General features: G+C 69.8%; 54 protein-coding genes, 2 tRNA genes and 1 riboswitch (1 of these 57 cut by a window edge). Of the genes, 19 read left to right on the forward strand and 37 right to left on the reverse strand.

Annotation, left to right across the window (positions count from 1 at the left end):
* The 3 genes in view from BLT23_RS18770 to BLT23_RS18780 are tightly spaced (at most 2 nt apart) and all read right to left on the reverse strand, a layout consistent with a single transcriptional unit that may run on beyond the window.
* Window positions 1–869: the 5' portion of a cystathionine gamma-lyase gene (locus BLT23_RS18770; RefSeq protein WP_090051064.1), read on the reverse strand. Its footprint begins 199 nt before the window's first position; 869 of the gene's 1,068 nt are visible here — the first part of the coding sequence; the start codon lies at window positions 867–869; the stop codon falls past the left edge of the window.
* Entirely contained in the window at window positions 866–1,876 is a 1,011-nt protein-coding gene (locus BLT23_RS18775; protein ID WP_090051065.1) for an NAD(P)H-dependent glycerol-3-phosphate dehydrogenase, read from the reverse strand. The genes BLT23_RS18770 and BLT23_RS18775 overlap by 4 nt, the downstream gene beginning before the upstream one ends.
* Window positions 1,877–1,878: 2 nt before the next feature.
* Entirely contained in the window at window positions 1,879–2,586 is a 708-nt protein-coding gene (locus BLT23_RS18780; RefSeq protein ID WP_090051066.1) for a lysophospholipid acyltransferase family protein, read from the reverse strand.
* A 53-nt stretch (window positions 2,587–2,639) separates the two neighbouring features.
* On the opposite strand from BLT23_RS18780, the gene cofC reads away from it, so the two are divergent.
* The 6 genes from cofC to BLT23_RS18810 all read left to right on the forward strand — a co-directional run bounded on the left by cofC (window position 2,640) and on the right by BLT23_RS18810 (window position 9,103).
* Window positions 2,640–3,278 (forward strand): 2-phospho-L-lactate guanylyltransferase, encoded by a 639-nt coding sequence (gene cofC / locus BLT23_RS18785; RefSeq protein ID WP_245744026.1) that lies wholly within the window; start codon window positions 2,640–2,642, stop codon window positions 3,276–3,278.
* 53 nt (window positions 3,279–3,331) lie between these two features.
* Window positions 3,332–4,306 carry a hypothetical protein gene (locus tag BLT23_RS18790; protein ID WP_090051068.1) on the forward strand — a complete coding sequence of 325 codons (975 nt, stop codon included), beginning with the start codon at window positions 3,332–3,334 and terminating at the stop codon, window positions 4,304–4,306.
* 133 nt (window positions 4,307–4,439) lie between these two features.
* Window positions 4,440–5,576, forward strand: coding sequence for an acyltransferase family protein (locus BLT23_RS18795; RefSeq protein ID WP_090051069.1), 1,137 nt, complete (start codon window positions 4,440–4,442; stop codon window positions 5,574–5,576).
* Window positions 5,577–5,634: 58 nt separating this feature from the next.
* Entirely contained in the window at window positions 5,635–5,826 is a 192-nt protein-coding gene (locus BLT23_RS18800) for a hypothetical protein (RefSeq protein WP_090051070.1), read from the forward strand.
* A gap of 59 nt (window positions 5,827–5,885) precedes the next feature.
* The gene (locus tag BLT23_RS18805) at window positions 5,886–8,186 is read left to right on the forward strand and encodes an RNA degradosome polyphosphate kinase (RefSeq protein WP_176946811.1); all 2,301 of its coding nucleotides are present in this window, start codon (window positions 5,886–5,888) and stop codon (window positions 8,184–8,186) included.
* Window positions 8,186–9,103 (forward strand): NUDIX hydrolase, encoded by a 918-nt coding sequence (locus BLT23_RS18810; protein WP_245744044.1) that lies wholly within the window; start codon window positions 8,186–8,188, stop codon window positions 9,101–9,103. The genes BLT23_RS18805 and BLT23_RS18810 overlap by 1 nt, the downstream gene beginning before the upstream one ends.
* Window positions 9,104–9,851: 748 nt before the next feature.
* Here the strand turns inward: BLT23_RS18810 and BLT23_RS18815 are convergent.
* From BLT23_RS18815 to leuC, 3 genes are all read right to left on the reverse strand, one after another.
* Entirely contained in the window at window positions 9,852–10,535 is a 684-nt protein-coding gene (locus BLT23_RS18815; RefSeq protein WP_090051073.1) for an HU family DNA-binding protein, read from the reverse strand.
* Between the two features lie 186 nt (window positions 10,536–10,721).
* A complete protein-coding gene (leuD, locus tag BLT23_RS18820) occupies window positions 10,722–11,324 on the reverse strand; it encodes a 3-isopropylmalate dehydratase small subunit (protein ID WP_090051074.1) in 603 nt (200 codons plus the stop codon).
* Between the two features lie 2 nt (window positions 11,325–11,326).
* Window positions 11,327–12,733, reverse strand: a complete 1,407-nt coding sequence (gene leuC / locus BLT23_RS18825; protein ID WP_090051075.1) for a 3-isopropylmalate dehydratase large subunit — start codon at window positions 12,731–12,733, stop codon at window positions 11,327–11,329.
* A gap of 73 nt (window positions 12,734–12,806) precedes the next feature.
* Here leuC and BLT23_RS18830 point away from each other — a divergent pair, with 73 nt between their 5' ends.
* Window positions 12,807–13,508 carry an IclR family transcriptional regulator gene (locus BLT23_RS18830; RefSeq protein ID WP_176946812.1) on the forward strand — a complete coding sequence of 234 codons (702 nt, stop codon included), beginning with the start codon at window positions 12,807–12,809 and terminating at the stop codon, window positions 13,506–13,508.
* Between the two features lie 321 nt (window positions 13,509–13,829).
* Here BLT23_RS18830 and BLT23_RS18835 read toward each other — a convergent pair.
* The 3 genes from BLT23_RS18835 to BLT23_RS18845 all read right to left on the reverse strand — a co-directional run bounded on the left by BLT23_RS18835 (window position 13,830) and on the right by BLT23_RS18845 (window position 14,981).
* Window positions 13,830–13,902 (reverse strand) — tRNA-Glu (locus BLT23_RS18835).
* Window positions 13,903–14,023: 121 nt separating this feature from the next.
* Window positions 14,024–14,095 (reverse strand) — tRNA-Gln (locus tag BLT23_RS18840).
* A 148-nt stretch (window positions 14,096–14,243) separates the two neighbouring features.
* A complete protein-coding gene (locus tag BLT23_RS18845; protein ID WP_090051076.1) occupies window positions 14,244–14,981 on the reverse strand; it encodes an HAD family hydrolase in 738 nt (245 codons plus the stop codon).
* Window positions 14,982–15,353: 372 nt separating this feature from the next.
* On the opposite strand from BLT23_RS18845, the gene BLT23_RS18850 reads away from it, so the two are divergent.
* Entirely contained in the window at window positions 15,354–16,607 is a 1,254-nt protein-coding gene (locus BLT23_RS18850) for an FAD-dependent oxidoreductase (RefSeq protein WP_090051077.1), read from the forward strand.
* Here the strand turns inward: BLT23_RS18850 and BLT23_RS18855 are convergent.
* The 6 genes from BLT23_RS18855 to BLT23_RS18880 form a co-directional block, all read right to left on the reverse strand.
* Window positions 16,597–17,256, reverse strand: a complete 660-nt coding sequence (locus BLT23_RS18855) for a response regulator transcription factor (RefSeq protein ID WP_090051078.1) — start codon at window positions 17,254–17,256, stop codon at window positions 16,597–16,599. The genes BLT23_RS18850 and BLT23_RS18855 overlap by 11 nt on opposite strands.
* A 67-nt stretch (window positions 17,257–17,323) precedes the next feature.
* Entirely contained in the window at window positions 17,324–18,082 is a 759-nt protein-coding gene (locus BLT23_RS18860) for a fumarylacetoacetate hydrolase family protein (protein WP_090051079.1), read from the reverse strand.
* A gap of 10 nt (window positions 18,083–18,092) precedes the next feature.
* Window positions 18,093–19,691: a citramalate synthase gene (gene cimA, locus BLT23_RS18865; RefSeq protein ID WP_090051080.1), complete on the reverse strand. Its 1,599-nt coding sequence runs from the start codon at window positions 19,689–19,691 to the stop codon at window positions 18,093–18,095.
* A gap of 227 nt (window positions 19,692–19,918) precedes the next feature.
* Window positions 19,919–20,836 (reverse strand): ABC transporter substrate-binding protein, encoded by a 918-nt coding sequence (locus BLT23_RS18870; protein WP_245744027.1) that lies wholly within the window; start codon window positions 20,834–20,836, stop codon window positions 19,919–19,921.
* 59 nt (window positions 20,837–20,895) lie between these two features.
* A complete protein-coding gene (locus BLT23_RS18875) occupies window positions 20,896–21,636 on the reverse strand; it encodes an ABC transporter ATP-binding protein (protein ID WP_090051082.1) in 741 nt (246 codons plus the stop codon).
* Complete coding sequence (locus BLT23_RS18880) at window positions 21,636–22,658, reverse strand: FecCD family ABC transporter permease (RefSeq protein ID WP_245744028.1); 1,023 nt, start codon at window positions 22,656–22,658, stop codon at window positions 21,636–21,638. Before BLT23_RS18880 ends, BLT23_RS18875 begins: the two co-directional genes overlap by 1 nt.
* 36 nt (window positions 22,659–22,694) lie before the next feature.
* Window positions 22,695–22,810: riboswitch (cobalamin riboswitch) on the reverse strand.
* A 164-nt stretch (window positions 22,811–22,974) separates the two neighbouring features.
* On the opposite strand from BLT23_RS18880, the gene BLT23_RS18885 reads away from it, so the two are divergent.
* Window positions 22,975–23,394, forward strand: coding sequence for a YciI family protein (locus BLT23_RS18885; RefSeq protein WP_090051084.1), 420 nt, complete (start codon window positions 22,975–22,977; stop codon window positions 23,392–23,394).
* A gap of 72 nt (window positions 23,395–23,466) precedes the next feature.
* Here BLT23_RS18885 and BLT23_RS18890 read toward each other — a convergent pair whose 3' ends face one another.
* From BLT23_RS18890 to BLT23_RS18920, 7 genes are all read right to left on the reverse strand, one after another.
* Window positions 23,467–24,504 carry a 3-isopropylmalate dehydrogenase gene (locus tag BLT23_RS18890; protein WP_090051085.1) on the reverse strand — a complete coding sequence of 346 codons (1,038 nt, stop codon included), beginning with the start codon at window positions 24,502–24,504 and terminating at the stop codon, window positions 23,467–23,469.
* A gap of 294 nt (window positions 24,505–24,798) precedes the next feature.
* The gene (locus tag BLT23_RS18895) at window positions 24,799–28,074 is read right to left on the reverse strand and encodes a S8 family serine peptidase (protein ID WP_425434396.1); all 3,276 of its coding nucleotides are present in this window, start codon (window positions 28,072–28,074) and stop codon (window positions 24,799–24,801) included.
* 238 nt (window positions 28,075–28,312) lie between these two features.
* Window positions 28,313–29,902 (reverse strand): phosphoglycerate dehydrogenase, encoded by a 1,590-nt coding sequence (serA, locus tag BLT23_RS18900; RefSeq protein WP_090051217.1) that lies wholly within the window; start codon window positions 29,900–29,902, stop codon window positions 28,313–28,315.
* A 230-nt stretch (window positions 29,903–30,132) separates the two neighbouring features.
* Window positions 30,133–30,396 (reverse strand): DUF397 domain-containing protein, encoded by a 264-nt coding sequence (locus BLT23_RS18905; protein ID WP_090051086.1) that lies wholly within the window; start codon window positions 30,394–30,396, stop codon window positions 30,133–30,135.
* Window positions 30,397–30,500: 104 nt separating this feature from the next.
* Window positions 30,501–31,514, reverse strand: coding sequence for a ketol-acid reductoisomerase (gene ilvC / locus BLT23_RS18910; RefSeq protein WP_090051087.1), 1,014 nt, complete (start codon window positions 31,512–31,514; stop codon window positions 30,501–30,503).
* A gap of 21 nt (window positions 31,515–31,535) precedes the next feature.
* The gene (gene ilvN, locus BLT23_RS18915) at window positions 31,536–32,042 is read right to left on the reverse strand and encodes an acetolactate synthase small subunit (protein ID WP_030467896.1); all 507 of its coding nucleotides are present in this window, start codon (window positions 32,040–32,042) and stop codon (window positions 31,536–31,538) included.
* 60 nt (window positions 32,043–32,102) lie between these two features.
* Window positions 32,103–33,935: an acetolactate synthase large subunit gene (locus tag BLT23_RS18920; protein ID WP_090051088.1), complete on the reverse strand. Its 1,833-nt coding sequence runs from the start codon at window positions 33,933–33,935 to the stop codon at window positions 32,103–32,105.
* Window positions 33,936–34,167: 232 nt separating this feature from the next.
* On the opposite strand from BLT23_RS18920, the gene BLT23_RS18925 reads away from it, so the two are divergent.
* From BLT23_RS18925 to ilvD, 3 genes are all read left to right on the forward strand, one after another.
* Window positions 34,168–34,608, forward strand: coding sequence for a PH domain-containing protein (locus BLT23_RS18925; RefSeq protein ID WP_176946813.1), 441 nt, complete (start codon window positions 34,168–34,170; stop codon window positions 34,606–34,608).
* Entirely contained in the window at window positions 34,605–35,030 is a 426-nt protein-coding gene (locus BLT23_RS18930) for a vitamin K epoxide reductase family protein (RefSeq protein WP_090051090.1), read from the forward strand. Before BLT23_RS18925 ends, BLT23_RS18930 begins: the two co-directional genes overlap by 4 nt.
* Window positions 35,031–35,107: 77 nt before the next feature.
* A complete protein-coding gene (gene ilvD / locus BLT23_RS18935; protein WP_090051091.1) occupies window positions 35,108–36,952 on the forward strand; it encodes a dihydroxy-acid dehydratase in 1,845 nt (614 codons plus the stop codon).
* Between the two features lie 101 nt (window positions 36,953–37,053).
* Here the strand turns inward: ilvD and BLT23_RS18940 are convergent, their stop codons facing one another.
* From BLT23_RS18940 to BLT23_RS18950, 3 genes are all read right to left on the reverse strand, one after another.
* The gene (locus BLT23_RS18940; RefSeq protein WP_090051092.1) at window positions 37,054–37,296 is read right to left on the reverse strand and encodes a hypothetical protein; all 243 of its coding nucleotides are present in this window, start codon (window positions 37,294–37,296) and stop codon (window positions 37,054–37,056) included.
* 11 nt (window positions 37,297–37,307) lie between these two features.
* Window positions 37,308–38,042, reverse strand: a complete 735-nt coding sequence (locus BLT23_RS18945; RefSeq protein WP_090051093.1) for a DoxX family protein — start codon at window positions 38,040–38,042, stop codon at window positions 37,308–37,310.
* Between the two features lie 69 nt (window positions 38,043–38,111).
* Window positions 38,112–39,056, reverse strand: coding sequence for a 2-hydroxyacid dehydrogenase (locus BLT23_RS18950; RefSeq protein WP_090051094.1), 945 nt, complete (start codon window positions 39,054–39,056; stop codon window positions 38,112–38,114).
* Here BLT23_RS18950 and BLT23_RS18955 point away from each other — a divergent pair.
* Both BLT23_RS18955 and BLT23_RS18960 read left to right on the forward strand, forming a co-directional pair.
* A complete protein-coding gene (locus BLT23_RS18955; RefSeq protein ID WP_090051218.1) occupies window positions 39,055–39,957 on the forward strand; it encodes an alpha/beta fold hydrolase in 903 nt (300 codons plus the stop codon). The genes BLT23_RS18950 and BLT23_RS18955 overlap by 2 nt on opposite strands.
* A gap of 9 nt (window positions 39,958–39,966) precedes the next feature.
* Window positions 39,967–41,127, forward strand: coding sequence for a PQQ-dependent sugar dehydrogenase (locus BLT23_RS18960; RefSeq protein ID WP_245744029.1), 1,161 nt, complete (start codon window positions 39,967–39,969; stop codon window positions 41,125–41,127).
* 291 nt (window positions 41,128–41,418) lie between these two features.
* On the opposite strand, the gene BLT23_RS18965 is transcribed toward BLT23_RS18960, so the two are convergent.
* From BLT23_RS18965 to BLT23_RS18985, 5 genes are all read right to left on the reverse strand, one after another.
* Window positions 41,419–43,911 carry a M14 family zinc carboxypeptidase gene (locus tag BLT23_RS18965; RefSeq protein ID WP_090051096.1) on the reverse strand — a complete coding sequence of 831 codons (2,493 nt, stop codon included), beginning with the start codon at window positions 43,909–43,911 and terminating at the stop codon, window positions 41,419–41,421.
* 179 nt (window positions 43,912–44,090) lie between these two features.
* Window positions 44,091–46,559 (reverse strand): CHAT domain-containing protein, encoded by a 2,469-nt coding sequence (locus tag BLT23_RS18970; RefSeq protein WP_245744030.1) that lies wholly within the window; start codon window positions 46,557–46,559, stop codon window positions 44,091–44,093.
* Between the two features lie 192 nt (window positions 46,560–46,751).
* The gene (locus BLT23_RS18975; protein ID WP_090051098.1) at window positions 46,752–46,961 is read right to left on the reverse strand and encodes a hypothetical protein; all 210 of its coding nucleotides are present in this window, start codon (window positions 46,959–46,961) and stop codon (window positions 46,752–46,754) included.
* 214 nt (window positions 46,962–47,175) lie between these two features.
* On the reverse strand, window positions 47,176–47,358 hold the full coding sequence (locus BLT23_RS18980) for a DUF397 domain-containing protein (RefSeq protein WP_218133791.1): 183 nt from the start codon (window positions 47,356–47,358) through the stop codon (window positions 47,176–47,178).
* On the reverse strand, window positions 47,355–48,215 hold the full coding sequence (locus BLT23_RS18985; RefSeq protein WP_090051099.1) for a helix-turn-helix domain-containing protein: 861 nt from the start codon (window positions 48,213–48,215) through the stop codon (window positions 47,355–47,357). The genes BLT23_RS18980 and BLT23_RS18985 overlap by 4 nt, the downstream gene beginning before the upstream one ends.
* Window positions 48,216–48,303: 88 nt before the next feature.
* On the opposite strand from BLT23_RS18985, the gene BLT23_RS18990 reads away from it, so the two are divergent.
* Window positions 48,304–48,528, forward strand: a complete 225-nt coding sequence (locus BLT23_RS18990; protein ID WP_090051100.1) for a hypothetical protein — start codon at window positions 48,304–48,306, stop codon at window positions 48,526–48,528.
* Window positions 48,529–48,535: 7 nt separating this feature from the next.
* Here BLT23_RS18990 and gatB read toward each other — a convergent pair whose 3' ends face one another.
* Genes gatB through gatC form a run of 4 tightly spaced genes read right to left on the reverse strand, consistent with a single transcriptional unit; the run spans window position 48,536 to window position 52,009 of the window.
* Window positions 48,536–50,038: an Asp-tRNA(Asn)/Glu-tRNA(Gln) amidotransferase subunit GatB gene (gene gatB, locus BLT23_RS18995; protein WP_090051101.1), complete on the reverse strand. Its 1,503-nt coding sequence runs from the start codon at window positions 50,036–50,038 to the stop codon at window positions 48,536–48,538.
* Window positions 50,035–50,232: a hypothetical protein gene (locus BLT23_RS19000; protein WP_342713677.1), complete on the reverse strand. Its 198-nt coding sequence runs from the start codon at window positions 50,230–50,232 to the stop codon at window positions 50,035–50,037. Before BLT23_RS19000 ends, gatB begins: the two co-directional genes overlap by 4 nt.
* Window positions 50,229–51,713, reverse strand: coding sequence for an Asp-tRNA(Asn)/Glu-tRNA(Gln) amidotransferase subunit GatA (gene gatA / locus BLT23_RS19005; protein ID WP_090051102.1), 1,485 nt, complete (start codon window positions 51,711–51,713; stop codon window positions 50,229–50,231). The genes BLT23_RS19000 and gatA overlap by 4 nt, the downstream gene beginning before the upstream one ends.
* Window positions 51,710–52,009: an Asp-tRNA(Asn)/Glu-tRNA(Gln) amidotransferase subunit GatC gene (gene gatC, locus BLT23_RS19010; protein WP_086660690.1), complete on the reverse strand. Its 300-nt coding sequence runs from the start codon at window positions 52,007–52,009 to the stop codon at window positions 51,710–51,712. The genes gatA and gatC overlap by 4 nt, the downstream gene beginning before the upstream one ends.
* A gap of 230 nt (window positions 52,010–52,239) precedes the next feature.
* On the opposite strand from gatC, the gene BLT23_RS19015 reads away from it, so the two are divergent.
* On the forward strand, window positions 52,240–52,893 hold the full coding sequence (locus tag BLT23_RS19015; RefSeq protein ID WP_176946826.1) for an ACT domain-containing protein: 654 nt from the start codon (window positions 52,240–52,242) through the stop codon (window positions 52,891–52,893).
* A 7-nt stretch (window positions 52,894–52,900) separates the two neighbouring features.
* Here BLT23_RS19015 and BLT23_RS19020 read toward each other — a convergent pair whose 3' ends face one another.
* Window positions 52,901–53,584 carry a 3-keto-5-aminohexanoate cleavage protein gene (locus BLT23_RS19020; protein ID WP_090051104.1) on the reverse strand — a complete coding sequence of 228 codons (684 nt, stop codon included), beginning with the start codon at window positions 53,582–53,584 and terminating at the stop codon, window positions 52,901–52,903.
* Between the two features lie 60 nt (window positions 53,585–53,644).
* On the opposite strand from BLT23_RS19020, the gene BLT23_RS42060 reads away from it, so the two are divergent.
* The gene (locus BLT23_RS42060) at window positions 53,645–53,761 is read left to right on the forward strand and encodes an MYXO-CTERM sorting domain-containing protein (protein WP_281248861.1); all 117 of its coding nucleotides are present in this window, start codon (window positions 53,645–53,647) and stop codon (window positions 53,759–53,761) included.
* Here the strand turns inward: BLT23_RS42060 and BLT23_RS19025 are convergent, their stop codons facing one another.
* The gene (locus BLT23_RS19025) at window positions 53,762–55,420 is read right to left on the reverse strand and encodes a DUF262 domain-containing protein (RefSeq protein ID WP_090051105.1); all 1,659 of its coding nucleotides are present in this window, start codon (window positions 55,418–55,420) and stop codon (window positions 53,762–53,764) included.
* 108 nt (window positions 55,421–55,528) lie between these two features.
* On the opposite strand from BLT23_RS19025, the gene BLT23_RS19030 reads away from it, so the two are divergent.
* Both BLT23_RS19030 and BLT23_RS19035 read left to right on the forward strand, forming a co-directional pair.
* Window positions 55,529–55,753 (forward strand): hypothetical protein, encoded by a 225-nt coding sequence (locus tag BLT23_RS19030; protein ID WP_090051106.1) that lies wholly within the window; start codon window positions 55,529–55,531, stop codon window positions 55,751–55,753.
* A gap of 106 nt (window positions 55,754–55,859) precedes the next feature.
* Complete coding sequence (locus BLT23_RS19035; RefSeq protein WP_143035971.1) at window positions 55,860–56,276, forward strand: SWIM zinc finger family protein; 417 nt, start codon at window positions 55,860–55,862, stop codon at window positions 56,274–56,276.
* Here BLT23_RS19035 and BLT23_RS19040 read toward each other — a convergent pair.
* Entirely contained in the window at window positions 56,265–56,771 is a 507-nt protein-coding gene (locus BLT23_RS19040) for a hypothetical protein (RefSeq protein WP_143035972.1), read from the reverse strand. The genes BLT23_RS19035 and BLT23_RS19040 overlap by 12 nt on opposite strands.
* Window positions 56,772–56,790: the final 19 nt, after the last annotated feature.

Raw genomic sequence — 56,790 nt, forward strand, 5'->3', positions numbered from 1 at the left:
TCGTCGAGCACGAACGTCAGCACGCCGTTGAACCGCCGCATCTGCTGCGCCGCGACCAGGTACGCGGGGTCCTCCGGCGCACCGGGCCAGCGCAGACCCGCGACACGGCCCTTGAGCAGCGCGTAGACCGCCTCGGCGTTCTCCGCCTGCCGCGCGAGCCGCAGGTCCAGGGTGCCGAGGCCGCGCAACGCGAGCCACGTCTCGAACGGGCCGGGGATCGCGCCGTTCATCGTCCTGGCGTCGCGCAGCCGTCCGGCCAGCTCCTCCGACGCCGCCGTGACGTGTCCGAAGAGGACGTCGCTGTGCCCCGCCACGGCCTTCGTGTCCGACGCCACGACGAGGTCCGCGCCCAGCTCCAGCGGACGCTGGCCGAGCGGCGTCGCCGTCGTGTTGTCGACGGCCAGCAACGCGCCGGCCTCGTGCGCCCGCGCCGCGAGGTCCGCGATGTCGCACACGTCCAGGCCGGGGTTCGACGGCGTCTCCAGCAGCACCAGCCGGACTCCGTCGAAGGACGGGTACGGCCCGGCGGTGGGCACCTCGACCACGTTCACGTCCATTTCGGACACGAACTTGCGGGTCAGGAAGTAGCCGTCGGACGGCACGACCAGCGTGTCACCGGACGACAGGACGGTCCGCAGCAGCGTGGAGATCGCGGCCATGCCGGACGGGAAGGCGACGCACTCGCCCCCTTCCAGCGTCCCCAGCGCGGACTCCAGCGCCCGCCACGTCGGGTTGCCCGCGCGGCCGTAGTAGTCCTGGCCGCCCAGGTGGTACGACGACGCGAACACCGGCTGCGCGCCGAACGGGTCGCCCGGCTCGCCCGGCACCGCGTGCACGACTCGCGTGCCGTCACCGAAGTTCTCGTTCACTGGCGCTCGTGCTTCCTGTCTCGTCCCAGCAGCGCCGCACCGAGGTCGCGCACGCTCAGCCCGTCGTGGCACACCTGGTGGACGCCTTCGGTGATCGGCATGTCGACGCCGTGCGCCGCCGCCAGCTCGCGGATCGACGAGCACGACTTCACGCCCTCGGCGACCTGCCCGTGCGCGGCCTCCTGCGCCTGCGCGAGCGTCTCGCCCTTGCCGAGCCGCTCGCCGAAGGTGCGGTTGCGCGACAACGGCGACGCGCACGTGGCCACGAGGTCGCCCAGGCCGGCCAGCCCGGCGAACGTCAGCGGGTCGGCCCCCAGCGCGGCACCCAGCCTGGCCGTCTCGGCCAGGCCGCGGGTGATGATCGACGCCATCGTGTTGTCGCCGTAGCCCATGCCCGCCGCCATGCCGCACGCCAGCGCGATGACGTTCTTGCACGCACCGCCCAGCTCGCAGCCGACGACGTCGGTGTTGGTGTACGGGCGGAAGTACGAGTTCGAGCACGCGTGCTGCAGGTCGACCGCGCGGTCGTGGTCCGTGCACGCGATGACGGTCGCGGTCGGCTGCCCGACGGCGATCTCCTTGGCCAGGTTGGGTCCCGACACGACGGCGACCTGCGACTCGTCCACACCGGCGACCTCGCGGATCACCTCGCTCATCCGCTTGAGCGTGCCCAGCTCGACGCCCTTGGACAGCGACACGAGCGTCGCGTCCCGCGGCAGCAGCTCCCGCCACGCCGAGAGGTTCGCGCGCAGCGTCTGCGACGGCACCGCGAGCACGACGGCGTCCGCGCCGTCGAGCGCCTTCGCCGGGTCGGCCGTCGCGGTCAGGTTGGCCGGCAACGAGATGCCCGGCAGGTAGTCGGCGTTCACGCGGGTCTCGGTGATGACCGAGGCGACCTCCTGGCGGCGGGCCCAGAGCGCGACCTCCGGCCCGGAGTCCGCGACGACCTTCGCGAAGGTCGTGCCCCACGACCCGGCGCCCAGCACCGCAACACGGTCGATCGCCATGCTCAAGCCTTCCTCGGTCCGTAGAAGCCGTCCGGCGCCTGCTGGCCGCGCACCTCGGCCAGCAGGTCCTTCACGTGGGTCATCAGCAGGTCGGTCACCTCGCGCAGCAGCGCGAGCGACTCCTCGCGCCCCCGGTAGGCCGACAGGTCGACCGGCTCCCCGACCAGGTACGTGACCTTCTTGCGGGGGAAGGGGCGGAACTTCTTCTTGTAGTGGTCGTAGATGTCGACCGTGCCCCAGCGGGCGACCGGGATGACCGGACCGTCGTGCTGCAGGGCGAGCCTGGCGACGCCGGTGCGCGAGTTCATCGGCCAGCTGTCGGGGTCCTTGGTGATCGTCCCCTCCGGGTAGATCACCACGAGCTTGCCGTCCGCCAGCGCCTCGTGCGCCGCGCGCAGGCTCTGCTGCGCGTCGGACGTGCCGCGGTAGACCGGGATCTGCTTCGCGCCGCGCAGGATCGTGCCGGCGACGGGGATGTTCCACAGGCTGTGCTTCGCGAGGAACCGCGGCACCCGGCCGTTGCGGTGGGTGAACACCGCGTCGTAGATCGGGTCGAGGTGCGAGATGTGGTTCAGCACCAGCAGCACGGAGCCCTCACGCGGGACGCGGTCGGCCCGCAGGTACTTCCGGCCGCCCAGCAGGCCCCCCAACGGGTAGAGGATCGCCGCGGCGACCCCGACCCAGAAGCCGCCCTTCTCGCGTTTGGCCACGAGGTCTCTCCTCACTCCCGATCTGCGCCCGGGAGCACACTAGCCTCCGGATCGTGGAGTATGACGAGGTGAGGCATGAAGTCGACCTCGTCGTCCCGGTCAAGACCCTGGACAGGGCGAAGACCCGGCTGACCAGCGCCACCGGCGGAGACCCCGTCTCCCACGCGGCACTGGCGCTCGCGCTCGCCCTCGACACGGTGAGCGCGGCCGTCGCGACGCCCGCCGTCCGGCGAGTGGTGACGATCACATCGGACCCGGCGGTGGCGGCCGAGATGGCGGCGCTGGGCGTCGAGTCCGTGCCGGAACCCGCCGAGCCGGGACTCAACGCGGCCCTGCGGCACGGCGCGCACGCGCTGCGGTCCACTCGGGTCGGTGCGTTGCAGGCCGACCTCCCCGCGCTCAAGCCGGACGAGCTGCAGGCCGCGATCGAGGCCGCCGGGTACCGCAGGGCGTTCGTCGCCGACCGCCAGGGCACCGGGACGACGCTGCTGCTCGCCGCACCCGGCGCCGAGCTCGACCCGCGGTTCGGTGTCGGCTCCGCCGGTCACCACCGGAGCTCGGGCGCCGTCCCGTTGTCCGGGCAGTGGCCCACCCTGCGCTGCGACGTCGACACGGAGGCGGACCTGCGGCTCGCGTTCGGCCTCGGTCTCGGCGCCCGCACCGCGAACGCCCTGCCCGCCTGGACAACCTGAACGAGCGCCGCGCGTCTTCCGGGTCACCGAGGTGATCACTACTTGGGAGACTGATGCGAGCGCTCATCGCGTTGGCGGCGATCACGGCCATCGCGGGCTGTGTCGCCGCCGTTCCGATCGACCGGCCGTCCGACTACACCGCGCCGAGCACGCTCGACTCGTGCCACGTGGACCTTCCGCAGGACTGGAAGGACGCGCTGTCGCGGGCGAAGACCGAGGCGGGGCCGCACGAGAAGGTCACGGTCGTCGCGGCGAACGAGACAGCGGACGTGACGCTCGTGAAGACCAAGCGCAACCGCACGACCGAGCTCGTGCTGCGCGACGACCGGAAGCGCCAGCAGGTCATGGCCGTGCGGAACGAGGGCCAGCTCTTCGGCGTCGAGTTCGACGGCCGCTGGGTCACCTTCTCCACCACCGAGGGCCGGTCCGGCCGTGCCGTCACGACCTACGCGTGGGACTCGCGCAACGACGGCGCGCCCACGCCGATCGGGTCCGAGGGAGCCGTGGTGCACAACGGCAAGGCCGCGTGGACCGACGACGACGGCGTGCACGTCTACGACCTCGCCAGGAAGAAGGACCGGATCGTCGGCCAGGGCACGAAGCCGGTGTTCCTCGGTGACGGCGTCGTCTGGGTGCGGGACGGGAAGTTCGTCGCGGAGTCCGCGTTGCCGGAGCCGTTGCGGAAGGCCGCGCCCAGCGGGGACGTCGCGGCGGACGGTCGCACGATCGTGTGGGTGCAGGGCGACACCCTGCGCGGCTGGCGCGAAGGGTGGGACGAGTCGCGGAAACTCGCTGCCATCAAGAGCGCACCGAGAACCGAAGGCATCGTTTTCCCGCGCGTGAGCGGTGACCTCGTGTCGTGGCAGTCGGAATCGTCCTACATAACGGACATCCGCAGCGGCACGACGATGCACACCGACGACGGCGGCTATTGGCTTGAGGTGCACGGCGGTGCGCTGACCAGGCAGGGGTGGCGTGTCGCCGCCGCGGCCCCGCTGTCCGCGCTTTCTCCTTTATCCCGGTGCTGAAACCGTGACGAACGACACGAAAATGTTGGTTCAGGGCCCCTTCCCGGGAACCCCCGGACCTTTCACGCGACATCCCTGATGCCGCGGCGTCGCACGACGCCGCCACCCGACGCATTGCCAGAGGTGTACCTGCATGAGTTCGCTGACGCACGCCGACTACTTGGCGCTGCGCCGATTCCCCGCTCTCGACGGCCTGCGCGCGATAGCCGCGGTCCTCGTCGTCTTCTTCCACTACGGCGGCCCTGACGAGCTTCAGGGCTGGGCCGGCGTGCAGCTGTTCTTCGTCCTCAGCGGATTCCTCATCACGACGCTGATGCTGCGCGAGGAGCACCGCACCGGCCGGATCTCGTTGAAGGAGTTCTACCTCCGGCGGGGCTTCAGAATCCTGCCCGTCTACTTCGTCGTGCTCCTCGTGACGGCCGTCGCCTCCGCGTTCTGGGGCACGTTCAGCAGCAACGGCATCGGGCCCGCGCTCAAGTACTTCCTCACGTTCACCAACGAGTTCGCCGGCAACAGCCCGTACGGGCAGTCGTGGTCGCTGGGAATCGAGCAGAAGTTCTACGTCGTCTGGCCGCTGGTGGCGATCGCGCTGGGCACCCTCGCGCTCCGGCGCCGCGCCGGTGCCGTCGTGCTCTGCATGGCACTCGCGCTCGTGCTCGTGAACTTCACCGTGGAGCACAACAACCCCGGCTGGCCGCTGCACTACTTCTCGATCCTGACCGGTGTCCTGCTCGCCCTCGCGCTGCACAGCCCGCGCGGTTTCGCCGTGCTGCGCCCGCTGACGAACCGGGTGGCCCAGCTGGTCGTCTGCGCCGGGTTCGCGTCCGTGCACCTGAGCGTGAAACCGATCGCGGGCTTCCTGGACGGGATCGGCGGCATCCCCGGCCACGTGCTGGTCATCCCCGTCTACGCGCTCGCGGCGTCGGTGCTGCTGGCCGCGCTCGTCGCCCCCGGCCCCGCCACGACGGCGTTGTCCACCAGGCCCATGCAGTTCGTGGGCGAACGCTCCTACTCGCTCTACCTCGTGCAGACGATCGCGGCGACGATCATCTGGTACTTCCGGCCCGAGCTGTCCGGCCTCGGGCAGTCCGTCGCGGTCACCGCGCTGGGACTGGTGCTGGCGAGCGTCCTGTACGCGGCGGTGGAGATCCCGATGATCGACCTCGGCCGCCGGGTGATCGCCCGCGGGCGCCGCAAGGCCGAACCCGCGCACTCCCCCGCCGCGCAGCCGGAGTCGCGGCTCGCGACCGCCGGTCAGGCCCAGCCGTGACCACGTCCGGGGAGAGCGGCACGGGTGCCGGTCTCCCCGGACGTCTAGGCTTCCCGCCGTGCAGGCAACCGTGTCCACCTTCCACAGCGACGGCTCCGCCGTCGTCCTGCGCGACGACGGCGTGCTGCTCGACGTGAGTGCCGAGGCCGTCACAGCGGGTGGCTGGCGCCTGTTGCGGCCCGGCCAGCGGGTGACCCTCGAACGCAGCGAAGACGGTGTCGTCACGGCTGTGCGCTTGCCTGTTCTGTGACGGAGAGTTCATCAGCCCGATGTTCTCGACGGGGGCGCTCGCGTCGATAGTGGGGAACAATGCGGGGCGTGAGCACGGAGAACTCTGACGGTCAGGCGAGCACCCCTCGGCGCCGCTCCACGCGCGGCAACGCAGCGGCGACCCCGCGTGCGGCGGCCACGCGCAAGCAGCCCCAGCCCCGTGCGGCGACCAGGCGGGCGACGAACCCTCCCCGGACGAAGACCCGGACGAACCAGCCGGTGGCGACCCCGGTCAGGGGCGTGCCCTCGGCGCCTCCCGCGGTGACGTCGAGCTCACAGCCCACCGACCTGCCCGATGACCGGTACTTCAACCGGGAACTGTCCTGGTTGGACTTCAACGCCCGCGTGCTCGCGCTCGCCGAGGACGCCTCCCAGCCGCTGCTGGAGCGGGCGAAGTTCCTCGCGATCTTCGCGTCGAACCTCGACGAGTTCTACATGGTCAGGGTCGCGGGCCTGAAGCGGCGCGCGGAGACCGGCCTCACGGTGCGCAGCGCGGACGGGCTCACGCCGCTCGAACAGCTCGTGGGGATCTCCAAGCGCTCGCAGGAGCTCGTCGAGCAGCACGCCAGGACGTTCCTCGACCAGATCCGGCCCGGTCTGGAGCAGCACCAGATCAGCATCGTGACGTGGGGCGACCTCACCGACTACGACCGGATGAGGCTCTCCAACTACTTCAGCGAGCAGGTCTTCCCGGTGCTCACGCCGCTGGCCGTCGACCCGGCGCACCCGTTCCCCTACATCTCCGGGCTCTCGCTGAACCTCGCGGTGACCGTGCGGGACCCGGAGGGCGGCGGTGAGCGGTTCGCCCGCGTGAAGGTACCGGACAACGTGCCGCGCCTGGTGCGCGTCGAGGCGGACAGGTCGTCGTCCTCCGCCACCTTCCTGCCGCTGGAGGAGCTCATCGCCGCGCACCTGGGCGAGCTGTTCACCGGCATGGAGGTCATCGAGTGCCACGCGTTCCGCGTGACGCGCAACGCCGACCTGGAGGTCGAGGAGGACCGCGACGAGGACCTGTTGCAGGCGCTCGAACGCGAGCTGGCGCGGCGCCGGTTCGGTCCGCCGGTGCGCCTGGAGGTCGCCGACGACATGACCGAGCACATGCTCGAACTGCTGCTGCGGGAGATGGACGTCGACCCGCACGACGTCGTGACGGTGCCCGGCCTGCTCGACCTGTCGTGCCTGTGGCAGCTCTACGGCATCGACCGCAAGACGTTGAAGGACCCGGCGTTCGTGCCGGCGACCCACCCGGCGTTCGGTGAGCGCGAGACGCCCAAGAGCGTCTTCGCGACCCTGCGCGAGGGCGACGTGCTGGTGCACCACCCGTACGACTCGTTCTCCACGTCGGTGCAGCGCTTCATCGAACAGGCCGCCGCCGACCCGCACGTGCTCGCCATCAAGCAGACCCTGTACCGCACCTCCGGCGACTCGCCCATCGTGGACGCGCTGATCGACGCGGCCGAGGCGGGCAAGCAGGTCGTGGCGCTGGTGGAGATCAAGGCCCGGTTCGACGAGCAGGCGAACATCAAGTGGGCCCGCACGCTGGAGAAGGCGGGCGTGCACGTCGTCTACGGCCTCGTGGGGCTGAAGACGCACTGCAAGACTTCGCTCGTGGTGCGTCAGGAGGGGTCGACGATCCGGCGCTACTGCCACATCGGCACCGGCAACTACAACCCGAAGACGGCGCGGCTCTACGAGGACGTCGGCATCCTCACCGCGGAACCGACGATCGGCGCCGACCTCACCGACCTGTTCAACGTCCTCACCGGCTACGCCCGCCAGGACGAGTACCGCTCGCTGCTCGTCGCGCCCTACGGCGTCCGCAAGGGCATCGTCGAACGCATCAACCACGAGATCGAACGCGCGCAGGCCGGGGAGACCTCCGGCGTGCAGATCAAGGTGAACTCCCTCGTGGACGAGCAGGTCATCGACGCGCTGTACCGCGCGTCCCAGGCCGGTGTGCCCGTCGACGTGGTGGTGCGCGGCATCTGCGGCCTCAAGCCCGGCATCAAGGGACTGTCCGAGAACATCAGGGTGCGCTCGATCCTCGGGCGGTTCCTGGAGCACTCGCGGGTCTTCCGGTTCGTCGCGAGCGACGAGTGGTGGATCGGCAGCGCGGACATGATGCACCGCAACCTGGACCGCCGCGTCGAGGTCGCCGTGCGCGTCACCGACCCGCGGCTCACCCGGCAGCTGAGCGACGTCTTCGAGTCGGCGCTCGACCCGCACACGCGCTGCTGGGTGCTGCGCTCTGACGGAGAATGGGAAGCATCGCCGTCCGACGGAACGTCGGTCCGCGACCACCAGATGGAACTGCTGCACAAGCACGGAGCTCTTGGGTGATCAAAGCTGCTGGGGCGGTGCTCTGGCGCGATGCCGGCGGTGACGTCGAAGTCGCGGTCGTGCACCGCCAGCGTTATGACGACTGGTCCCTGCCGAAGGGCAAACTGGACGCCGGGGAGACGATTCCCGCCTGCGCCGTGCGCGAGGTGGAGGAGGAAACCGGCTTCTCGTGCGTCCTCGGCCGCCATCTGCGGCAGGTGTCGTACTCGGTGCAGGGCACGGCCAAGACCGTCGACTACTACGCCGCCGAAGCCGTGTCCGGATCGTTCACCGTCAACGAGGAGGTCGACGAGCTGCGCTGGCTGCCCGTCACCGAGGCGGCGGCGCTGCTGACCTACGAACCGGACCGCGAGGTGCTCGCCGAGTTCGACCGGCAGCCGGCCGACCTGTTGCTGGTGTTGCTGGTGCGACACGCGAAGGCGGGCAAGCGGTCCGAGTGGACCGGCGACGATGACCTCCGTCCCCTCTCGGACGCGGGCAGGAGGCAGGCGGCGGCACTGCGCTCGCTGCTTCCCCTGTGGTCCCCCAAACGCGTCCACACGGCTCCCAGGCTCCGTTGCGCGGACACCGTGACCGGTGTGGCCGAGGACCTCGCGGTGGAGGTGCTGGAGGAGCCGCGGCTGTCCGAGGAGGGCTACTGGCCCGACCCGGACGCGGGCGTCGTGCGCCTGCTGGAGGTGGCGACCACCGAGGGCCGCGCGGTCGTCTGCTCGCAGGGCGGCGTGATCCCCTCGGTGGTCCGCACCCTCGCCGAGCTGGGCGGCCTGCGCCTGGACGAGTTCCCGTGCAAGAAGGGCAGCACCTGGGTGCTCGCCTTCACCAGGCCGTTCCACGCCTGGTCCACATCGGACGCGCCTTCCACCTGGCCAACCCTGGTGTCGGCCCACTACCTGCCCACCGCGCTGCCCCGCCCCTGACGCACTCCCGGCAAGCGCCGCCTCCCCCGCCCGAAAGTTCGCCTCAGGCAACGAACAGGGCCGGCAGGGCGGCGCTTTCGCTTTGCCGGCCCGGCTCCCACGCCCGCGAAGCGTTATTTCTATTGGCCTGCGGAGGATTCCCACCCCACCCCGGCAAGGTCTCCGCAGGACGCCGGAAAGGCCACCGCGAGGGTCCGACCGGTCGCGCGGAAAGGCACCCACCAGGCCCACACAAGGACACCATCCGCGCCGGGGAAAGCCTCCCCGCGCCCACCGCACGAGATCCCACCCGGACGCCGGGAATCGCCCTCGCGGGACGCAGGAAAGGCACCCGCCAAGCCCGCACAACGCCCCACCGGACGCACGAAAGGGACCGCGCCAAGAGCCGCACAACGCCCCGCCGGCAGTTCCCGCCAAGCCCCACCAGGACACGGCAACAGATCCCCCAAAGGCCCAACGCGACACGGCAGCAGTCCCACCAGACCCGGCAAAGGCTCTTTCAACGCCCGGGCACGGCCAAGAGGGCTCGCCAGGCCCAACCAGACTCGGCAACAGTCCCGCCAGGCCCCTGGCAAGGGAACTCTCCAGGCCCCGCAACGCCGCACCCGGCGCGGTATCGGGCCTCTCCCCCGTACGGGGGGAGCGCGAGTTCTCGGCGGCCGTCAAACACAGCAAGGCCCCGGTGTGCGCACACCGGGGCCTTCGCATGTGTTGCGGAAGTGTCGCAGCCTCCCTCAGGAGGCCCGTCTCACTTCTTCTTGGCAGCCGTCTTGCGGGCCGCGGGCGCCTTGGCGGCCGTGGTCTTCGCAGCGGGCTTGGCCGCGGCCGTGGTCTTGGCGGCGGCGGTCTTGCGGGCGGGCGCCTTGGCAGCCGTCGTCTTGGCAGCCGTCGTCGTCTTGGCGGCAGCCGTCTTCGTGGCGGCGGCGGTCTTCGTCGCGGTCGCCTTGGCGGGGGTCTTGGCAGCAGCGGTCTTCGTTGCGGCCGTGGTGGTCCGACGGGTCGTGGGCGCCTTGGTGGCGGCCGCGGCCGTACGGGTGCGCGTGGTGGTCGCGCGGGTCGTCGCTGCCTTGGTGGCGGGCGCCTTGGTGGCGGCCGCGGGCTTCGCGGCGGCCGTCTTGGCGGCCGACGACTTGGCCGCGACGGCCTTCGGCAGCTTCTTCGCACCGCTGATGACGTCCTTGAACGTCGAGCCGGGGCGGAACGCGGGCACGTTGGTCTTCTTGACCTTCACGGTCTCGCCCGTGCGCGGGTTGCGCGCGGTGCGGGCCGCACGGGCGCGCTTCTCGAAGACGCCGAAGCCCGTGATGTTGACCTTCTCGCCCTTGTTGACGCTGCGCACGATCACATCGACGATGCCGTCAACAGCAGCACCCGCGGTCTTCTTGTCTCCCAGGCGCTCGGCGAGCGCCTCGATGAGCTGGGCCTTGTTCACCTTCAGTCCCTCCCAGGACGCTCACGGCCCTAAGCGTCGGGCCGACTAGAACGCAACGGTAGGCCCAAAACGCGAGAAATACCAATCGCCACGCCAAAATTTTCGTTGTGGCGTGGCCAATTGCGCCCCTTCGAGGGACTCAGGGGGCCGGATTCGCCCCTCTCAAGGGGAGAATCCGGCGCCCTCTCAGACCGCCGGAAGCGGATCCGTTGTGGGCAACCAAGTCTGGCGATTGCCCTCGTAATCGCTGATCTCGGGCTCGTGGCGCAGTGTCAAAGCGATGTCGTCGAGCCCTTCGAGAAGGCGCCAGCGGGTGTAGTCGTCGATCTCGAAGGGGGCTACCAAGTCCTTGGCGCGAACGGTCTTGTCGGTGAGGTCGACGGTGACCGGCGTGCCGGGCTCCGACTCCAGCAGCTTCCACAGCAGCTCGACATCGGACTGGCTGCACTGGGCCGCGACGAGCCCCTGCTTGCCCGAGTTGCCCCGGAAGATGTCGCCGAAACGAGCTGAGACGACGACGCGGAAGCCGTAGTCCATCAACGCCCAGACGGCGTGCTCCCGGGAGGACCCGGTGCCGAAGTCGGGGCCCGCGACGAGGACCGAACCGGCCTTGAAGGGCTCCTGGTTGAGGATGAAGTGCTCGTCGGCGCGCCAGCCGGCGAACAGCCCGTCCTCGAACCCGGTGCGGCTCACGCGCTTGAGGTAGACGGCGGGGATGATCTGGTCGGTGTCCACGTTGGACCTGCGCAGCGGCACACCGACGCCCGTGTGGGTGGTGAAGGCTTCCATGCTCAGTTCTCCAGGTCGGCGGGGGCGGAGAGGGTGCCGCGGACGGCCGTCGCGGCGGCCACGAGGGGCGAGACGAGGTGCGTCCTGCCGCCCTTGCCCTGCCTGCCCTCGAAGTTCCGGTTCGACGTCGATGCGCTGCGCTCACCGGGCGCGAGCTGATCCGGGTTCATGCCAAGGCACATCGAGCAGCCCGCCTGCCGCCACTCGGCGCCGGCGTCGAGGAAGACCTTGTCCAAGCCCTCGTCTTCGGCCTGCTTGCGCACCCGCATCGAACCGGGCACGACCAGCATCCGCACTCCGGAAGCGACGTGCTTTCCCTTGATGACGTCCGCGGCGGCCCGGAGGTCCTCGATGCGCCCGTTCGTGCAGGAGCCGAGGAAGACCGTGTCGACGCGGATGTCGCGCAGCGGCGTGCCGGGCTGCAGGCCCATGTACGCCAGCGCCTTCTCCGCGGCCACGCGCTCGGTCTCGTCCGAGATCTGCTCGGGGTCGGGAACGGAGGCGCCCAGCGGCAGGCCCTGACCGGGGTTCGTGCCCCACGTGACGAACGGCGTGAGCTCGTCGGCGTCGATGTGGACCTCGGCGTCGAACTTCGCGTCGTCGTCGGTGCGCAGCGTCTTCCAGTAGGCGACGGCCGCGTCCCAGTCGGCACCGGACGGCGCGTGCGGACGGCCCTCGATGTAGGCGAACGTCGTCTCGTCCGGCGCGATCATGCCCGCGCGCGCACCGGCTTCGATCGACATGTTGCAGACCGTCATGCGCGCTTCCATCGACAGCTTCTCGATCGCGCTGCCGCGGTACTCGAGCACGTAGCCCTGACCGCCGCCGGTGCCGATCTTCGCGATGACGGCGAGGATGATGTCCTTCGCCGTGACGCCGGGCCGCAGCTCGCCGTCGACGTTGATCGCCATCGTCTTGAACGGACGCAACGGCAACGTCTGCGTCGCCAGCACGTGCTCGACCTCGGACGTGCCGATGCCGAACGCCAGCGCGCCGAACGCGCCGTGCGTGGACGTGTGACTGTCACCGCACACCACGGTCATGCCGGGCTGCGTGAGACCCAGCTGCGGGCCCACCACGTGGACGATGCCCTGCTCGACGTCACCCATCGGGTGCAGGCGCAGGCCGAACTCCGCGCAGTTGCGGCGAAGCGTCTCGACCTGTGTGCGTGACACCGGGTCCGCGATCGGCTTGTCGATGTCGACGGTCGGGACGTTGTGGTCCTCGGTGGCGATCGTCAGGTCGGGCCTGCGCACCTTGCGGTTCGCGAGGCGCAGTCCGTCGAACGCCTGGGGGCTGGTGACTTCGTGGAGCAAATGGAGGTCGATGTAGAGCAGGTCCGGCTCCGCACCACTGCCGTGGCGCACAACGTGTGCCTCCCACACCTTCTCCGCGAGCGTGCGGCTCATCGCGACATCTCCCACGTTATGGACGTGCCGACAGATCTGGACTTCTCACTGTCTGGGAAGTTAGTATCGGCTTGTGGGACAGCATAGCGGGATCGGCGTGCTGGACAAGGCAGTGGCCGTGTTGAACGCCGTGGCAAAAGATCCGTGCGGCCTGGCCGAGTTGTGCAATCGCACCGGCCTGCCGCGAGCAACCGCGCACCGCCTGGCCGTGGGCCTGGAGGTGCACCGCCTCCTGCGCCGCGGCTCTGACGGCCGCTGGCGCCCCGGAGCGGCACTCGCGGAGTTGGCGGGCGGCGCGACCGACCCGCTGCTCGACGCGGCCTCCTCGGTACTTCCACGCCTGCGCGACATCACAGGCGAGAGCGTCCAGCTCTACCGCCGAGACGGCATGCAACGAGTCTGCATCTCCTCGGCAGAACCCCCCTCGGGCCTGAGGGACACAGTCCCCATCGGCGCCAGACTCCCGATGACAGCAGGCTCAGGCGCCAAGGTCCTGGCCGCCTGGTCCGACCCGGCCACCCAACGAGCAGTCCTGGCCGACGCCGTCTACGGAGAACGAACCCTCCTGGAAGTCCGCCGCCGAGGCTGGGCCCAATCAGTAGCCGAACGAGAACCAGGCGTGGCCTCGGTCTCAGCCCCGGTAAGAGACTCAGCCGGCGCAGTAGTAGCCGCAGTCTCCGTAAGCGGCCCCATAGACCGAATGGGCCGCCGCCCAGGAGCCCGCTGGGCAGCAGACCTACTAGCAGCCGCAGAAGCCCTACAAAGCCGCCTCTAAATCCCAACCATGTGGCCGCCCCCGCACAAGGGGCGGCCACTGCCGTCCAACCACAAAGCAATACCCAGCCCTTTACAAGTGACCCCTCTCACGCCCCAGAAATCGCCGACGCGAAGCGAGGCCCCCACCCGCCGACGCGAAGCGAGGCCCCCACCCGCATAGCCGACGCGAAGCGAGGCCAATGCGCGCGATCCGCCAACCCAGGTCGGGGGGTCCGGGGGGCGAAGCCCGCCCGGCTGGGGGTCTGGGGGCTCGGCCCCCAGAAGACAATGCGAAAGAGGCCCGTCAGCGCTTTCCGCTGACGGGCCTCTCCCACCTCTGTAGCCCCGAAGGGATTCGAACCCTCGCTACCGCCTTGAGAGGGCGGCGTCCTAGGCCGCTAGACGACGGGGCCCTAGAACTTCTTGCTGGAGTGAACCTTATCAGATCTCTCTGTCCGGTCCAAATCCGGCTATTCAGTTCGTACTGCTGGATCTTTCTTGGCGCCGATCCCACCGTTTCGATGGAGCCAGCAGCTGGGGTACCAGGACTCGAACCTAGACTAACTGAACCAGAATCAGTCGTGCTGCCAATTACACCATACCCCATTGGCTTTCACGATCGACTTCGTTCTCCGGGGAGTTCCGAGGCCCTCGTTGCTGCCGGGAGAAATACTAGACCACACCCCCACCAGAAGTGAAATCGACCCCCACCCGCACGCATAAGCGCAGGTGAGGGCCGGTCTCAGGGGTCAGATCAGGCGGTGGCGGCGGACAGCTCGCAGACGAGGAGCTCCGGCAGTTCCGCCAATGACGTGATCGAGGACAGTCCCGCGGGCAGCGTTCCGCCGGTCGGCCCCGTCCGGTTGATCCAAACGCCGTGCATTCCGGCGTCGCGCGCGCCGATCGCGTCGGCGTGCAGGCGGTCTCCCACGTGGACGGTGTCGCCGGGCGGCACCCCGAGGGCGAGGCAGGCCGTGTGGAAGATCACTCGGTCCGGCTTGGCGCAGCCGACCTCGCCGGCGATCAGGACCGCGTCGAAGTACTCGGAGAGGCCGAGCTGGGCGATCTTCATGCGCTGGTGGCGGCCGGAGGCGTTGCTGATCGCGGCGATGGGCAGGCCGGTGGCGCGCAGCCAGTCGAGCGTGGGGATCGCGTCGGGGAACAGGCACCAGCCCGCGGCGAGGAACTCCTGGCGGCCGAGCTCGCGCCGGGTGGCTTCCGGCAGCGTGAGCTCCTCACCGAGGGCGGCGAAGAAGGCTTGGGTGCGGATGTTGCGCATCGACTCGTACGGGAGCTCACCGGCCAGCTGGCGGGAGACGTGGTCGTCGGTGATTCGCTGCCACAACGACCAGGCGTCGGCGTTACCGACCATCGAGGCCAACGCGGCACGCGAAGAAGTGCTGTAGTCGACAAGTGTGTCGTCGACGTCCAGGCAGACAGCGCGGATCTCGCCGGTTCTCTTACGCGTGAAAGTCGGGGACGCAGTTGTCACCCAGGAAGGTTAGGTGCGGACGGGCCTCGTCCGATTCGGCTAACGAGGTGATTCCTCCAGGTCCTTGCACGATCAAGCGGACCTTGAGGCCCCGAACGAACCAGTGCCGCTCCTCCGACCGCCGAAAGCAATCGGCCGTCCGAGTGTTGTCGGGCGACGCGAGGCGCACTCCGCGCACGGTCGGGCACGCGGGCGCGACACCTTAGCTCGGAGTCCGACGAAACGCAGCCGTCGCAACCGATTCGAGGCCCGGTATCCCAGACGGTCCACTGTGGATCAAGCTCGTCCGGGCACCCGTGTCACCCAGCTTGACGCAGCCGGCGGTCAGGGGCATCCTGAGAATTCAACAGAGGTTGAAAAGAGGGGATCGACATGGAGAGGACGACCTGTCTCGTCGTCGGGGGCGGACCCGCGGGGATGGTGCTGGGGCTGCTGCTGGCGCGCGGGGGCGTGGAGGTGACCGTGCTGGAGAAGCACGAGGACTTCCTGCGCGACTTCCGCGGCGACACGGTGCACGCGTCGACGCTCACGCTGATGGACGAGCTGGGGCTCGGTCCGGCGTTCGAGCAGGTGCCGCACCAGAAGGTCGACAAGATCGAGGCTCTGCTGGAGGACGGGGGCAGGACCCCGATCGCCGACCTGAGCAGGCTTCCCGGCGCCCACAAGCACATCGCGATGGTGCCGCAGTGGGACTTCCTCGACCTGCTGGCGGACGCGGGCAGGACGGAGCCGAAGTTCACGCTGCGGATGAGCACCGAGGTCACCGGGATCACCAGGAACGGCACCAGGGTCACGGGTGTGACCTATCGGGACCGCACCGACGGCCACACCGGCGAGATCGCCGCCGACCTGGTGGTGGCGGCGGACGGCCGCGCCTCGATCCTGCGCGACGCCGTGGAGCTGCCCGTGTACCGGTTCGGCGCTCCGATGGACGTGTGGTGGTTCCGCCTGCCGCGCAAGGAGACCGACGCGGTCACGGGCGGGGCAGGCCGGTTCAGCAACGGCAGCGCGCTGGTGCTCATTCCACGCGGGGACTACTTCCAGTGCGCGTTCTTGATCCGCAAGGGATCGGACCGTCAGCTGCGCGCGGAAGGCGTCGAGAGGTTCCGTGAGCGCGTGGTCGCGCTCGTGCCGTGGCTGGCCGACCGCGCCGAGCACATCACGAGCATCGACGACGTGAAGCTGCTCGACGTGAAGCTGGACCGGCTGAAGCGCTGGCACGTCGACGGCCTGCTGTGCATCGGTGACGCGGCGCACGCGATGTCGCCCATCGGCGGCGTGGGCATCAACCTCGCCGTCCAGGACGCGGTCGCCGCGGCCCGGCTGCTCGCCAGGCCGTTGCGCGAGGGCACCCTGACCGGCGCCGGGCTCGCGCGGGTGCGCCGCCGCCGGTGGTTCCCGACGGTGGTGATCCAGACGATGCAGCGGGTGGTCCAGGACCGGTTCCTGCGGCGGGTGGTGACCGGCGACGGTGCCCCGGTGAGCGGCGTTCCCGCCCCGCTGCGGATCGTCCGGCGCTTCCCCTGGCTGCAGACGGTTCCGGCCTACCTCGTCGCGATCGGCCCGCTCCCCGAGCACGCGCCGGACTTCGCGCGCAGGGCCCCGCAGACGATCGTCAGGTCGTGACGAACGAGTCGGACGACTCGCTGAGCACCATCGCCACGGCGTGGGCGCGGTCACGGGCGCCCAGCTTGCGCAGGATCGCCTTCACGTGGGTCTTCACGGTGTCGTTGCTGATGAAGAGCCGCTGGGCGATCCGCGCGTTGTCCATGCCCTTCGCCATCTCGGCCAGCACGTCGAACTCGCGCGCCGACAGCCGGCCGAGCGAGGCGGGCGGGGGCATCCGCGCGGGCAGACGCGCCAGCGACCCCACCCGCGCGTCGATCGTGGCCGGCGCGCCTTTGACGGCGGCGGCGATGGTCGGCAGCAGCTCGGCCACGGGTGAGGTCTTGAGCAGGTAGGCCACCGCGCCGGCGTCGAGCGCCGCGCGGGCCCAGCTCGGACTGTCCGCATTGGACAGGACGACGACCCTGGCACCGGGCCGGAACTGCGCCGTGTCCCGCACGGTGCGCAGCGGCCCGGCGCCCGGCACGTCGAAGTCGGTGACGACCAGCTCCACCGGGGTGCTCCGCAGGAAGCGCGCAGCGTCGGCCACGGTGTGGGCGATGCCCACAACGCGGAAGCAGTGCGTGCGGTGCAGCGAGACCCGCAGCCCCTCGGTGATGAGCTGCGAACCGTCGACCAGCAGCACGCGGGTGGACGCCGGGTCCGTCATGACACCGGGAAGTTACTAGCGGGTACCGCGACGCGTAACCTGCCGGGCGCCGGATTGCTCCGTACGGCTACCTATTTGCGACCGGATTGACGAGCGTTCCGAGGCCGTCCACAGTCACGGAGACCGTCTGTCCGGCCTTGAGCGGGCCGACACCGGCGGGGGTGCCGGTGAGGATCACGTCGCCGGGCAGCAGCGTCATGATGCCGGACACGTACTCGATGAGCGACGGGATGTCGTGCACCATCAAGGAAGTACGTCCGTCTTGCTTCACCTCGCCGTCGACCTCGGTGACGATCCGGACGTCCGACGGGTCGAACTCCGTCTCGATGAACGGCCCCATCGGGCAGAACGAGTCGAACCCCTTGGCGCGCGTGAACTGCACGTCCTTCTTCTGCAGGTCGCGGGCCGTGACGTCGTTGGCGATGGTGTACCCCATCACGACGCCCATGGCCTTCGCCTTCGACACCTCCCGGCACGGCTGGCCGATGATGACGGCGAGCTCGCCCTCGAAGTCGACGCGTTCCGAGACGGCCGGAATCCTGATCTCCACGTTCGGCCCGACCACCGAGGTGTTCGGCTTGAAGAACAGCAACGGCTCCGCCGGCACCTCGTTGCCGAGCTCGGCCGCGTGGTCCGCGTAGTTCCGCCCCACACCGATGATCTTGGTCGGCAGGATCGGGGCGAGCAGCCGCACGTCGGCCAGCGGCCACTTGCGGCCGGTGAACGTGGGCGTGCCGAAGGGGTGTTCGGCGATCTCCGCGGCTTCCTCACCGTGGACGGCGACGAAGGCAACGCCTTGCGGGTGGGCAATCCTGGCAATACGCACGACGTCAACCTTAGACCGGCTCGACCGCCGACGAGCGCATCGCCTTGTGGGCGAGGGCATCGCACAGGGCGAGCCAGCTCGCCTCGACGATGTTCCCGTGCACGCCCACGGTCGTCCACGCGCGCTCGCCGTCCGTCGACTCGACCAGCACGCGCGTCACCGCGTCCGTGCCGGGGTGCTCGGTGAGGATGCGCACCTTGTAGTCGGCCAGCTCCACGGCGTCCAACCAGGACAGGTGCGGCAGCAACGCCTTGCGCAGGGCCGCGTCCAGAGCGTGCACGGGCCCGTTGCCCTCGGCCGTGGCGATGACCCGCTCCCCCGCCACGTGCACCTTCACCGTGGCCTCGGACACGATCTCGCCGTCCGACCGGTGGTCCAGCACCACCCGGTAGGACTCCAGCGCGAACGGCGGAGTGTCCAGCTGGGACAGTTCGTGCCGCAGCAGCAGCTCCATCGAGGCGTCGGCGGCCTCGAAGGACCACCCCTTGGCCTCCATCTCCTTGACCTTCTTGAGCGCGTTGCCCACCTCCTCCGACCGGCCGGTCAGGTCGAGCCCGAACTCACGTCCCTTGAGCTCGATGCTCGCCCGACCGGCCATCTCGGTGACCAGCACCCGCATGTCGTTGCCGACGATGTCCGGAACGATGTGGTTGTAGAGCTCCGGATCCACCTTGATCGCGCTCGCGTGCAGCCCCGCCTTGTGGGCGAATGCCGACGACCCGACGTAAGCCTGGTGGGTGTCGGGTGCGATGTTCGCGATCTCGGCCAACGCATGGGAGACGCGGGTGAGCTCGGCCAGTGCCCCGGTCGGGAGCACGTCCATGCCGAGCTTGGTCACGAGGTTCCCCACAACGGCGAACAGGTCCGCGTTGCCCGCCCGCTCGCCATACCCGTTGGCAGTGCACTGCACGTGCGTCGCGCCCGCCTGAACGGCCGCGATGGTGTTCGCCACGGCACAGGACGTGTCGTCCTGGCAATGGATCCCCACCCGGAAGCCGGTCTTCCGGACGACCTCGCCCACCGTCTCGGCAAGCCCCAGCGGCAACTGCCCGCCGTTGGTGTCGCACAGCACGACGACGTCCGCACCACCCTCCACAGCGGACTCCAGCACCCTCAGGCTGGTGTCCGGCGAGAACGCGTAGCCGTCGAAGAAGTGCTCGGCGTCGAGGAAGACCCGCCTCCCGTGCTCCTTCAAGAACCGCACGGTGTCCCGCACCATCCGCAGGTTCTCGTCCGTGTCAGTCCGCAACGCCCGCTCGATGTGCCGCAGATCCGACTTGGCGACCAACGTCACCACCGGCGCCTGCGACTCCAGCAACGCCCTGACCTGCGGATCGTCCTCGACCTTGACCCCGGCCTTGCGAGTGGCCCCGAACGCGACGAGCTTGGCGTGCTTGAGCTCCAGCTCCCCGGCCGCCGCCCGCGCGAAGAACTCCGTGTCCTTCGGCAGCGCACCAGGCCACCCGCCCTCGATGAACCCGACCCCGAGCCCGTCCAGCAACCGCGCGACAGCGAGCTTGTCCGTGACGGAGTACGAAATGCCCTCACGTTGTGCGCCGTCGCGCAAGGTCGTGTCGTAGACGTGGAACTCGTCGGTGGGGCCGGCCATCGGGATCCTCTCCTCATCCGGGCAAACAAAAAGACCCCCCGCGAATGCGAGAGGTCTGCGCGTCGGGTGCCTGGGGAGGCACTACCCGACGCGCTCGGCGATAATGATGGCGAGGTGCTGAGCCATGCGGCCGATGCTGCCACAGCCCGCACCCGCGTACCAAGCACCGGTACCGAATCTCCCACTATCTGGTCACGCCCGCTACGGGGTGTGGCGCGACCGCGGGCTCACCCCAGCCCGGCGAGATACCGGGCGAACGCCTCGACCGCGGCCGGGTTGCGAGGCCCTTCGACCAACGCCGCGTAGGGCAGCGAGAAGAACCGCTTCCCCTTCACCGCCGGAGAGTTGGCCAGCGGCGCGAACCCCTCCAGGAAAGCCTGCTTCCGGGCGGCCGTGCTGGCCTGCGCGTCCGCGTAGTCCACGATCAGCACGACATCGGGCGACCGCTCCACCACGGTCTCCCAGCTGACGGTGGTCCAACTGTCGTTCAGGTCTCCGAAGATGTTGTCCCCGCCGGCCCGCCCGATGATGTCGGAAGGCGCGGCGTTCTTCCCGGACGTGAACGGCTGGTCCTGCCCGCTGTCGTACAGGAACACCTTCGGCCGCGGCTTGCCCGCGGTCAGCCGCCCGGCCTCCTCGACCTGCCGCTGGTACCCCGACACCAGCTCCTCGGCGCGGTTCTCGACCCGGAAGATCTTCCCGAGGTTGCGCAGATCCGTGTACAGGGCCTCCAAAGCGGGCATGATGCCCCGCTGCTTGCCCACCCCGTTCCGGCACGCCTCGGTCAGTTGATACGTGCCGATCCCCAGCCCGCGCAACGCGTCGGGGGTGAACCCGGTGCTCTCGCTGAAGCCGTAGTTCCACCCGGCGAACACCAGGTCGGCGTTGGCCCCCTGCACCACCTCCGCGGAGATCTTGTCCGCCAGCCGGGCCGACTGCTCGAAGTCCGCCTTCCACGGCGAGGTTTCGAGGTCGACGGCGTTGCCCTCGTCGACCACGTACCCGGCCATGTGGTCCCGCAGTCCCAACGCGAACATCATCTCGGTGATGCCGGTGTCGTTGGTGACCACCCTGGACGGCACGCGGTCGAACGTGACCTCCCGGCCGCAGTTCACCACGGTCACCGGTGACACCGCCTCCGGCACGGAAGCGACCGTGGCCCCGCAACCCGTGACAGCCACCAGCACAACAGCGAGAGCGGTTCTCAAGCGACGACCTCCTGGTCGAACAGGAGCTGAGGCGCTCCCGAAGTGGGGTGACGCACGATGTGCGCCGTGATGTGGAACACCTGCGCCAGCAGCTCAGGCACGAGGACTTCCGCCGGTGTGCCGGACGCGACGAGTCGTCCCTCGTCCAGCACGTACAGGCGGTCGCAGTAGGACGCGGCCAGGTTCAGGTCGTGCAGGACGGTCAGCACGGTGACGCCGAGACGCCGGACGAGTGCGAGCACGTCCAGTTGGTGGCGGATGTCGAGGTGGTTGGTCGGCTCGTCCAGCACGAGCACGCGGGGTTGTTGGGCGATGGCCCGTGCGATCAGGACCCGCTGCCGTTCACCGCCGGACAAGCTCAGGAAGCTCCGTGACGCGAGGTGCGTCACGTCCACTGTGGCCAGTGCGTCCGCGACCAACGCCCGGTCGCGAGAGGGCGAGCGGGCGTGCGGCAGGCGGCCCATCTCCACCACCTCGGCCACGGTGAAGTCGAACTCGACCTGCGACTCCTGGGTCAGGGCGGAGAGCTCACGCGCCAGGTCCTTGCGGCCGGCGACGTTCCTGCCGTCGACCAGCACCGCGCCCGAGTCGGGTGTCAGCGCGCGGTAGACGCAGCGCAGGGTCGTGGACTTGCCGCTGCCGTTGGGGCCGACGATGCCGACGACCTCATCGCTCGCGTGCAGCGTGATGTCCTCGACGATGCCGCGGACCGTCAGCTGCTCGATGTCGAGGCGCATCAACGCCCTCCGAAGACGTAGGTCCCGCGACGCATGAGGAAGATGAAGCACGGCACGCCGATCGCGGCCGTGATGACGCCGAGCGGCAGTTCCTCCGGCGCGGCCAGCATTCGGGCGGCGACGTCGACCCAGACGAGGAACGACGCCCCGGCGAGCGGTGCGATCGGCAGCACGCGGCGGTGGTCCGCGCCGACGACCATCCTGGTCAGGTGCGGCAGCATCAGGCCGACGAAACCGACGGCGCCGCTCACAGCGACCAGCACGCCGGTGATGCCGGCGGTGACGACGAACAGCTGGGTGCGGAACCGGGTGACCTCGATGCCGAGCGTCGTCGCGGTCTCGTCGCCCATCGCGAGGGCGTTGAGCTGGCGGGTCCTGGTCCCGAGGAAGGCGATCCCGGCGGCCGTCACGGCGGTGGCGACGGGCAACGACCGCCAGTTCGCGCCGCCGAGACTGCCGAGCAGCCAGAACATGGCGCTGCGGGCCGCCTCGCCGTGCGGAGCCTGGAAGACGAGCAACATCGCCACCGCGGAGAACCCGTACGCCAGCGCGGTTCCGGTCAGCACGAGCCGCAACGGGGTGAGCCCCCGGCTCGTGCGGGCGGTCAGGTAGACCAGCGCCGTGGCGCCGAGGCCGGTCAGGAACGCGCCCGTGGAGAGCGCGTAGACGCCCAGGCCCTGGAGGACGCCGAGGGTCGCCACGGCCGTCGCGCCCACGCTCGCGCCCGACGAGATGCCGAGGACGTACGGGTCGGCGAGGGCGTTGCGGACCATCGCCTGGATCGCCACGCCGACCGCGCTGAGACCGGCGCCCACGACCGCGGCGAGCAGCACGCGTGGCAGCCGGATGTCCCAGACGATGTGGTACTGCCCGGCGAGGTCGGCGGGGACGACGCCACCCGTCAGCGCCGCCCGGAGCAGCTCGGCGGTCACGCCGAACGGGACGGGCACCGGCCCGAGCGCGACGCCCGCCACCACGCTGACGACGAGCGCGCAGACGAGCGCGCTGATCCTGGAGATCACTGGTTCCCTTCCCGCAGTCCACGGCAGGAGTCGGAGGTGCTGTGCACGCCGCGTGCGGGTGTTCGGGCTCGTCCCCGTTGCCGGGGACCTACCGTTGCGGGTCAGCGCCGGACTTCGACCGGTCTTCCCCCACGCACGACGCGATCACTGTAGCCCGGCGTCCGCGCCCTCCCGAGTCGGGCCGGGAGCGGATCCGGCGGACATCGGAAAAGATCTTCGAAGTTTTTCCCGCGGCCGTGTCGATCCGGCACCCGGCCCGTTCGACCTGGGGATGCGGAGGGACCGAGGTGGTCGCTCACGACGGAGGAGACACACCGTGAAGTTCATGCTGATCATGCGCGCCACCGACGAGGGCTACGCGAACCTGGGCGACGTCGACTTCGACAAGATGCTCCAGCTCGTCGGCGAGTACAACGAGGAGATGATCCGCGCCGGGGTGCTGCTGGCCGCCGAGGGGCTCGCCGACCCGTCGGAGGGCGTCGTCGTCGACTACTCCGCCACGCCGCCGATCGTCACGGACGGCCCGTACGGCGAGACCAAGGAGCTGTTCAACGGCTTCTACATCCTCAACGTCGCCTCGCTGGAGGAGGCGGTCGAGTGGGCCAAGCGCGCCCCGCTGGCCGGGCCGGGCTTCAAGACCGAGATCCGCCGGGTGCCGACCATCGACGAGTTCCCGCAGGACAACGAGTGGATCCGCAAGGAGCGCGCCTGGCGCGAGGCCAACGGCCAGCTCTGACCGCGTGGCCGGAAAAGCCGGAAGCCCCGGCCGGAGAACCGGCCGGGGCTTCGCGACGTCTGGCTCGGGGCCTCAGCCCGTGCGCACGTTCGACGACACGAGCGCGGCGAGCCGGTCGCCGATCGCGTAGGTCGCGCCCGGCGACTGGTGGTCGCGCGTGGCCAGGTCGAACGCCACGGAAGCCTCGATCCGGCGGGACGCCTCGTGCTCGCCGAGGTGGTCGAGCAGCAGCGCCACCGACAGCACGGCGGCCGTCGGGTCCGCGATGCCCTGCCCCGCGATGTCCGGCGCGGAACCGTGCACCGGCTCGAACATCGACGGGTTGCGGCGCGTCACGTCCAGGTTGCCCGACGCGGCCAGGCCGATGCCGCCCGTGACGGCGGCGGCGAGGTCGGTCAGGATGTCGCCGAACAGGTTGTCCGTCACGATCACGTCGTACCGGCCGGGGTCGGTGACGAGGTGGATCGTGGCCGCGTCGACGTGCTGGTAGGCCACCGTCACGTCCGGGTGCTGCAACGAGACCTCCTCCACCACGCGCGACCACAACGAACCGGCGTGCGTGAGGACGTTCGTCTTGTGCACCAGCGTCAGGTGCCGGCGCGGACGTGCCGACGCACGCGCGAACGCGTCGCGCACCACCCGCTCGACGCCGAACGAGGTGTTCAGCGAGACCTCGGTGGCGATCTCGTGCGGGGTGTCCTTGCGCAGCAGACCGCCGTTGCCCGCGTACGGGCCCTCGGTGCCCTCGCGGACCACCACCATGTCGATCTCCGGCGGGTCCGCGAGCGGGCTGCGGACGCCGGGGTAGAGCCGGGCGGGGCGGAGGTTCACGTGGTGGTCGAGCTCGAAGCGCAGGCGCAGCAACAGCCCCCGCTCCAGAATTCCGCTCGGCACCGACGGGTCGCCCACCGCGCCGAGCAGGATCGCGTCGTGCTGGCGGAGCTCACCGAGCACCGACTCGGGCAACAACTCTCCCGTGGCGTGCCAGCGCGCCGCGCCGAGGTCGTAACGAGTGATCTCGGCCGCCGGAACGACCTCGCCGAGGACCTTCAGGGCCTCCGCGATGACCTCGGGCCCGATCCCGTCTCCTGGGATCACTGCGAGCCGCATCCACACACCTCCCAGGTGTCCGTCCCCAATTGGTGGGACTACTTTCCTCCGCGAGAGGCTACCTGCACCACGGCCGCGCGCCGCATGCCGGACACCCCTTCGGGGTGTTCTCTCCCGTACTGCGGGACACCCACACGGCCCATTCCCCGCTTTCGAGTGTCACTCGACCGCAGTACCTCCGGTACGTCAAGGGGTGACCACGCTCCGCAACCCGAAAGCACGCGGGGCCCTTCCGTACTGTCAGACAGTACGAAAGGGCCCCGCGTGCACTCCGGCTCGGGCGAACGGGTGGTGCTAGTGGTGGCCGCCCTTGCCGTTCGACTTCACCTTGACGACCGCGGCGCGGTCACCGTCGGCGTTGTGGTGGTGCAGCACGAGCAGGCCCTCGGACTTGTCCGCCTTGAGCGCGGCCTCGTCCTTGTTGACCACGAGCGCCGTGCCCGGCTTCGCCAGGTACGACAGCGCCGCGTCGCCGCCGCCCTGCGCCCACAGACCCGGCTTGAGCGGGTCGAAGGACAGCGGGCGGTCGATCACGTCGATCAGCTCGTTCGCGTTGCCCGGCGCCGGGTAGTAGCCCGCGGTGCCGACCGTGTATGTGAGCCGCGCCGAGTCCTTCGACGGGTCGATGCCGAGTGCCGTCAGCAGCACCGGCAGGACCACGACGTTGGTGTCCTGCACGTTCGCGTCCACGTCGCCGAACAGGCCGTTGACGCCCTGGATGTCGACCGTCTCACCGGTCTTGAGGTCGACCGTGGTCGCCACCAGGAGGTCGGTGTCGGTCAGGCGGCTCGCGTACGTCTCGAAGTCGGCCGTGCCGTCGCCGTCGGTGTCGATGTCGACGAACGGCACGGTGTTGACGCCGAGGCTGTACCAGTTGCCCCACGTGGCGACACCGAACGCGAGCAGCGCCTCGCCGGCGTTGCCCTGCGCCTTGGCGAGCGGGGCCGTGGAGGACGCGCCCACGTACTTCAGGTCACCGCCCTTGGCCGTCTCGTTGAGCGCGCAGTTCTCGGTGACGTTGCGGCGGCAGTCGCGCAGCTTCGGCGACTGGGCCTGCAGCTCCAGGACGCTCACCAGCGAGCGGTACGCCTGCGAGCCGGTGCCCTGGTCGAGGCCCTTGCCCGTCAGGTTCAGCACGGCCTGCTTGTCGTTGCCCCGGAACTTCAGGTCCGACGCGGTGGAGATGTCCGCGACCGGCTTCGGCGCGGCGTAGACCGACAGCCGCAGCGGCACCGTGGCGCCCGCGGTCGGCGTGAGCGTCACGCGGCCGGAGGCGTCGGCGATGAACTGGCGCGGCGTGTCGAGGTGCAGCGGCTCGACGGTCGGGTCGACGGTCTTGCGCAGCGCCTTCTGGTCGGTGATCTTCAGCGTCACCTTGACGCGGGCGACGCCGCGCGGGCTCAGCTTCACCTTGTCCTGCGACAGCACGTAGCTGACGCCGGGGATCGTCGTGGCCGCGGTGTAGCCGACCTTGTACTCGACGGTCTTCGTCGACTTGTTGACGATCTTGATGGTCTTGGACTTCGAGACCGGCTTGGAGACCTCGACGACGCCGAAGTTCGCGCTGACGTAGCCGTTGTCCTCCTCGACGTAGGCGACGACCTGGTTGTCGATGGCGGCCTTGCCGTCGACGCGGCCGGTGCCGACGCGGTTGGGGGCGAAGGTCTTGCCGTTCTCCTTCACGTCCGCGCCCGCGGTGTTCATGATCGCGGCCTTGACCTCTTCGAGCGTCCAGTCCGGGTGCGTCTGGCGCACCAGCGCCGCGATGCCCGCGACGTGCGGGGACGCCATCGAGGTGCCGGAGATGACCGAGCGGTCGTCACCGGAGCCGACGGCGGCGGACGAGATCGTGTCACCGGGCGCCGCGACGTCCGGCTTGATCGAGTGACCGCGGGTGCCGCGGCTCGTGAACGAGCTCGGCGTGTCCGAAATGGACTCGTCGGTGGTCGGCGTCGAGGTGCGCAGGTCGCCCGCGAGGCGGACGACGAGCGTGCCGGCGTCCAGCGCCGGGCGCACCTGGGCGGTGGCGTCACCGGTGAACTGGAACATCGGGATGGCCGCGTTGCCCGCGATGCCCGCCGAGAAGTTGTTCAGCGTCGACGAGAGCAGCACGCCCTGGCCGCCCGCCGCCTGCACGGTGTTCGCACGGGCCGCGGAACCGCACCGGCGCGTCGCGTCGTTGTCGTCCCACTCCAGCCACACGAACTTGCCCGCGACGGCATCGGTGATCGCCTGGCAGCCGTCGAGGTTGCCCGCCTGCGTCAGCTTCACGACCGGCAGCGTCTTGTCGTAGCCGAGGTAGCCGGTGAAGCTCTGGCTGTACTGGCCGGCCTTGAGGCCCTGGCCCTGCACCTCGGCGCCGTCGCGCAGCACGGACGAGTCACGCACGGACGCCACCGTCAGCGCCTCGGGCGTGTTGCCCGGCGAACCGCCGATGTCGTAGAGGTCACCGCCGTTGCCCGCGGAGAAGACCGGCAGGACGCCGACCTTGTACAGCTTCTTCACGAAGAGGCTGTCGGGGTCGTCCGGGGCGCCGTAGTCGGAACCCAGCGACAGGTTCACGACGTCGAGGTGGTCGGAGAAGTCGCCGTCGCCGTCGGGGTCGAGCGACCAGTCGAGCGCCTGCGAGGTGACGTTCGTCGAGCCGTCGCAGCCGAAGACCTTCAGCGCGTAGATGAGGGCCTTGGGCGCGGTGCCGGGGCCGATCTTCATCTCGTTCAGCTTCGCGGCGTCGAGCTTGGTGTAGTCACCGGTGAAGGTGCTGCCGTCGGCGTTCTCGCCGAAACCGGCCGTGGTGCCCGCGACGTGCGTGCCGTGGCCGTTGCAGTCGATCGGGTTCGGGTCGGGCTTCGGCGTGTTGATCGCCGGGTCGTCGCTCTCGCCGTCGTAGTCCTCGCCGACGAAGTCGTAGCCGCCGACGACCTTCGCGGTCGGGAAGTTCGGGTCCGCCGCCGTCGGGTCGACCGCCTCGAACGCCGCGACCGTGCCGGGACCGCCGAAGTTGGCGTGCGTGTAGTCGACACCGGTGTCGATGATGCCGACCCGGACGTCGTCGCCGAGCTTGCCGTACTGCTGCCAGACGTTGAGCGTCCTGGTGAGCTGGACGGCGTTCGAGTTCTGGCGCTTCTTCGGCACGACCGGGTAGACCGCGAGCACGTCCTGGCGCTGCGCGAGCTCGCGCACCTTCTGCGCGTCCGCCTTCACGACGACGCCGGGGACGCCGTTGGAGGTGCGGTACAGCTCCTTGGTCTTCGTGTCCGCGGTCCGCAGCTGGCCGACGACCTGGTCCGCGGTGGCGGAGACGTCCTTCTTCGCCTGCTTGGCCGCCTGCTTCGCGACTTCCTTGCCCTGGCTCTTCTTCTCGTCGAACGCGTCGACGGCCGGCTTGCGGTCCAGCGCGACGAACGCGGTGACCGTGCCGGAGGAGCTCAGCCTGGGGGAAACCTTCAGGTGCAGCGCTTTCGCGTCCAGCCCCTGTGCACCCTTGACCGGCTGCGCGAGCGGTTCGCCCTGCGCCTGAGCCGTGGCGGGTGCGATCAGCAGTGTGGTGATGGCGGAGAACACCACCAGACTCGATCGTCTTTTCACAACGTTGCCCTCACCGAGGTGTGTGCTTCGACCCGGATCCAGTGCCGCGACCTCCACGGCACAGGTCGACCTCGTCGGGCAACCTAATCGCTGGCGTGTCCCGGCGATTGCCCCCGAAAGTATGGATTTTCCGCGGGCTCTTGCCGGTTATGGGCTCATTGTGAATGACGATGACCCCCGGGAAGGGGACTTTGCCGTCCCCTTCCCGGTATGTCCGTGACTATCCGAAGTCGACACTGCGCACGGTGCGCGCACCCACGGAGGCACCGATCGGGTCGAGGACCTGCGTGTCCACCGGGCGGTCCACCCGCAGCACCATGACGGCGTCGTCGCCGGTCTGGCTGATCTGCGCGGCCTCGATGTTCACACCGGCCTCGCCGAGCAGCGTGCCGACGGTGCCCATGACGCCCGGCCGGTCCGGGTACTCCAGCAGCAGCACGGTTCCCTCGGCCCTCAGGTCGAAGTTGCGGCCGTTGATGTTCACCAGCTTCTCGACCTGCGCGATGCCGCTGACCGTGCCCGACACGCTGTTCGTCGTGCCGTCGGCCGCCACCGCCCTGACCGTGACGAGGCTGCGGTGGTTCGGGCTCTCGGTCTCCTTGACCACCTCGACGCTCACCCCGAGGTCCTCGGCGAGCTGCGGCGCGTTGACGAACGTCACCTGCGACTCGACGACCTTCGAGAAGACACCGCGCAGCGCGGCCAGCGGCAGCACCGCCACGTCCTCATTGGACAGCTCGCCGCGCACCTCGACCGTGACGCTGGTCGGCGCCTTCGGCGACAGCGCGCTGAGGACGGTGCCGAGCTTCTGCACCAGCGGCAGGTACGGCCGCACCTCCTCGCCGACCGCGCCACCCTGGACGTTGACGGCGTCCGGCACGAACTCACCGGCGAGCGCGAGCGCGACGCTCTTCGCGACGTCCGTGCCCGCGCGGTCCTGCGCCTCGGCCGTGGAAGCGCCGAGGTGCGGGGTCACGACGATGCCCGGCACGTTGAACAGCGGGCTCTCCGTCGTCGGCTCCGTGGAGAACACGTCGACACCGGCACCGCCGACCTGGCCCTCCTTCACCGCCTCGGCGAGCGCCTCCTCGTCGATGAGGCCACCGCGGGCCGCGTTGACGATGATGACGCCCCGCTTCGCCTTCGCCAGCTGCTCGGCGCCGATGAGACCCTTCGTCTCCGGCGTCTTCGGCAGGTGGATCGAGATGGCGTCGGAGCGCTCGAGCAGCTCCTCCAGGCTCACGAGCTCGATGCCGAGCTGCGCGGCCCGAGCGGCCGAGACGTAGGGGTCGTAGGCGATCAGGTTCACGCCGAACGCGGCGATCCGCTGCGCGAACAGCTGACCGATCTTGCCCAGACCCACGACACCGACGGTCTTGCCGTTCAGCTCGACACCGTTGAACTTGGAGCGCTTCCACTCGTGGTTCTGCAGCGTCTCGTGCGCGGCCGGGATCTGCCGGGCCACCGCGAGCAGCAACGCGACGGCGTGCTCCGCGGCGCTCACGATGTTCGACGTCGGCGCGTTGACGACCATCACGCCGTTCTGCGTGGCGGCCGGGACCTCGACGTTGTCCAGGCCGACACCCGCGCGGGCGACGACCTTGAGCTTGCGGGTGGCGGCGAACACCTCGGCGTTGACCTGGGTGGCGGACCTGACGAGCAGGGCGTCCGCGTCCTGGACGGCCTCGAGGAGAGCCGCTCGGTCGGTTCCGTCTACGTGGCGCACCTCGACGCCGTCGCCGAGAGCGTCCAGGACGGACGGTGCGAGCTTCTCGGCGATGAGGACAACGGGTCGGCTCGTGTTGGTCACGGACATCGCTCCCAGGAAGGGTCGGATCGTGGGGCGCGGGCGTGGTCGGGGGCGGCTGTCCCGCGCCGACCGGAGCACCGCAATGTGTCCGGACTGTTAACGAGCATAGTCAGGAGGCTTGCCGGGGGTTCTGGGCGGGTGGCTCAGGTCACTCTTCGCATCCTGCGGGATGGGACAGGTGCGGGAGTGGAGGGCAGGTTGGAGCGGGGTGGAGGAGATGGCCGAGCCGGTCACCAGGGCTCGTCGAACTCGCCGTCCTTCGCGCCCAGCACGAACGCGTCCCACTCCGCCATCGTGAAGGTCAGGACGGGTTCGAGCTGCTTGGAGTTGCGCATCGCCACGTAGGTGGCGCCGTCGGTGTGCTCGATGAAGGCGATTTCGACGTGGCCGTCTTCCGGTTCGGGCTCCGGAGGGCGCTTCCACTGCGCGTTGCGCAGATCCAGCTTGCCGCGCACGTGGGCCTTGTCGTCGTAGATCGGCGCGCTTTCGGTCATGCCCAGAAGTTAGCGGATGAACGCCGACGAAAAACGGAAAGGCCCGCGGAGCGTCACACTCGCTCCACGGGCCTCCCAGGGGGAAAGCCTCGAATACCCGGAGGTCAGGCCGTCTCGGTGATGGGGCGGTCGACCCACGACATCATGTCGCGGAGCTTCTTGCCCGTTGCCTCGATCGGGTGGTTCTCGCCCTCCTGCTGGAGCTTGCGGTAGTTCGCGCGGCCGTTGTCGTCCTCGGCCACCCACTCGTTGGCGAAGGTGCCGTCCTGGATCTCGCCCAGGATCTTCTTCATCTCCTCCTTCACCGCGGGGGTGATGACGCGCGGGCCGCGGGTCAGGTCGCCGAACTCGGCGGTGTCGGAGATCGAGTAGCGCATGCGGGCGATGCCGCCCTCGTACATGAGGTCGACGATCAGCTTCAGCTCGTGCAGGCACTCGAAGTAGGCGACCTCGGGGGCGTAGCCCGCCTCGGTGAGGACCTCGAAGCCCGCCTGGACGAGCGCGGAGGCGCCGCCGCAGAGGACCGCCTGCTCGCCGAAGAGGTCGGTCTCGGTCTCTTCCTTGAACGTGGTCTTGATGACGCCGGCGCGGGTGCCGCCGATGCCCTTCGCGTAGGACAGGGCGAGGGCCTGGGCGTTGCCGGAGGCGTCCTGCTCCACGGCGATGAGCGCGGGGACGCCCTTGCCGTCGGCGAACTGGCGGCGGACCAGGTGACCGGGGCCCTTCGGGGCGACCATCGCGACGTCCACACCGGACGGTGCGGTGATCAGGCCGTAGCGGATGTTGAAGCCGTGGCCGAAGAAGAGCGCGTCGCCCTCCTTCAGGTTCGCGGCGATCTCGTTCGCGTAGATGTGGCGCTGCGCGGTGTCGGGCGCCAGGATCATGATCACGTCGGCCCACTCGGAGACCTCGGACGGCGTGCCGACCTCCAGGCCCTCCTCCTCGGCCTTGGCGCGGGACTTGGAGCCCTCCTGCAGACCGATGCGGACCTCGACGCCGGAGTCGCGCAGCGACAGGGCGTGGGCGTGGCCCTGGCTGCCGTAGCCGATCACGGCCACCTTGCGGCTCTGGATGATGCTCAGGTCGGCATCGTCGTCGTAGAAGATCTCGACGCTCACAGTGTTTCCTTCTTTCTAGTACTAACGAACCGCGGTGGCGGTGATGGAACGAGCGCCACGGCCGATGGCGACCATGCCGGACTGGACGATCTCGCGGAGCCCGTAGGGCTCCAGCATGCGCAGCAGGGCGTCGAGCTTCTCGGACGTGCCCGTCGCCTCGATGGTGACGGCCTCGGGCGAGACGTCGACGACCTTCGCGCGGAAGAGCTGGACGGTCTCGAGGACCTGCGACCGCACCGTCGCGTCCGCACGAACCTTAATCAACACCAGCTGACGCTGGACGGAGGCGGTCGGCTCCAGCTCGACGATCTTGATGACGTTGATGAGCTTGTTGAGCTGCTTGGTCACCTGCTCCAGCGGCAGCTCGTCGACCGACACGACGATGGTCATGCGGGAGATGTCGGGGTACTCGGTGCGGCCGACCGCGAGCGACTCGATGTTGAAGCCGCGGCGGGAGAACAGGCCGGCGACGCGTGCGAGCACACCGGGCTTGTCCTCGACCAAAACGCTCAGCGTGTGCCTGGTCATCTCAGATGTCCTCGTCGTTGCGGTCCTCGGTTGCCCTGGCCGGGCAAGCGCTGTTCGGCATCAGATGTCCTCGTCGAACAGGGGGCGGATGCCGCGTGCGGCCATGATCTCGGAGTTGCCGGTGCCCGCCGCGACCATCGGCCACACCTGGGCGTCCTTGCCGACGACGAAGTCGACGACGACGGGGCGGTCGTTGATCTCCAGCGCCTTGCCGATCACGTCGTCCACCTCCTCGCGCGACTCCGCCCGCAGGCCGGCGCAGCCGAGAGCCTCCGCCAGGAGCTTGAAGTCTGGGATGCGGTGCTTGTGCGTGCCCAGATCCGTGTTGGAGTACCGCTCGCCGTAGAACAGGGTCTGCCACTGGCGGACCATGCCCAGGTTGCCGTTGTTGATCACGGCGATCTTCACCGGCAGGCCCTCGATGGCACAGGTGGCGAGCTCCTGGTTGGTCATCTGGAAGCAGCCGTCGCCGTCGATGGCCCACACCGTGCGGCCGGGCTCACCGGCCTTGATGCCCATCGCGGCGGGGACGGCGAAGCCCATCGTGCCGAGGCCGCCGGAGTTGATCCACGTGCGCGGGTGCTCGTACTTCACGAACTGCGCCGCCCACATCTGGTGCTGGCCGACGCCCGCGGTGTAGATCGTGTCGGACGGGGACAGCTGCCCGATGCGCTCGATGACGTACTGCGGCGACAGCGTGCCGTCGTCCGGCCAGTTGTAGCCGAGCGGGAACGTCTCGCGGATCGAGTCGAGCGTCTCCCACCACGGCGCGAGGTCGACGGCCTTGGCCGTCTCGCGCTCGGCGCGCACGGCGTCGATCAGCTCGGTGATGATCTCCTTGCAGTCGCCCACGATCGGGACGTCCGCGCGGCGGTTCTTGGAGATCTCGGCCGGGTCGATGTCGGCGTGGATGACCTGCGCGTCCGGGGCGAACGACGAGAGCTGGCCGGTGACGCGGTCGTCGAAGCGGGCGCCCAGCGCGACCAGCAGGTCCGCCTTCTGCATCGCCGCGACGGCCGCGACGGTGCCGTGCATGCCGGGCATGCCCAAGTGCTGGCGGTGCGAGTCGGGGAACGCGCCGCGCGCCATCAGCGTCGTGACGACCGGGATGTTCGTCTCCTCGGCCAGGCGCAGCAGCTCGGCGTGGGCGTCCGCCTTGATGACGCCGCCGCCCACGTACAGGACGGGCTTGCGGGCGTTGACGATCAGCTTGGCGGCTTCGCGCACCTGCTTGCCGTGCGGCCGGGTCGTCGGCCGGTAACCGGGCAGGCGCATCTCGGGCGGCCACGAGAAGCTGGTCTGCTCCTGCAGCACGTCCTTGGGGATGTCGACGAGGACAGGGCCGGGTCGGCCGGTCGCCGCGATGTGGAACGCCTCCGCGATCGCCCGCGGGATCTCCGCGGCGTCGGTCACGAGGACGTTGTGCTTGGTGATCGGCATCGTGATGCCGCAGATGTCCGCCTCCTGGAAGGCGTCCGTGCCGATCAGCGGCCGCGACTGCTGGCCGGTGATCGCGACGACGGGCACGGAGTCCATGTTCGCGTCCGCGAGCGGGGTGACGAGGTTGGTCGCACCCGGCCCCGAGGTCGCCATGCAGACCCCGACCTTGCCGGTGGCCTGCGCGTATCCGGTCGCCGCGTGTCCAGCGCCCTGCTCGTGGCGGACGAGGATGTGCCGGACCTTCGTGGAGTCCAGCAGCGGGTCGTAGGCGGGGAGGATCGTCCCCCCTGGAATGCCGAACACCACTTCGCAGCCGACGGCCTCGAGCGACCGCACAAGCGACTGAGCACCGGTTACACGGATCGGAGCGCCCGTGGGCGGGGCCGGTTTCGGCCGCGGGCCTGGACGTGGCGACGTGGGCTCGGAAGCCTGTCGCGATGGTGCGCTGGTCATCTCATTGCCTCGTGGGTATCGGGGTCCGGACACGAAAAAACCCTCGACAACCCGGGGACGGGTCGTGCGAGGGTCGCGCGTCGACGCAGGCTGTTCGGCTCAGGCGTCGACGCGCCTGAGAAGTACGAGAACGAGCGTGCGCTGCATGAAGCGGACGTTATCCCCTCGCGCAAGAGTGCGTCAACTCTGCGAGACGGAATTCTCGGATCGTGGACGTGGAACAATCCTTCGAGTGAAGAAGCTGGTCTTTCGCATCCCGGCAACAGCCCTGCTCGCAGCGGGTCTGATCATCATCTGCGTCACGCCTGTGGCGTGGGCCGCACCGGGGCTGCAAGCGCTCTACCTCGTGCCGCTGGGCTACGCCTACTGGGTCCTGCGCAACCGCACGACGGTCACCGAGGAGGAGATCGTCGCCCGCGGCGTCTTCGGCTCCACGACCCTGAAGTGGGACGAGGTGAAGTCCATCAAGCTCGCCCACAAGGGGTGGCTCAAGGCGGTGAAGACCGACGACTCGCTGGTGACGCTGCCGGCGGTGCGGTTCATGCACCTCCCGGCGTTGTCGCTGGTCAGCGGCGGGCGGGTGCCCGACCCGACGGTCCGCGACGACGAGCAGGAGCCGGCCGGCGAGCCCGCGCAGGACAAGGCGGACGAGGTCGTAGAGTCGGAGAAGTGACCGGACGAGTTCCGACGCTGAGCCTGCTGCTTTCGATCGCGGGCTTGCTGACCTCGGCTTATCTGACCTACACGCACTTCGACGCCGGTGCGCTCGTGTGCTCGGCCGACTCCGTCATCGACTGCGAGAAGGTCACCACGAGCGAGCAGTCGGAGCTCCTCGGTGTTCCCGTCGCGTTCCTAGGGCTCGCGTTCTTCGCCTTCCTCACCGTGATCTGCCTCCCGTTCGCGTGGCGGGTCGACGCGCTGAGGTGGGTGCGGCTGGGGGCCGTCGGCATCGGCGTGCTGATGGTGGTCTACCTGGTCGCCGCCGAGCTGCTGATCATCGGCAAGATCTGCCTGTGGTGCACCGTTGTGCACGTCATCACCCTCGCCCTGGCCTATCTGCTGGTCTCGGCGGGTCTGCGCACAAGTAACCTTTGAGGCACCGCTCCCAGACTGGTGGACGCCTCACCCCCGCGTCCCGCGCGCACTCTTGCTGAACTGAACCTGGAGGAGCAGTGCCTCAGCTCCGCTCTCGCACCACCACGCACGGCCGCAACGCAGCCGGTGCCCGCGCCCTCTGGCGCGCGACCGGCATGACGGACAGCGACTTCGGCAAGCCGATCATCGCGATCGCCAACTCCTACACGCAGTTCGTGCCCGGCCACGTGCACCTGCGCGACCTCGGCGACATCGTGGCCGAGGCGGTGCGCGAGGCGGGTGGCGTGCCGCGCGAGTTCCACACCATCGCGGTCGACGACGGCATCGCCATGGGCCACAGCGGGATGCTCTACTCGCTGCCCAGCCGCGAGATCATCGCCGACTCCGTCGAGTACATGGTCAACGCGCACCAGGCCGACGCGATCGTCTGCATCTCGAACTGCGACAAGATCACCCCCGGCATGCTGAACGCGGCGATGCGGCTCAACATCCCCGTCGTGTTCGTGTCCGGCGGGCCGATGGAGGCCGGCAAGGCCGTCGTCGTCGAGGGCGTCGCCGTCGCGCCGACCGACCTCATCACCGCGATCTCCGCGTCCGCGTCCCCCGCCGTGAACGACGAGGGGCTGTCGGAGGTCGAGCGCTCCGCGTGCCCGACGTGCGGCTCGTGCTCCGGCATGTTCACCGCGAACTCCATGAACTGCCTCACCGAGGCGCTGGGCCTCTCGCTGCCGGGCAACGGCTCGACGCTCGCCACCCACGCCGCCCGCCGCGAGCTGTTCTCCGAGGCCGGCCGCGTGGTCGTGGAGCTGTGCAGGCGCTGGTACGGCGAGGACGACGAGTCGGCGTTGCCGCGCTCGATCGCGAACCGCGCGGCGTTCGAGAACGCGATGGCCCTCGACATGGCGATGGGCGGTTCGACGAACACGGTGCTGCACATCCTCGCCGCCGCGCAGGAGGGCGAGATCGACTTCACGTTGCAGGACATCGACGACCTGTCCCGCCGCGTGCCGTGCCTGTCCAAGGTGTCGCCGAACTCCGACTACCACATGGAGGACGTGCACCGGGCGGGTGGAATCCCGGCGCTGCTGGGTGAGCTGGACCGGGCCGGTCTGCTGAACCGCGACGTGACGTCCGTGCACACGCCGACGCTCACCGAGTGGCTCGCGAAGTGGGATATCCGCGCGGAGAACCCGTCGCCGGAAGCGATCGAGCTGTTCCACGCGGCGCCCGGCGGTGTGCGGACCACGGAGGCGTTCTCGACGTCGAACCGCTGGTCCTCTTTGGACACCGACGCCGCGGGTGGCTGCATCCGCGACTTCGAGCACGCCTACACCCGCGACGGCGGCCTGGCCGTGCTGCGCGGCAACCTGGCCGAGCGCGGCGCGATCATCAAGGCCGCGGGCATCGACGAGGAGCTGTGGCACTTCGAGGGCCCGGCGCGCGTCGTCGAGTCCCAGGAGCAGGCTGTCTCGGTGATCCTCAACAAGGAGATCCAGGCGGGCGAGGTCCTGGTCGTGCGCTACGAGGGGCCCGCGGGCGGTCCCGGCATGCAGGAGATGCTGCACCCGACGGCGTTCCTCAAGGGCTCCGGCCTGGGCAAGAAGTGCGCGCTGATCACCGACGGCCGGTTCTCCGGCGGCTCGTCGGGCCTGTCGATCGGCCATATCTCGCCGGAGGCGGCGGGCGGCGGCACGATCGGCCTGGTCGAGAACGGTGACCGAATCCTGATCGACGTGCACGAGCGCCGCCTGGAGCTGCTGGTGGACGACGAGGTGCTGGCCGAGCGCCGCGCCAAGATGGAGGCGTCCGAGCGGCCGTGGCAGCCGGTGGACCGCGTCCGCCCCGTCACGGCGGCACTGCGCGCCTACGCGCGCATGGCCACCGACGCCTCAACGGGCGCCGTCCGCGACCCAAGCCGCTAGCCAGCTCGCACGCGGGGCCCCTTCGTACTGTGTCGTAGTACGAAAGGCCCCCGCGTGCGCGGCGGAGACACGAAAGGGGCTCGCGTTGGGGTCTCGGGGTGTCATATGACGAGCGACAGCGCCAGGCAGGCGCCGAAGACGAGCCAGCCCGTCAGCGGACCGCTGACGGGCTGGCTCGTCCTCTTGACCAGCACACCGGCGACCACCAGGCCCGCGAGCAGGCCGAGCGGCGGCAGCAGCGACCTCGCCGTCAGCCCGAACGGGAACGCGACGAGGTACACGACCGGGACCCCGACCACCAGCAGGGCGAGCTGCAACGCCGCACCCGTCACGTTCGACCGCACGGAGAACGTTCTTACCGGAAGACGAAGTAGGTGACGGCCGCGGCACCCGCGCCGATCACCAAAGCGATGAAACCGGCCGCGACCGGGTGGCGGAACCAGCTGCGGTTGTAGTCGAGCGCGGCCCGGCCGGGACCGGCGAACAGCGCCGCGAACGCCATGCCCGCGAGAGCCAGCTCCAGCTCGACGCCGTTGGGGCCGAAGAAGCCACCCTTGTACTGCAACGCGATGACGTTGGCCATCACGGCGAGCAGGCCCGCCGCGGCGAGCGGCGTGAACAGGCCCAGCACCAGCAGCGAGCCACCCGCCAGCTCGGTGATGCCGGTGACCCAGGCGAGGACGACGGACTCGCGGTAGCCCATCTTCTCCAGCGACTGCGCGAAGCCGTTGATGCCGGGTCCGCCGAAGAGGCCGAAGACCTTCTGCAGGCCGTGCAGCACGAAGATGCCGCCCAGCACCGCGCGCAGGCCGAGCAGGCCGATGTCGGGACCGGCGGTCCAGCCGAACTTCTTGCGGTCGTCGTCGAACGGGTCTTCGTACGGCGCCGCCGCGTCCTCAGTGGACTTGCCGAGCGCCGTGTACCCGGTGTTGTCGAACGCCTTCGTCGTCGAGTCGTACGGCTGAGCGGTGGTCCCACCGACTCTGTCGATGCCGTCGTCGAAGTGGTGCACTCCCCCTCCGCTGCTCGAGTAGAACGAGTCGTCGGAGAAAGCGCTCGAGGTGGTCGAGCCTTGGTCGTGAGTAGCCACGCCCGCACGCTAGTGAGGCTCGCGCGGGCGCGCGACATCCGAACGGCAGCCCGGTTTCACCCGGACGGACTAATAAGTCCCGGTGACCAGATTCCGCGGGCGTTCCCCCGCGGCGTACCGGGCGACCTCGGCCGCCACCACCGCGTAGGCGCGCCGCGTGTGTCCCGTGCAGCTGCCCGCCACGTGCGGCGTGAGGAACAGGCCCGGCGCCGTCCACAGTGGATGGTCTGCGGGCAGCGGTTCGGGATCGGTCACGTCCAGGGCCGCGCGCAGCCGCCCGGAGGTCAGCTCGGCGACCAGTGCGTCGGTGTCGACGACGGGACCGCGTGCGCCGTTGACCAGGATCGCGCCGTCCTTCATCGCCGCCAGGAACTTCGCGTCGACCAGGTGCCTGGTCTCGTCGGTCATCGGCGTGAAGACCACCACCGCGTCGAACCGCGGCAGCAGCTCGGGCAGCTCGTCCACGCCGTGCACGCCCTCGCGGGCCGTGCGGCCGACCATCGTGGCGGTGGCGTCGAACGATTCCAGGCGGCGGCGCAGCTGCTCGCCGAGGTCGCCGGCGCCGACGATCAGGACCTTCTTGTCCTGCAACGTGTCCGTGAGGTGGTAGTCCCAACGGCCTTCGGCGCGAGCACGTTCGAAGACGAAGAAGTCTCGATAGATGGCCAGCAACGCGCCGATGGCCCACTCCGCGGTGCTGCCGCCGTGCGCGCCGCGGCACGTGGACAGCAGCACGCCCTCCGGCATCCGGCCGATGAAGTTCTCCGCGCCCGCGCTCAGCAGCTGCACCAGCTTGAGGTTCGGCAGCTGCGCGAACACATCGCGCGGGTCGGTCCCGGCGAGGAACCTCGGCACCAGCACCTCGGCGTCCGCCGCCTCCGCCGGCAACGGTTGCCCCGGCGTGTAGTGGACCGGCCGGACACCGTCCACCTGGGACAGCGCCTGAACTCCTACTTCGTCTGGCACGAGCACGGTGAGCGTCACGGGTAGAACGTACGTCAGAATGTCGGGCATGCGGGAACGCGACGTCATCGGCTGGGACGGCACGAAGATCCGGGCGTGGCAGACCGAGGGCGAGGGCGCGCCCGTGCTGTTGTGCCCCGGCGTGGGGTCCGGACCGGAGTCGTGGCCGTCGCTCACCGACCGGGGTGGCCTGCTCAGCTGGTACATGCGCGGCACGATGGGCTCGGACCGGCCGGTCGACGAACGCAACATCTCCCTGGAAGACCACGTGTCGGACGCGATCGCCGTGCTGGACGAGGCGGGCGTCGAGCGGTGCGTGGTCATGGGCTGGTCGATGGGCGTCACGATCGCCGCCGAGCTCGCGCTGCGCCACCCGGACCGGGTCGCGGGCCTGCTGCTGGTCGCGGGCGCGCCGGGCGACTCGTTCGACGCCATGCTGCCGCTGGTCCCGAGGCCGCTGCGCAGGATCGTCGGGCTGACCGGCGCGAAGCTGCTGCGGCAGGCCGGTCCGGTGCTCGACGAGGTGCTGCACCGCGTCCCGGTGACCGACGCGACGACGTTCCTGCTGCGGCACAGCGGGGTCATCAAGCCCAGCAGCGACCCGAAGGCCGTGGGGGAAGCAGTGGGCCGGTTCCTGCAGCACGACTGGCGCTGGTACTTCACGCTGGCCCTCGCACTGGGTGAGACGCCGCGACAGGACCTCTCCCCGATCGTGTGCCCCGTCACACTTCTCGCGGGGCGCGACGACGTGCTGGCGACGACGGACAGCATGTCCGTCCCGGTCGCCGGGCTGCCGCAGGCCCGGCTGCGGGTCCTGCCGTGCAGCCACTACCTGCCGCTGGAGGCACCCGAGGTGGTCGCGGCGGAGCTGGACCTGCTGCTCGACCGGGTGCGGTCGGTCGAGTTCGCCACGGCCGAGGCGTTCACCCCGGGTTCACGGTCGCGCACCTAGCCTGGAGGCGTGGTTCGTTCCGTTGCGTTGCTGACCGCCGCCTGTCTGCTGGCAGGGGGCTGCGCGAGCTTTCCCGACGAACCGACGCCCACGCAGTGGAGCGCGCAACCGCAGCTGACCCCGCAGGCGGGCCCCAAGCCGGAGCTGCCGGGCGAGTACCGGACGGCACCCGGTGAGCCGGGCCGCGGCCAGCCGCCGCAGAGCGTGCCGCCGCCGCAGGGCTGCAAGGACTTCAACCCGGCCGTGATCGCCACGTGCCTGAACACGGTCACGGGCGTGGCCCCGATCGGTGCGGACTCGCAGGGCGGCGTCTCCGCCTACGCGACGGAACGCGGCGGGCGCCTGCTCAAGGTCACCAAGGACGTCGACCCGGTCGTGGTCGCGCAGATCGAGACCGACACGTCCTCCGACGGCGGCCTCACCGGCCTCGCGCTGTCCGCGACGTTCGCGGAGGACCAGCTCGTGTACGTGTACGTGACGACCGCGACGGACAACCGGGTGCTGCGGATCGCGCCGGGCGACACGCCCAAGCCGATCCTCACCGGCATCCCGAAGGGCCCGACCGGCAACCGCGGCGTGCTCGTGAGCGACCGCAAGGGCGCGCTGCTCGTCGCCACCGGTGACGCGGGCAACCCCGCGCTGGCCGCCGACCCGGCCTCGCTGGCGGGCAAGGTGCTGCGGATCGACGGCTCCGGCCAGCCCGCGCAGGGCAACCCGACGGCGGGCTCCGCGGTCTTCTCGTCCGGGCTGACGCTGCCCGGCGGCCTGTGCGTCTCCGCGGACGCCCAGAAGATCTGGGTGACCGACTGGACCGCGAACGCGGACGTCGTCTACCGCGTCGTGCCGGGCAAGCTCGGCGAGGTCGCGTGGAACTGGCCGGACAAGCCGGGCGTGATGGGCTGCGCGTCGTACGCGGACGCGCTGACGGTCTCCACGGCGAAGATGCCCGGCCTGCAGACGCTGTCGATGAACGAGACCGGCGCGTTCACCGGCAAGCCCGAGGTCATCATGGCCGAGGACGGCTTCGGCCGGATCGGCCCGATGGACATGCTCAACGACTCGGCGTCGCTGGTCGGCACGGTCAACAAGGCGGGCGGCCAGCCCGTGTCGTCGGACGACCGCGTCGTGATCATCGTGCGGCCGAACAACGGTGGCGGCACCAAGGACTGAGCACGCCTCCGGAATCACTGTCCGTAACGACACGCTCCACTCGCGACTCTCTCTCGCGTTTCTCGTCGGACACGCGGGAGCCCTTCGTTTCCCTGACGGACACGCGGGGTCCCCGCGTGCAGTAGCCACGTCACGCACAGGCGTCGGTGTCCGCTGATTGGGTGGCGCGCGAGTGAGTGACGGCGAAGGCGAGCAGGGCATCTGGTGGAGTTCATGCGGACCGGCTGGGGGAGGCGGCACCAAGGACTGAGGCCGTCCGGGGAGGCTTTCCCGGCCTCCCCAGACGCCCCGTCAGCGCGTGCCCGCCCAGAAGAGAGCCCGCGCGACCTGCGCGTACAGGCCCTTCGGGTGGTCGCGGAACATCGGTTCGGTGCCGAAGAGCACCACCTTCGCGCCGGTGGCCGCCGTTCCGGACACGACAGCGGCCTGACCGGCCGCGGCGTCCTGGCCACCCGTTCCGTCCTCGCGTGCGCGCCAGTGGCCCGCGGCGAGCACCGTGCCGCCGTAGCGCTGTTCGACCGCCACCCCCGCGCCGAGGTCCGTGAACCACAGCGGCGAGTACACGAACGAGTGAGGCAGCGCGCCCGTGCCGACCGGGCCGGTGCCGTTGACGACGTTCACCACGCCGTTGGCGCTCTCCCAGCCCGCGACCGGCGTGGCCCGCAACAGCCGGGCGTCGGTGTTGAACCTGCTGCCCGTGGCACCGCGGGTGACCACGCCGCCGCGCCGGAGGAAGTCGTCGAGCGCCGCCTTGGCCGTGGCGTTGAGCTGGCTGTGGTTCAGGCCGGCGCCCACGTACAGCACGTCGACCCGTGACCAGTCGAAGCCCGCGTTCAGCACCGCCGCCGAGATCGTGCGGACGTCGAACCCGGACTCCCGCAGCACCTGCAGCTCGTCCGCCGACACCGCGGCCGCGACCGTCATGCGCTGCAACGCGACCCCGCCCGGCTTGGCGGTCGTGAACCGCACGCCGTAGCGGTCCGCGACCTCCTTCGCGGCAGCCCTGTCACGGGCGGGCACGACGACCGTGCCGTCGTCCTGCCTGCGCAGCTCGAGACCCCTGTTGAGCAGGTCGTTGACCGCGCTGACGTCCTTCTGGTCGGTCAGCGCGAGCGCGAGGTCCGCACCGGGCGCGGCACCGACGTGCCCGGTCGGCGCGGCGGCGGTGACGGGCTTGCCGTCGAACCGGAGCTGACCTCGCTGGTGCACGTCGACCGAGGCGCCCCACAGCAGCCGGTGGCTCCAGCCGGAGATGTCGTACATGACCGGCGCCTTGTCCGAGATGTCGCTGCCCTGCTCCAGCATCACGTTCGCGAGCCCGCGCTTCGGCTGGTGCATGTCCACGACGTACGACCCGGCCTGGTACCGCTTGCCGCCCAGCGTGAACGGCCGCTGCGCCCGTTCGACCCGCACGTCGTGCCGGACGAGCTGGTCGACGAGCCTGGCCGCGGCGGGCGCCGACCGGTCGTCCGTGATCACGTACGCGCGCGGGAACTCCGTGGAGAACCGGTCCTCCGGCCCGAAGCCCGGCACGAACCCGTCGGGGATGAACCGCTGCGCCTCCCCCGCCGCACCGCGCCGGAACATCTCCGTCTGGTTGGCGATCAGGCTGCGCCGGTTGTCGTCCACGTAGTCGAGCGTGGTCCTGATGGTCGCCTCGACGACGTCGGTGTTGATCCGCGACCGCCGCCGCAGCTCCTCCACCGGCTGCGACTCGTAGTCACCGCGGTTGACCCGCAGCGGGATCTCGATCGTGTAAGAGACAGCACCGTGGTACATCGCGTACTGCGCGGTGTAGATCGGCGCCCACCCGTCCCACTCGCCGACCGGGTAGTCGCGGAACGGGATCTCCGGTTTCGCCGCCTCCGGGTGCCCGAGCGCCTGCACCGCCTTCTCCATCAGCAGGGCGTTGGCGTAGCCGTGCTTGATGTAGAGGTCGAAGTCGTAGTTCTGCCCGTGCGGCGGCGTGGTCGGCTCGATCAGCGTGTTGGGCACGTACCCGTGCTGGTCCAGCATCATCACCGGCTGCGTGCGCTCGACGATGTCCTGCATCGCCCGGTTCTCCGGCTGCGAGCTCGTGACGAAGTCGCGGTTGAGGTCGAACCCGGCCGCGTTGGCCCGAGTGCCGGCGACCCGCCCGTCCGGGTTGGCCGTGAGGTTGAAGTAGATCCTGCTGCGCCGCAACAACTCCCGCGTCTCGCGGTCGTTGCTCGTGGCGAGGTGCTCGATGACCCGCAACGAGCCGTCCGTGCCCTCCCACTCGTCGCCGTGGATGTTGTTGTTGATCCAGATCGGCGCCTTGTAGAGCCCTTCGGGGACGGTGCGCCCTTCTTCGATCGAGGCGCGGAACCGTTCCTGGACCCTCGTCTCCGCCGGGCTCTCGGGCGCGGTCAGCGTGACCAGGTAGAGGTCACGCCCCAGCCCCGACTGCCCGACGACCTCCACGCTGACCCTGTCGCTCCTCTGCTGCAACGCGTTCAGCTTCGGCGCCAGCGAGTGGTACGGAGCCAGCCCCAGCTTGGCCGACTTGTCCGCGGGGTTGTCCGGGTAGGTCCGCAGCTTCGTCCGGCGCGGATAACCCTGATGCCGGTCCGCCTGGTTCTCACCCTGGGACTGGACCTGCCGCGCTTGGAAAGCGCTGTCCAGGGTGGCGGTCTCGTTGCGCTCGGGCCCGTTGCCCGGCTCCCGGTTCACACCGGGCGAAGTGGGTTGCGCCGATGCGTGGACAGGCGCCACCACCAGCGCGGCGGCAGCCAGGACAACAGCAAGCAGAGGTCTGCGCATGCGATCGTTTGTCGCACAACGGCCCGCGCATCGACTAGAGCCGATAGGCGGGCCGTTGCATCCCCTCGGTCAGCACCGAGCCTGGCACAGCCGTGAGAGAAGTTCACCAACCACTGTCTCCCCGGGGACACTGCCCAACGCTGACCAGGCAGTTCACCCGCCGCAACCACTCGAACGGGCTAGCCGGACCCCAGACAGAGGAACGGCCTTCGGAACGGGTCCTTCGCCATCGCCTCGGCCAGCGCCACCGCCGGAGCCGCCCCCGCCACCAACGCCCGGTGGTAGTCGGCCATCGCCGCCGCACTCGCCTCGTCGCCGACCTTGCTGGCGGCGGCGACCACCGTGCGGGTGCCTCCGGCGAGCATGGCCCCCGCGAACCCGAGCGCCTCGTCGCCGGGCCGGATGCGGTTGAGGGCCAGCTCGCAGGCCGCCAGGACCACGTGGGCCGGCGGCTTGCGGAGACGGCCCAGCTCGTGGGCGAAGAGGGCGCCGTCGAACAGTTCGAGCCGCGAGAACAGGGCGTTCTCGGTCTCGTGCTCGCCGTGGGCGGCGATGTGGACGAGGTCGGCGCCGTCGAGGTGCGTCAGGACCTCGGCGGCGGTGGCGGACTCGCCCGTCAGCACCGTCGCGTTCTCGTGGTGGATGGCCAGCCGGTCGACCTCGCCCTGCCCGAACAGCAGTCCGGGACCCCGCACCACCAGCACCCGCTCGGTCTTCGGCACGCCGGTCTGAGCCGCGGCGAGCCACGCGGTGGCCGAGGGCGCGGTGACCACGGGCCGCCCGTGCAGGCTGGGCAGCACGCCCCAGGGCACCGCGTACAGCGACCCGGTCGGCACCATGACCAGGTCGCGGTCGCCGATGAGCTGCCTGAGCGGCTTGACCAGCAGAGCGTCGAGGCGATCGGCCTGCTTCTGCGCCGACGCCCCGATGACCTGCACCAGCGGCGCCGGCAGGTGGTCGGGCGCGAGCGCGTTGAGGTCGAAGTGGAGCTTCTGGGCGCTCTCCAGCGCTTCCGCGGCATCGCCGAGCCGGACCATCCGCACACGGCCACCCGCGATCACCACGGCCACCATGTCGCCCTCGGAGGTGGCGAAGCTGACCATCGCCCGCTCGCCGAGCTCCGCGACCACCTCGGTGATCGTGGCGACGGGTCGCGGCTTGCCCCACCGCTGGGAGTTCCACCCCAGCCGGTTCGCTTCCCGCTGCGCTTTCGCCAGACGGTCACGCAGGTCCCCCGTCGGCCTGCCGTCGAGACCGGCGCGCATCAGCTCACGACTGAGACCTCGAACCTCGGTGATGCGCGCGGCGACCTCGGTGTTGTCGACGTGTTCCAGCGGCTCGTACCGGTAGGTCTGCGCTCGCGTGCGCTCGAGCCACCTGAACAGCCGCCGCGCGTCGTTGCCCTCCAGCACGAGACGCGTGGCGAGCTCGCCCAGTTCACGGCCGTGCACCGCGGTCGCCGACACCAGCTCCAGCCCGCCGAGTTGGTCCCGCACGTGGCCCAGTTCCTCGAGCCCGAGCCGGGCGTGGAGCAACGCCGCCCGCCGGTTTCCCTTCGCCACCGCGAGCTCGGAGAGCACGAGGCGTCGCTGCATCCGGTGGTCGATCGGGGTGACGGTCCGCGGCCCCGGCAGCCGACGCAGGAGTTCCTCCGCGGCGGCCAGCCTGCCCCTGCGCAGTTCGAGCCGGACCGCGAGCAGGCGGGCGAAACGGGACTCGTCCACCAACCGGTTGGCGGCGAGCTCGTCGGACAACCCCAAAGCCTTCTGCACCAACGACTCGGTCACCCGGTTGGTCTGCAACGCACGCCGTCCGTGCGCCCAGAGCTCGATGAGGGCGGCCATCATCCACCAGGTGCTGCCCCGCTTCTCGAGCTTGCGCTGGGACGCTCTGGCCATGCGCCGGGCCAGGTCGAGCTCGCCGTCGAGCAACGCCGCGGACGCGCGGAACATCTCGACCTCGGCGATCTCCTGGCCGAACTTCTCCCTGCGCATCACGGGAAGTGCCTCGTCCAGGTGCTTACCGGCCTCATCGGACAGGCCGATCATGAGCATGGCCTCCGCCTGGTCCATCTGCATCCTGGCCAGTGGCGCCGCCTGTTCGTCGGCCCTGAAGATGTGCTCGGCTTCCTCGTAACGACGCAGCGCCTCAGCGAGGTCCCCGCACTGCTTGTGGACATTGCCGAGAGCGTGAATCGCGTACGGGTAGCTCTGCTTCAAGTCGTACTTGTGCGCGACCGCAATCGCGCGCTCCAGATCGGCAACAGCCGGCTCTTGCTTGCGCACGGCGCCGTTCGCGTACGCGCGATTGATCAATCCGAAGACCAGCCGCAGCGGGAACTTGTCGCCACCGTCTGCTCTCTCCATGGCACGGTCGACGAACGACACGTATCGGGTGAACCACACGATCGCCTGTTCGGGCTGGCCGGTGCGCATAACCACGACGCCCTGGCTGAGATCGATGGCCGCGCTCAGCTCAGCACACAGGTCCAGGTCGCTCAACGTCGCGATTTCGCGGCGTGCGACCTCGAAGACCTCGATCGCGCTGTCCCGGCCGCTGGTCTCCGCCAGACATGTACCGAGAACACCGAGCACCCGGACGCGGACTTCCGTCCGTTCCGGGATGTCGTCAGCGCGGGCGGCGACCACGAGGCCCCGCTTGAGCAGTCGGATGGCTGCCGGGAAGCGAAATCTCGCTTGCTCGGCGAGGCCCCTCTGATACAACTCGCGCGCCCTGTCCAGAGCACGAGCAGGCACGTGATCATCACACCACATGCGTCCGTGCTCCGCTGTCCGCCAACCAGGCACACGCCTGGTCGGCGGACAGGGCACGCACTGTTATCAGGGCTTGTAGTTCTTGCAGGTCGATTCGTGCAAGAAGACGGGGCCTTCGCCGTTGCCCACGACAGGAGGGATCGGCGTGCCGCCGCAACACTGCGGGGTCAGCGGCGGGTCTTCCCGCTTGGGGTCCTGCTTGGGCTCGTTGTCCGTGATCAGGTCCTTGACCTTGTCCAGGATGTCGCCCAGAAAGCCTTCGCGCTGCGTGGTCATGAGGTTTCCCCCCTCGTTTGGACTAGTACATTCCATCCCCCCAGATGGATGCGAGAAGAGAGTCGCACACACGGCTACACGCATGCGTCTGATTTAGCTAACAGCCACTCAAACGGACTAAGATCACTAACCGCCACCTGCACAAATAGGTGACTCCTTGTGATATTTGCGGCAAATATGTATCCACGAGCAGCAATCGCGCACGCACGCGGTGTCAGTGCTCGAACCGGCCCGCCTTGACGGCGCTCACGAACGCGCGCCACGAGGCCGAGCCGAACGCGAACGCGGTCCCGGCGGGGTCCTTGGAGTCACGGACACCGACGTCACCGGAGAACCGCACCTCGACGCAGTTCGGGTTCGCGCCGCTGGTGTAGGTGCTCTTGAACCATCCGGTCACAGCTCCTCCATCAGGTTGCGGATGAACGATTCGCTGGCGGCTTCGGACATCGCGAGGCCCCAGACGCACTCGAACGCGCGAGTCAGCGTCGCGGTGACGCCCTCGTCATCGTAGTAAGCGATGCCCAGCATCAAGGACTCCGAGTAGCCGATCACCGGCGCGCGGCCGTCGAACCCGAACAGCGTGAGGTTGCATCCCCGCAAAGGATTCCGCTCCACCTGGCGTCCAAGAACCCGGATGGCGAGACGAGGCCGATCCGCCATCAGAGCCAGCAGGTGGGCCAACTGTTCTCGAACCACCCCCGGCCGCCCGAAGCCGACGCGGAGCGAGTCCTCGGGGAGCACGACACGAAGCGCGTACTGGTCCACTCCGCCCAGAATCGCGGACTGCCGATCACGACGGAACTCGATGCGTTCCTCGCGGCTCGTGGTCCAGAGAACGCCTTCGCTGTCGTCCAGCACCGCCGCCATGTAGCCGGGTGCCTGAAGCAGACCGGGAACATAGGCGGAGTCGTACAGATCGATCGTGCTCGCACTGGACTCCAGGTCGGCGAACCGCTCGAAGCCGTTCGGAAGGCGGTCCACGTACGCCTTGCGGTCACGGCGCCGTCGACGAGCCTCCGCGCCCAGAGCGAGAGTCGTCCGGCGCTCTTCGCCGGAGACCTTGTAGAGGTCGAGCAACTTGCCGAGGTTCTCGACGCTGACGGTTCCCGTTCCCTCTTCGAGTTCGGTGATCCGGTGCCGCGACAGGCCGATCACCTCGGAGGCCGCCTGCTGGGTCACTCCGACCGCGTCGCGCAGTCTGCGCAGGGCCAGTCCCAGCTGCCGCCGCTCCAGCGTCTGTCGCGCCTTGGCCACTTCGCGAACTCCTCACCCGTTCAGGGAAATGCGCTTAGGTAAGCGCGTGGCTACTATTCCACCACACGCTTACCTAAGGGGATTGATCATGGCGCTCTTCGACCAGTCGGTATCGGTCGAGTCCTGGATCGAGATGACCGGCGACGTGGAGGTGCGGTGCGAGGTCGACCGGCTCAACGAGAAGGCGACGCTGTACTTCGGGCACCGCGACGAGTACGTCATGGTCATCTGCCGCGACGGCCTCGGCAAGGTCGCTTCCCTGGCGGCTCGGGCGGTGCGGGAGCTGGACGCCGAACCGGCGCCCAGCTCCTGAACAGCACCTACGAGCAGCGAGCGAGCACGATCTCGCGCACGCGCGCGGCGTCGGCCTGGCCCTTGGTGGCCTTCATGACCGCGCCGACGATGGCGCCGGCCGCCTGGACCTTGCCGTCGCGGATCTTCTGCGCCACGTCCGGCTGGGCCGCGAGGGCCTCGTCGACGGCCTTCTCCAGGGCCGAGTCGTCCGAGACGACCTTGAGGCCGCGCTTCTCGACGACCTCGTCCGGGGAGCCTTCGCCCTCCAGGACACCGTTGACGGCCTCACGGGCCAGCTTGTTGGTCAGGGCGCCCGAGTTGACCAGCTCGATGACTCGCGCGACCTCGGCCGGCGTGATGGCGAGGCCGGACAGCTCCACGCCGCGGGTGTTCGCCTGCTGGGCCAGGTACGACACCCACCACGAGCGGGCCTCGTCCGGCTTCGCGCCGGCGACGACGGTCGCCTCGATGAGGTCGAGGGCGCCCGCGTTGACCAGGTCGCGCAGGACCTCGTCGGTGAGGTTCCAGTCCTTCTGGATGCGCGCGCGGCGCTCCCAGGGGAGCTCGGGGAGGGTTCCGCGCAGCTCCTCGACCCACTCGCGCGACGGCGCGATCGGGACCAGGTCGGGCTCCGGGAAGTAGCGGTAGTCCTCCGCCGTCTCCTTCTTGCGGCCCGGCGAGGTGGTTCCGGACGACTCGTCGAAGTGACGGGTCTCCTGGGTCACCTCTCCGCCCGAGGCGAGCACCGCGGCCTGGCGGGTCATCTCGAAGCGGACGGCGCGTTCGACGCTGCGCAGCGAGTTGACGTTCTTGGTCTCGGTGCGGGTGCCCAGCTCGCCGGTGGTCTTCGGCGACAGGGAGACGTTCGCGTCGCAGCGCAGCGAGCCCTGGTCCATGCGGACGTCGGACACGTCGAGCGCCTTGAGCAGGTCGCGCAGGGCCGTGACGTAGGCGCGGGCGACCTCGGGGGCGCGGCGTCCGGTGCCCGGGATCATCTTCGTGACGATCTCGATCAGCGGCACGCCGGCGCGGTTGTAGTCGAGCAGCGAGTGCTCGGCGCCGTGGATGCGACCGGTGGCGCCGCCGACGTGCAGCGACTTGCCGGTGTCCTCCTCCATGTGCGCGCGCTCGATCTCGACGCGGATGACCTCGCCGTCGTCCAGCGTCACGTCGAGCCAGCCGTTGAAGGCGATCGGCTCGTCGTACTGCGACGTCTGGAAGTTCTTCGGCATGTCCGGGTAGAAGTAGTTCTTCCGGGCGAACCGGCACCACTCGGCGATCTCGCAGTTCAGCGCGAGGCCGATGCGGATCGCGGACTCGACGGCCTTGCCGTTCACGACCGGCAGCGAGCCCGGCAGGCCCAGGCACGTCGGGCACGTGTTGGTGTTCGGCTCGCCGCCGAAGGCGTTGGCGCAGCCGCAGAACATCTTCGTGTTGGTGTGCAGCTCGACGTGCACCTCGAGGCCCAGGACGGGGTCGTACTTCTCGATGACCTCGTCGTAGTCCATCAGCTCAACCAGGGAGGTCATGCCAACTCGTCCTTCCGCAGGGCACGGACGGCCAGGGCCGCACCGGTGATCGCCACGGCGATGCTCGCGATCGCGTTCGCCAGGGCCAGCTTGTCGTTCTTCGCCCGTGCGGCCTTGAAGCCGGAGAACGCGCCCGCGGCGCCCGCTACCGCACCGGCGAGGCCGAGGAGGCCCCTTGCCTTCTTGATGTTCACAGTGACGCACCCCCGAACGCACCGCGCGCGGCCTCGTACGCCGCGGCGACGCGGTACATGCGGTGGTCCTGCAACGCCGGGGCCATGATCTGCAGGCCGACCGGGAGACCGTCCTCATCGGACAGACCGCTCGGCACGCTCATGGCGGGCGTGCCCGCGAGGTTCGCGGGGATGGTGCACAGGTCGGCCTTGTACATGGCCATCGGGTCGTCCGCGCGCTCGCCGATCTTGAACGCCGTGGTGGGCGTGGTCGGCGAGATGAGCACGTCGAACGTCGCGAACGCCTTCTGGAAGTCCCGCGTGATGAGCGTGCGGACCTTCTGGGCCGAGCCGTAGTACGCGTCGTAGTAGCCGGACGACAGCGCGTACGTGCCGATCATGATGCGGCGCTTGACCTCCGGGCCGAAACCGGCCTCGCGGGTCAGCGACATGACCTCCTCGGTGCTGCGCGTGCCGTCATCGCCGACGCGCAGGCCGTAGCGCATGGCGTCGAACCGGGCGAGGTTCGACGAGCACTCGCTCGGCGCGATGAGGTAGTAGGCGGGCAGCGCGTAGTCGAAGCTCGGGCACGACACGTCCGCGATCTCCGCGCCCAGCTCCTTGAGCTGCGACACGGCCGCCTGGAAGCTGCGCAGCACGCCCGGCTGGTAGCCCTCGCCCTGGAACTGGGTGACGACGCCGATCCGGACACCGGACAGGTCGCCGGTCAGGCCCTCGCGGGCGGCGGCGACGACCGGCGGGACCGGCTCGTTGATCGAGGTGGAGTCCATCTCGTCGTAACCCGCGATGACCTCGTGCAGCAGCGCGGCGTCGAGCACCGTGCGCGCGCACGGACCGGCCTGGTCGAGCGAGCTGGAGAACGCGACGAGGCCGTAGCGGGACACGCCGCCGTAGGTGGGCTTCACGCCGACGGTGCCGGTGACGGCGCCGGGCTGGCGGATGGAGCCGCCGGTGTCGGTGCCGATCGCGAGCGGGGCCTGGAGAGCGGCGAGCGCGGCGGACGAGCCACCGCCGGAGCCGCCGGGGATGCGGTCGAGGTCCCACGGGTTGTGCGTGGGGCCGTAGGCGGAGTTCTCGGTGGACGAGCCCATGGCGAACTCGTCCATGTTCGTCTTGCCGAGGATGACGACGCCGGCTTCCTTGAGCTTGCGCGTCACCGTCGCGTCGTAGGGCGGCAGCCAGCCCTCGAGGATCTTCGAGCCGACGGTGGTCGGCACGCCCTCGGTGGTCATGACGTCCTTGAGCGCCAGCGGGACACCCGCCAGCGGGGACACGGTCTCACCGGCCTTGACGGCCTCGTCGACCTTGCGGGCCTGCGCGAGCGCGCCCTCGGCGTCGACGTGCAGGAAGGCGTGGACCTTCCCGTCGGTCTCGGCGATGCGGTCGAGGTGGGCCTGCGTGACCTCGACCGACGAGACCTCGCCGCTGTGGATCTTCGCGGCGAGCTCGGCCGCGGTGGCGTGGATCAGGTCGTTGGTCATGCTTCCTCACCCAGGATGCGGGGCACGCGGAACCGGCCGTCCTCGGCCTCAGGAGCGCCGGAGAGCGCCTGCTGCTGACCGAGGCTCGGACGGACCACGTCCTCGCGGAAGACGTTGGTCAGCGGAACGGCGTGCGACGTCGGCGGGATGTCGGCCGTGGCGATGTCGCCGACGGTGGCCACCGACTGGAGGATCACGTCGAGCTGGCCGGCGAACAAGTCGAGCTCGTCCTCGGTGACGGCCAGCCTGGCGAGCTTCGCCAGGTGCGCGACCTCGTCGCGGGAGATGCTGGGCACTCCTGTCAACCCCCGTAGGGTCGGGATACGAATCGGGAACCCCGTGAGTCTATGGGCTGGTCAGGCGCGCCTTCGAACCGGTTGCCGCCTCCGAAGCTGAGCGGCACGTCAACTTAACCGTTCCGCAACGCGGACAGCGGGTCATGCGATGACGATGCGTCTGCGAGAATCACCGACCGGCAACGGCGCGAGACGCGGGGTCTCACGCACGAGCTATGGAGGCGTTCACCTTGTCGTTCCTGATCCGGGTCCAGCTCCCGGACCGTCCCGGCACCCTCGGCGCGGTCGCAACGGCTTTGGGCGAGATCGGGGCGGACATACTCAGCGTGGACGTGGTGGAGCGCGGCTCGGGGCTCGCGATCGACGACCTCGTGGTGGAGCTGCCGTCCGGCCGCCTGCCCGACACGCTGATCACCGCGGCCGAGTCCGTCGAGGGCGTCGAGGTCGACGCGGTGCGCCCGTACGCGGGCATCCTCGACACCCACCGCGAGCTGGAGCTGGTCGAGGAGATCGCCGAGGAGCCCCGCAAGGGCCTGGAGGTCTTCACCGAGGGCGTCCCGAAGATCATCCGGGCGGGCTGGGCCGTCGTCGTGGGTCCCGAGGGCACCGGCATCAACCGCCTGACGGCGTCCTCCGCGGCGCCGGAGACCCGCATGGCCGACGTGCCGTGGTTCCCGCTGGAGCGCGCGACCGTGCTCGACGGCGAGGACGAGTGGGTCCCGGAGACGTGGCGCGAGCTGGGCACCGAGCTGGCGGCGACGCCGCTGGGCAAGCCGGACCGCGTGCTCGTCGTCGGCCGCCCCGGTGGCCCGATGTTCCGCGCGGCCGAGGTGGCCCGCCTGGCGCACCTGGCCGGGATCGTCGCCGTGGTGCTGCCCGACTGACCCCTGGTCAGCGAGGTGCTCTGGCCCGCTGGTTGCGGCGGGCCAGCGCGACCAGCTCGGCGTTGTTCACCGCCGTGGTCCCGTCCGGCTTCGTGAGGGTGTCCTCCAGGCCCATGCGCACGTGGTGTTCCAGCCGCGCGGCGTAGGTGAGGACGGGCCACGCGTCGGCGTCCCGGCCGTGCAGCACGACCGGCAGGCCGAGCGGTTCGACCAGCGTCAGCAGGCTTTCCGCCGCGGCCGGGCCGGTCCGCACGACGATCCGGCTGGTTCCGTCCGGCAGCTCGCGCAGGTCGGCCGCCGCCTCGATCACCAGCTCGACCGCGACGCCTGCCCGGTGCAGTGCCGCGGCCAGCTCACGCCACGCGGGATCGGCGACGTGGACGCTCGCCATGTCGGGCCGCCCGGCCGCGAGCGGGGCCCAGCCGGCGATCTGCCTGAGGCGCTCGCCGGGCACGTTCGTCGACACGCCGATCTCGACGCCCGGCACGGCGGCCCTGACCGTGGCGATCGTCGTGGCGATCTCCGGTCCGGCCAGCGTGGGCACGCCGAGGACGTCCCTGGGGTGGAGGTGCACCGCGGTGGCGCCGAGCGCGGCGGCGGCTGCCGCGTCCTCCGCGAGGCGCACGGGGGACAACGGCAGGGCCGGGTGCTCCCCGGCTGTGCGGGAGCCGTTCAGACAGGCTTGCAGCACGACTCACACGGTCCCACAGAACGTCCGGCGGCGCGGTGGCCGAAGGGTTAGCTTGGAGGGGTGACCCCGCGGCTCGCGCAGTCCGACCTCCTGATGGGCGACCTCGCGCTGGGCGCCGCCGGGCTGCTCGCGGTGGCGGGCGTGATCGTCGTGGCCCTGCTGCGCCGCCGGCGCTGACTACAGGTCCCAGCCCTCCGCCAGGGTCCGCACCAGCTCCTTCTGCCGGGTCTCCAGCAGCGCCGGGGTCCACTCCGCCTGCGCCAGCACCTGGCTGGTCAGGCCGAACGCCGCCACCCCCGTCCTGCTCAGGAAGTACTTCGCCTTCTTCTCCGCGAAGTCGAAGTTCTGGGCCTCGGAGTTCTTCGCCCTGGTGAGCAGGACGAGGTTCGCGAGCCGGTGCGTCCAGGTGAGCCGGTCCTCCTCGGTGAAGTCGGCGAGCCACACCGAACCGTCCCTGGGACGCTGCGGCAGGACGTGCTCGACGGTGATGATCGGGAAGTCGTAGACGACGCCCGCGCTCTGCGCCAGCATCTCGTCGAGCCGCAGCAGCACGTACTTGCGCGTCTTCTGCACCAGGTAGACCGCGCCGTCGAGCTGCCGCAGCGTCTCGGCGCGTTCGTCGGCGTCCAGCTCGAACGAGGCCGACTCCAGCCCGTTGCCGGAAGCGAGGTCGCGCAGCAGGTTCGCGTACCTGCCCACCCGCGGGGTCGTGTAGATGCGCCGGATGAACATGCTGGCGGCGAGCCGTTCGAGCTTGCGGAAGAAGCCGTCGAGCCACTCCGGGTCGTCGCCGTGGTGCCGCACGGCCCACAGCGCGGGAGGCAACCAGTCGCTGTTGTCGATCTGGGCGAGTCTGCGGAACCACGAGTTGACCTTCTCGGCCTTGGTCGTCGCGGTGTACCCGAAGTCGCGGATCTGCTCGTACGCCTCCGCGTACGGGACGAGCACGTCGTCGACGAACTCGGCCTCCCGCCCCGCGTACTGGTCCAGCACCTGCTTCGGGAACTCGGTGAGCAGGTCCTGCTCCGCGCGCCGCTTGGCGAAGATCATCCGGAGGTAGAGGAACAGGTCGGCGAAGTCGCGCCTGCCCAGCACCACCTCGGCTTCCTCCCACCGCGCGGCGTACACGTGGTCGAGCTGCCCGATCACCTTGGACTTGAAGATGTCCGCGGGCGAGAGGTCGAGGCCCCTGGCGTTCATCACGCTGAAGATCCGGTGCGCGCTGGTGAGGCTGGGAGTGCTGACGATCACCAGGAACGTCTTCGCGCTGATCATCTTGACCAGCTCACGACGCCTCTCCTCGTCCTGCTTGAGCAGGGCGTCCCGCAGCGCCTTGGCGTTGTCGCGGATCGCCCGCTGCGCGTCGGTCTTCAGCGCATCGTCGCTGAGGCCGACGAGCTGCTCGACGCGCCCCTCCTCCTGCACGTAGGAGTGGAAGAACGGCTGGTCGAGCTTCCGCAGCGCGAGACGCGGCTTCTCCTCCAGGCCGAGCAGCTCGTCCCCCTGCTCGGTGATCATCTTGCGGAGCGAGTCGCGGATGCCGCCCTGCGGCGCGAGGTCGCGCACGATCGCGAGCAGGAGCGTCAGCGTGGTGAGCCGCTGCTGGCCGTCGATCACCTCGGCGTCGGCGTCGCCGTCCTTCTTGACCAGCACCATCGAGCCCAGGAAGTACGGCTCCCCGTCCCCGCGCCCGACCGCCTCGCTCAGGTCGTCGAGCAGCTGCAGCGCCTGCTCGGTCTCCCACGCGTAAGGCCGCTGGTAGTCGGGGATCCGGAAGTCGTAGTCGCTGCCGAACACCTTGTGCAGCGGGACCTCGTGGGCTTCGAGCTTGTGCATGATCGCCTCATCGGGAGCCCCGCGGCCGTCGTTACGTCCTGCGGAACTCGCGGTCCGGCTCCAGAATCTGCCCTGATCGCCCCACTCCCTCCCGGAGGTACGAAGATCATGGCCATCACCGTCAACCTCGACATGCTGCTCGACAAGGCGTACGAGAACCTGCCGCTGAGCGAGATCCTGGACGCGCCCGTCGACGCGCTGCAGGGCGTGAGCCCCGGTGACGCGGAGAAGCTGAAGGCCGCGTTCAACATCAAGACCGTGCGCGACCTGGGCACGAACAAGTACTTCCGTGCCGCCGTGACGCTGCTCGACCTGGAGGCCACCGCCCGGTAGCGGGGTGGACGGCGCGCCGGCACCGCCGCGCGCCGTCCCAGGGGCCCGACCTGGGCGGTCAGGATGATGTTGGTCCTTTCTCGGGTCACCCGGTTGGATGACCCCCGTGTCGACGGACCTCACCACCGAACTGCTGCTGCACCGCGCTGGCACCAAGTCGTACTGGCGCGGCCTGACCTATCGCGACGCCGTGCTGTCCCTGCGGGTGCACAGCAGGTACGTGGCCGCTCGGGTTCGAGGTGGTGACGACGAGGCTTACGCGGTCGAGCTGTCGTGGTCCGACACGCACCTGGTGGGGTCCTGCACCTGCCCGCACGGCACGGAGGGGTTCTTCTGCAAGCACTGCGTCGCCGTGGGGCTGGTGCTGCTGGACCGGGGTGAGACCGTGCCGCCGCCGGACGCCGAGGACGTGGAGCTCAAGGACGTGTTGAGAGCGCTGCCCCCGGAGGCGCTGCGGGACCTGCTCTACGAGCAGGCGGCCGGTGACCTCAAGCTGCGGGCGCGGATCATCTCAGCACTCTGACACCTGCTGCGGCTCCGGCAGGAGCCCGCAGTGCTTCGGCGGCCTCAGCGCGACGTCGGCCAGTACCCAGCCCTCGCCGGCGCGGACGAAGGTCAGCAGGTGCGGCAGGCCGTAGCCGGTGGACCGGACCGGCCCCGGCTTCTCGAAGTACAGCTCGCCGTGTTCGTGGACGTGCGCCACGACGATCTTGTGGTTCTGGTCGGCGTCGATCCGGCGGAGCATCGTCCTGACCACGGCGGACCGGTACCGGGTGCGTTTCGCGGCGGCGGAGGCGAGCTCTTCCTCGTGGACGGCGAGCCGTGCGGCCAGCGCCGGGGTGACCGGGACGCCGAAACCCGGGGTCTGCGGGGCCGTGGTGACCTTGTGGGCCCGGTTCTCCAGGTAGAGCTGGGCGATGCGGGCGATCTCGCCGCGATCGGGGTCCGCGAGAGCGACCGGGGTGGCCGAGGCGCCCGCCAGCAGCACCGGGACCAGAGCGAGCACGGCTGCCCTCATTCGCGAACCCCCATCCGCA

Origin of the sequence: Lentzea fradiae, from assembly GCF_900100955.1 — a bacterium.
GTDB lineage: Bacteria > Actinomycetota > Actinomycetes > Mycobacteriales > Pseudonocardiaceae > Lentzea > Lentzea fradiae.

Excerpts from the sequence above, each read along its gene's own strand:
- BLT23_RS18775 (WP_090051065.1), bottom strand. The coding sequence starts at position 1,876 with ATGGCGATCGACCGTGTTGCGGTGCTGGGCGCCGGGTCGTGGGGCACG.
- BLT23_RS18790 (WP_090051068.1), top strand. The coding sequence starts at position 3,332 with ATGCGAGCGCTCATCGCGTTGGCGGCGATCACGGCCATCGCGGGCTGT.
- BLT23_RS18795 (WP_090051069.1), top strand. The coding sequence starts at position 4,440 with ATGAGTTCGCTGACGCACGCCGACTACTTGGCGCTGCGCCGATTCCCC.
- BLT23_RS18805 (WP_176946811.1), top strand. The coding sequence starts at position 5,886 with ATGCGGGGCGTGAGCACGGAGAACTCTGACGGTCAGGCGAGCACCCCT.
- leuD (WP_090051074.1), bottom strand. The coding sequence starts at position 11,324 with ATGGAAGCCTTCACCACCCACACGGGCGTCGGTGTGCCGCTGCGCAGG.
- leuC (WP_090051075.1), bottom strand. The coding sequence starts at position 12,733 with ATGAGCCGCACGCTCGCGGAGAAGGTGTGGGAGGCACACGTTGTGCGC.
- BLT23_RS18850 (WP_090051077.1), top strand. The coding sequence starts at position 15,354 with ATGGAGAGGACGACCTGTCTCGTCGTCGGGGGCGGACCCGCGGGGATG.
- BLT23_RS18855 (WP_090051078.1), bottom strand. The coding sequence starts at position 17,256 with ATGACGGACCCGGCGTCCACCCGCGTGCTGCTGGTCGACGGTTCGCAG.
- cimA (WP_090051080.1), bottom strand. The coding sequence starts at position 19,691 with ATGGCCGGCCCCACCGACGAGTTCCACGTCTACGACACGACCTTGCGC.
- BLT23_RS18875 (WP_090051082.1), bottom strand. The coding sequence starts at position 21,636 with ATGCGCCTCGACATCGAGCAGCTGACGGTCCGCGGCATCGTCGAGGAC.
- BLT23_RS18890 (WP_090051085.1), bottom strand. The coding sequence starts at position 24,504 with ATGCGGCTCGCAGTGATCCCAGGAGACGGGATCGGGCCCGAGGTCATC.
- BLT23_RS18905 (WP_090051086.1), bottom strand. The coding sequence starts at position 30,396 with ATGACCGAAAGCGCGCCGATCTACGACGACAAGGCCCACGTGCGCGGC.
- ilvN (WP_030467896.1), bottom strand. The coding sequence starts at position 32,042 with ATGACCAGGCACACGCTGAGCGTTTTGGTCGAGGACAAGCCCGGTGTG.
- BLT23_RS18920 (WP_090051088.1), bottom strand. The coding sequence starts at position 33,935 with ATGACCAGCGCACCATCGCGACAGGCTTCCGAGCCCACGTCGCCACGT.
- BLT23_RS18955 (WP_090051218.1), top strand. The coding sequence starts at position 39,055 with ATGCGGGAACGCGACGTCATCGGCTGGGACGGCACGAAGATCCGGGCG.
- BLT23_RS18950 (WP_090051094.1), bottom strand. The coding sequence starts at position 39,056 with ATGCCCGACATTCTGACGTACGTTCTACCCGTGACGCTCACCGTGCTC.
- BLT23_RS18965 (WP_090051096.1), bottom strand. The coding sequence starts at position 43,911 with ATGCGCAGACCTCTGCTTGCTGTTGTCCTGGCTGCCGCCGCGCTGGTG.
- BLT23_RS18975 (WP_090051098.1), bottom strand. The coding sequence starts at position 46,961 with ATGACCACGCAGCGCGAAGGCTTTCTGGGCGACATCCTGGACAAGGTC.
- BLT23_RS18990 (WP_090051100.1), top strand. The coding sequence starts at position 48,304 with ATGGCGCTCTTCGACCAGTCGGTATCGGTCGAGTCCTGGATCGAGATG.
- gatB (WP_090051101.1), bottom strand. The coding sequence starts at position 50,038 with ATGACCTCCCTGGTTGAGCTGATGGACTACGACGAGGTCATCGAGAAG.
- gatA (WP_090051102.1), bottom strand. The coding sequence starts at position 51,713 with ATGACCAACGACCTGATCCACGCCACCGCGGCCGAGCTCGCCGCGAAG.
- BLT23_RS19025 (WP_090051105.1), bottom strand. The coding sequence starts at position 55,420 with ATGCACAAGCTCGAAGCCCACGAGGTCCCGCTGCACAAGGTGTTCGGC.
- BLT23_RS19030 (WP_090051106.1), top strand. The coding sequence starts at position 55,529 with ATGGCCATCACCGTCAACCTCGACATGCTGCTCGACAAGGCGTACGAG.
- BLT23_RS19040 (WP_143035972.1), bottom strand. The coding sequence starts at position 56,771 with ATGAGGGCAGCCGTGCTCGCTCTGGTCCCGGTGCTGCTGGCGGGCGCC.